Below are 56,673 nucleotides of genomic sequence, written 5' to 3'. Positions count from 1 at the left end.
CAGGTCGGAACCGGACACTTCATAGCCCAGGTTCAACAACACTTCGGCGATCCCGCACATGCCCACTCCGCCGATACCGACGAAGTGAATACGACGGATGCGGCGCATTTCAGGTTGCGGCATGGCTTTCTGACTCTCAACCATGAACCACCTCCAGGCAGATATCGACCACGTTACGGGTTGCATCGGGTTTGGCCAGGCGACGAGCGGCGCCGGCCATGTCGTTGAGTCGTTGTGGTTGCATCAAGACCTCTGTCAGGCGTGCAGCGAGATCCGCTGCGCCAGTCGTTCTTTGCGGCATCAGGAAGGCGGCGCCTTCACGAGCCAAATAATCGGCGTTGCGGGTCTGGTGATCGTCGATCGCGTGGGGCAAAGGCACCAGCATCGAGGGCAGACCGGCAGCGGCCAGTTCACTGACAGTCAGCGCACCTGCGCGACAGACCACCAGGTCGGCCCAGCCATAGGCCTGGGCCATGTCTTTGATGAAAGGCTGCACCTGCGCCTCGACGCCGGCGGCGCGATAGCGCTCGGCAGTCACTTCATCGTGATTTTTTCCGGCCTGATGAAACACTTCCGGACGCAGTTCGGCAGGCACCTGCGACAGGGCTTCAGGTAGCAATTTGTTCAACGGTTCCGCGCCCAGGCTACCGCCCAGGATCAACAAGCGCGCTTTACGTCCGGCCAGGGCCGGGCGTTGTGTGTCGAGGAACAACTCGGCGCGTACCGGATTACCGGTGGTGCGGCGGCTGCCACTGGCAGCAAAGGTGTCCGGGAAAGCTTCGCAGACTCGTGCGGCCAACGGCACCAGCAGCCGATTGGCGGTACCGGCGACGGCATTCTGTTCGTGAACGATCACCGGGACCCCGGCCAGCCTCGCCGCCACGCCACCGGGACCGGTGACATAGCCGCCAAAGCCCAGTACGCAGACCGGCTTGAGCTGACGGATGACCTGGCGCGCCTGCCAGATCGCCTTGAGCAGGACAAAGGGCGCCTTGAGCAGCGACAGCTTGCTCTTGCCACGCAGGCCGCTGACGTTGATCAGGTGCAGCGGCAGGCCCGCGTTCGGGACCAGCTCGTTTTCGATCCCGCGCGGGGTGCCAAGCCAGTGCACGGTGTAGCCACGGGCCTGAAACTCGCGGGCACAGGCCAGCGCCGGGAACACGTGGCCACCGGTGCCGCCCGCCATGATCAGCACGTTAGCGCCCATGGGTCGGCTCCTCGGCAAAATCGCTCTCCTTGAATTCAATCTCTTCGCTGCCCAGGTGGGTCCGACTCTCCCACTCGATGCGCAGTAGCAGGCCCAGGCAGGCGCTGCAGATCACCAGCGAACTGCCGCCATAACTGAGAAACGGCAGGGTCAGGCCCTTGGTCGGCAGCAGGCCGACGTTCACCCCGATGTTGATCAGGAACTGACCGATCCACAGGAACGACAAACCGTAGGCCACGTAGGCGGCGAAATACTGCTTGGCCTTCTCGGCCCACAAGCCGATGTACATGCCACGAATACAGACAAAGGCGAACAGCGCTACCGTGCACAACGAACCGATAGCGCCCAGCTCTTCAGCCAATACCGAGAACACGAAGTCGGTGTGGGCTTCCGGCAGGTAGAACTGTTTCTGCACACTGTTGCCCAGGCCAACGCCCAGCCATTCGCCACGACCGAAAGCGATCAAGGCTTGGGACAACTGATAGCCGGCACCGAACTGGTCAGCCCACGGGTCGGCAAAGTTGGTCAGACGCGCCATTCGATACGGCTGCATTTGAATCAACAACACCACCGCCCCGACCGCCAGGACAACCATCAGGGAAAAACGGAACAGCCCGACCCCGCCGAGGAACAACATCGCCGCAGCGGCCCCCATCATCACGACGGTGGCGCCAAAGTCCGGTTCCATCAGCAACAGGCCCGCCATCGGCAGCAGCACGATGAACGGCTTGAAGAAGCCCATCCAGCTTTCACGCACTTCTTTCTGGCGACGCACCAGATAACCGGCGAGGTAGATCACCACGAACACCTTGGCGATCTCGGAAGGCTGGACGTTGAAGAAGCTGAAGCCGATCCAGCGCATCGAACCGTTCACTTCACGGCCGATCCCCGGGATGATCACCATCACCAGCAGACCGAACGCGCCAATCAGCATCACCCAGCCCAGGCGTTGCCAGGTAGCGATCGGAATCATCATGGTGACGATGCAGGCAGCAAGGCCCAGCACCACGTAGATAAGGTGGCGAATCATGTAATACAGGGCACTGCCCGACTGCGCCGCCGCCACTTCGGTCGATGCCGATGCAATCATGACCAGCCCGAGACCGAGCAGCGTCAGGCAGCCGGCGAGCATCGGGAAGTCGAGGTCGATGCCACGCCCGGTGATGAGCGGCGACGGGTACGGCTTGATGATGTCTTTCAGGTTCATGCCACGTCCTCCCCGGCCAATGCGTTCACGGCCTGGACGAACTGGTGACCACGGTCTTCGTAGTTCTTGAACATGTCGAAACTGGCGCACGCTGGCGACAGCAGTACGACGTCGCCCGGTTGGGCAGCGGCGCGGCATTGCTCCACGGCGTCAACCAGGGAGCCTGCGCGAATCAGCGGCACGGCATCGCCGATAGCCTCGCCGATCTTGTCGGAATCACGGCCCATCAAGATCACGGTGCGGCAGTTGGCCGCCACCGGATCGCGCAGGTCCTTGAACTCGGCACCCTTGCCGTCACCACCGGCGATCAGCACGATCTTGCCGGCGATGTCCGCGCCCAGGCCTTCGATCGCAGCCAGGGCCGCGCCGACGTTGGTGGCTTTGGAATCGTTGTAGTAACCGACGCCATCCAGGTCACGCACCCACTGGCAACGGTGTTCGAGGCCGGCGAAGTTACGCAGCGCCGCAAGCATCGCATCGAACGGAAGGCCGACCGCATGACCGAGCGCCAGCGCCGCCAGGGCGTTGGACTGGTTGTGGGCGCCGCGAACTTTCAACTCGCGCACCGGCATCAGGTTCTGGAATTCGAAGGCCAGGTACTTCTCGCCGTCTTCTTCACGGATACCGAAGGCCTTGAAGTCAGGCTTGCTCAAGCCGAAGGTCCAGCAAGGCTGGCCCTCGCCCATCAGCGGACGGCTCAGGGCGTCCTGACGGTTGACCACGAACTGCCTGGCGCCACGGAAGATCCGGTGCTTGGCCAGGTGGTAGGCCGGCAGGCCGCTGTAGCGGTCCATGTGGTCTTCGCTGATGTTGAGCACGGTGGCCACTTCGGCGTTGAGCTGATCGGTGGTTTCCAGCTGGAAGCTCGAGAGCTCCATCACGTACAGCTCGACGTCGTCGCTGAGCAGGTCGAGTGCCGGCGTGCCGAGGTTACCGCCCACGGCCACGCGCTTGCCGGCCGCGGCCGCCATGTCGCCGACCAGGGTGGTCACGGTGCTTTTCGCGTTGGAACCGCTGATGGCGACAATCGGCGCCTTCGCGTTACGCGCGAACAGCTCGATGTCACCGGACAATTTCACTCCACGGGCCGCAGCCGCCTGCAGGGCGGGTGTCGCCAGGGCCAGGCCGGGGCTCACGTAGAGCTCGTCGGCGCGGCAGAGGAATTCGACGTCCAGTTCGCCACAACGCACTTCCACGTGCGGGTAGTCACGGCGCAGCGTGACCAGCTCCGGTGGATTTTCCCGCGTGTCGGCCACTGCAAACGCCACGCCCCGGTTCGCCAGGAAGCGAACCAGGGACATGCCGCTCTTGCCGAGGCCGACAACGATGCGGAAGTGGTCAGAAGCGATCAGAGACACTCGTTCTACCTCAGCTTCAGGGTGGCAAGGCCAATCAGCACGAGAATCACGGTGATGATCCAGAAACGGACGATCACGCGCGGCTCGGGCCAGCCCTTGAGTTCAAAGTGGTGGTGAATCGGCGCCATGCGAAACACACGGCGACCGGTCAGTTTGAAAGAGGCGACCTGGATCACCACCGACAGGGTTTCCATCACGAACACACCGCCCATGATGAACAGGACGATTTCCTGGCGGACGATCACCGCGATGGTGCCCAGGGCCGCGCCCAGCGCCAGTGCGCCGACGTCGCCCATGAAGACTTGCGCCGGGTAGGTGTTGAACCAGAGGAAACCCAGGCCGGCACCGATCAACGCGCCGCAGAACACAATCAGCTCACCCGCGCCCGGTACATAAGGGATCAGCAGGTATTCGGCGAACTTCACGTTACCCGACAGGTAGCAGAAGATCCCCAGTGCGCCGCCCACCATCACGGTCGGCATGATGGCCAGGCCGTCGAGGCCGTCGGTCAGGTTGACCGCGTTGCTGGAGCCGACGATCACGAAGTAGGTCAACACGATGAAACCGGCGCCCAGCGGAATGCTGTAGTCCTTGAGCATCGGCAGGATCAGGGTGGTTTCCACCGGTGTGGCGGCGGTCATGTAAAGGAAGATCGCCGCGCCGAGGCCAAACACCGACTGCCAGAAGTATTTCCAGCGACTGGGCAGGCCACGGGAGTTTTTCTCGATGACCTTGCGGTAGTCGTCAACCCAGCCGATGGCGCCGAACAGCAGGGTCACCAACAGCACGACCCAGACATAACGGTTGCTCAGGTCGGCCCAGAGCAAGGTGCTGACACCGATGGCCGACAGGATCAGCGCGCCGCCCATGGTCGGGGTGCCCGATTTCGACAGGTGCGATTGCGGGCCGTCGTGACGGACCGATTGGCCGATCTGGCGGTGCTGCAGGGTGCGGATCATCCAGGGGCCGAAGCACAGCGACAGTACCAGCGCGGTCAGTACACCGAGAATCCCGCGCAGGGTCAGGTACTGAAAGACCGCGAAGCCCTTGTAGAACTGTTGCAAGTACTCCGCTAGCAGCAGCAGCATTAATGTTTCTCCCCGCTCGAACCGCACAAGGCCGCGACGACGTTTTCCATCGCAGCGCTGCGCGAGCCCTTGATCAAAATAGTGGTGTTTGTATCGTGTTCGGCGCCCAGCGCCGCAATCAGATCCGCCTGGTTGGCGAAATGACGAGCCTGTTCACCGAAGGCTGCGACGGCATGCGCCATCATCGGGCCTACTGCGTAAAGTGCGGAAACCTTGCCGCTGGCATACGCGCCAACTTCGCGGTGCCCCTGCTCCGCCCACTCGCCCAACTCGCCAATATCCCCGAGCACCAGGACGGTGCGACCGGAAAAGCCGACCAGTATATCAACGGCAGCGCACATGGAGGTGGGGTTTGCGTTGTAAGTGTCATCAATTACGCGCATGCCGTTGGTCGCCAGCTGCGCAACCGCACGTCCCTTGACCGGTTGCACGGCATTCAGGCCGCTGGTGATACCGGACAGCGATACACCCAGGGCATGAGCGGCCGCGGCCGCGGCCAGGGCATTGGCCACGTTATGGACACCCAGCAGGCTCAATTGAACGTGGGCGATACCCAGCGGGCTGTGCAGGGTGAACGATGGGCAGCCACGTGCATCGCGATCCAGGCCGCTGGCGTGGAAATCGGCACGGCTGTCGTCCAGGGAAAATGTCAGCACCTGACGGCCGGCCGCGCGTTTTTCCCAGATGGCAAAGGCCTTGTCGTCGAGATTCAGGACGGCGACGCCATCAGCGTCCAGCCCTTCGAGAATCTCGCCCTTGGCTTCGACGATTTTCTCCGGTCCGCCAAACTCGCCAACGTGGGCGGTACCGGCATTGTTGATGATCGCGACATGCGGCTGGGTCAGGCCGACGGTGTAGGCAATCTCGCCGATGCGCGAGGCGCCGAGTTCGATAACGGCTGCGGTATGTTCCGGGGCCAGTTCGAGCAAGGTCAGCGGCACGCCGAGGTCGTTGTTCAGGTTGCCACGGGTTGCCAGCACCGGACCGCGCGTGCGCAGGATGCTCGCGAGCATTTCCTTGACCGTGGTCTTGCCGCTGGAACCGGTGATCGCCGCCACTGGATGCGTGTACGCGGCACGGTTCAGCGCGCCGAGCTGGCCCAACGCCTGGCGCGCATCCTTGACCAGCAACTGCGGCAGGGTGGCGTTGGCCACTTCACGCTCGACCACGGCGGCAACCGCGCCTTTGGCGGCCACGTCGTTCAGGTAGTCATGACCATCAAAGCGCGGACCGGCCAGCGCAATGAACAGTTGGCCAGGCTGGATCGCCCGGCTGTCGATGCTGACGCCGTCAAAATGGCTGTCGACGGACAGTACGCGGCCGGCCAACGGGCCTGCCACTTCGCTGAGTTTCAAGGCCTTAAGCACGGGCCACCTCCCATGCGGTCAAGGCATGATCGGCCTCGACCAGATCAGAGAAGTCATGGCGTTCGCCGTTGATTTCCTGGTAATCCTCGTGACCTTTGCCGGCCAGGACAATCACATCATCGGCGCTGGCACCGGCAATCAGCTCGGCAATTGCCCGACCGCGACCGGGAACGAAACGAACCTTATCCACAGCGGCAAAACCGGCGCGAATATCATCGAAAATCTGCGCGGGGTCTTCGGTGCGCGGATTGTCATCGGTCACCAGCACGCCATCGGCCAGGCGCTCAACCACTTCGGCCATCAACGGACGCTTGCCGCGATCGCGATCGCCGCCGCAACCGAACAGGCAGAGCAGCTTGCCCTTGGCGTGCGGACGCAAGGCCGTCAGGACTTTTTCCAGCGCATCCGGGGTGTGGGCATAATCGACCACCACCAAGGGTTGGCTGCCACCGCCCAGGCGCTGCATGCGACCGGCCGGGCCTTCGAGCTTTGGCAGCACACGCAGGATTTCATCCAGCGCGTAGTCCAGCCCCAGCAGTGCGCCTACCGCGGCCAGCACGTTGCTCAGGTTGAATCGCCCCAGCAAGGTGCTGCGCAGATGGTGCTCGCCCTGGGGCGTCACCAGCGTGGCACGCACACCTTCGTCATCGAACGCAGCTTCACGGCAATACAGGTAGGCGCTGGAATCTTCCAGGCTGTAGGTGATCAGGCGCGACTCACCCTTGTCAGCAGCCAGCTTGCGACCGAACTCGTCATCGAGGTTGATGACCCGGCACTTCAAGTCGTTCCAGCCGAACAGCCTGGCTTTCGTCTCGCCGTAGGCTTGCATGGTGCCGTGGTAATCCAGGTGATCGCGCGACAGGTTGGTCAGCACAGCCACATCAAATGCCAGCGCACTGACACGCCCCTGGTCCAGGCCATGGGAAGACACTTCCATGGCGACGGCCTTGGCACCGGCCTTTTTCAGGTCGGCCAGGGTCGCCTGAACGACGATGGGGTTCGGCGTGGTGTGCAGGCCGCTTTCCAGCGCGCCATGGAAACCGCTGCCCAAGGTGCCCACGATGCCGCAGTGTTGCCCCAGCAGGTCCAGCGCTTGCGCGACCAGTTGGGTCACGCTGGTTTTACCGTTGGTGCCGGTCACGCCAATCAGGTTCAGGTGACGGCTCGGCTCGCCATAAAAGCGCCCGGCGATATCGGACAACTGCGCGGCCAGGCCCTTCACCGGAATCAATGGCACATCGGTAATCGGCAGGACGGTTGCCCCTTCGACTTCATACGCCACCGCCGCCGCGCCGCGCTGCAGGGCATCGGCAATGTGCGCACGACCGTCGAGCTTGCCACCCGGCACCGCCAGGAACAGGTCGCCTGCCCGCACGCTGCGGCTGTCCAGGGTCAGTTCGCGAATCAGCAGATCACGGCCAGCGTGGGCAAAAATCTTGTTCAGGCTAAGAGACATCAGCCGCGCCCTCCGTTGGCTTTAACTGGAATAGTCGGGGTTGCATTGGCTGTTTGGGTCGGTGGCAGGTTGTCCGGGGTGATGTTCATCAGGCGCAGGGTGCCGGACATCACTTTGCTGAACACCGGCGCAGAAACCAGGCCACCGTAGTAGCCGGCCTTGCTCGGCTCGTCGATCACGACAACGATGGCGAAACGCGGATCGCTCATCGGGCCGAAGCCGGCGAACAGCGAGCGGTAGGAGTTTTCGGCATAGCCTTTGGTGCCCACCGAGGTCTTGCGCGCGGTACCGGACTTGCCGCCCACGTGATAGGCCGGTACTTGTGCACGGAACACACCGCGCGGAGCCTCGATCACCTGCTGCAACATGCCTTGCATGGTTTTGGCCACGCTTTCCGGCATCACCTGGGCGGCTTGCGGGGGCTTGTCGGTCTTGATCAGGGTCAGCGGTGCAAGACGGCCGTTGTTGGCCAGCGCCGAAAACGCATGGACCAACTGGATGGCCGTCACCGAAAGACCGTAGCCATAGGACAGTGTCGCGGTCTCGGCCTTGCGCCATTCGCGGTAGTTCGGCAGGTTGCCGACCCGCTCGCCCGGGAAGCCCAGGCCGGTGTCCTGGCCCAGGCCGATCCGCTGGGCGAGACGGAAAATGGTTTCGCCGCCGATATCGAAGGCGATCTTGCTCATGCCCACGTTACTGGAGTTGATCAGGATCCCGGTCAGGTCCAGTACCGGGCCTTCTGTCTTGGAAACGTCGCGGATGGTGTATTTACCCAACTGCAGCGTGCCCGGGTACACCTCGACGGTGTCACTCGGTTTCCAGCGACCGGATTCCAGCGCGGCGCTCATGGAGATCGCCTTCATGGTCGAACCTGGCTCGAACACGTCGATCATCGCGCGGTTACGCATCATCGCCGGTTGCAGGTTGCGACGGTTGTTCGGGTTGTAGGTCGGCTGGTTGACCATGGCGAGGATCTCGCCGGTCTTCACGTCCATGATCACCAGGCTGCCGGCCTTGGCGCCGTTCTCGATGATGGCGTTGCGCAACTCGCGGTTGGCCAGGTATTGCAGGCGCAGGTCAATGGACAACGCCAAGGGCTTGCCGGCCTTGGCGTTTTTGGTCACCTGAACGTCTTTGATCAACCGGCCGCGCCGGTCCTTGATCACCTGACGCTTGCCGGGCACACCTGCCAGCCATTCGTCATAGGCCAGCTCCACCCCTTCACGACCGTGATCGTCGATATCGGTAAAGCCAACCATATGAGCGGTGACTTCACCGGCCGGGTAGAAACGCCGGAACTCTTCAATGCCATAGACACCGGGCACCTTGAGGTCGAGCACGAGCTGGCCCTGCTCGGGGGTCAAGCCGCGCACCAGATAGATGAATTCCTTGTTGGCCTGGGCTTCCAGGCGCTCGGTCAGGGCTTTCGGATCCTGGCCCAGGGCAGCCGCCAGCGCCGGCCATTTTTCCTTGGCCGTTTGCATTTCCTTGGCATTGGCCCACAAGGTCGTGACCGGGGTACTCACGGCCAAGGGTTCACCGTTGCGGTCGGTGATCAGGCCACGGTGAGCCGGAATGGGAATGTGACGAAGACTGCGCGCATCGCCCTGCCCCTTGAGGAAGGCGCGATCGACGACCTGCAGGTCGATGATGCGCCAGGCAATCGCCGCCACCATGATGCCGAGCAAGCCCAGCACCAGGCGAAAACGCCAGGGAAACAGCGCGCCGTCGAGTTTCATCATGGCGCCACCATTCGCACTTCAGCCGCGCCCGGGATGTGCATTTTCAGTTGTTCGGTGGCCAGCACTTCGATACGGCTGTGGGCCGTCCAGGTACTTTGCTCGAGGATCAGGCGACCCCACTCTGCCTGTGCCTTGTCGCGTACGCTCAACTCGTTGTACAGCGAGTTGAGCAACTGACGATTCCAGTGGGCGCTGTAGGACACCGCGATCGCGGACATCAGCACGCCAACAAACAGCAGCAGCATGAAAAAGCTGCCGCCTGGAAGAGGCTTGGCAAAGAGCTTGCTCACCGCAGCTTCTCCGCGACGCGCATGACGGCGCTACGGGAGCGTGGGTTGGCTTTGAGTTCGGCTTCGCCGGCGAACTGCGCTTTGCCATGGATTTTGATTTTCGGCACAAAGGCTTCGAAACGTACCGGCAGGTTGCGCGGCAGGTTATCGGTTTCACCCTTGACCAGTTTGCGCATGAACAGTTTGACGATACGGTCTTCCAGCGAGTGGAAGCTGATCACCACCAGACGACCACCGACCTCCAGCGCCTCGAGCGCCGCTTCAAGACCGGTTTCAAGATCGCCCAGCTCGTTGTTGACGTGAATGCGCAGGCCCTGGAATGCACGGGTAGCCGGGTTCTTGCCCTTTTCCCACGCCGGGTTGGCCACTTTCAGGACTTCGGCCAGATCGCCGGTGCGCTCGAATGGCTTGATGTCGCGACGTTCGACCACGGCACGGGCCATGCGACCGGAAAAACGCTCTTCGCCGTATTCCTTGAATACGCGGGCAATTTCTTCGACAGGTGCCGTGTTGACGAACTGGGCCGCACTGATCCCGCGAGACGGGTCCATACGCATGTCCAGCGGACCGTCATTGAGGAAGCTGAAGCCGCGCTCGGGATCGTCGAGCTGTGGCGAGGACACCCCCAGATCGAGCAGGACGCCGCTGACCTTGCCGGCCAGGCCGCGATCGGCCACTTCCGAACCCAGCTCGGCAAAGCTGCGCTGTACAACGACAAAGCGGCCGTCTTCGGCCGCTAGCGTTTGCCCGGTGGCAATCGCTTGAGGATCCTTGTCGAATCCCAGCAACCGGCCATCAGGGCCGAGCTGGCTGAGTATCAGGCGGCTATGACCGCCGCGCCCGAAGGTGCCATCGAGATAGCACCCATCAGGGCGTACGGCGAGAGCCTCGACGGCTTCGTCAAGCAGTACGGTGATGTGGTTAAAGCCGCTATCAATAGTCACAGGATCAAATCACGCAGTTCATCAGGCATGGCGCCCGGTTGTTGAATAGCAGCCAGGTCAGCAGCAGACACTGCATCCCAGGCATCCTCGTCCCACAATTGGAACTTGTTCAGTTGGCCTACCAACATTGCGCGCTTATCCAACTTGGCATATTCGCGCAGACGTGGCGGAACCAGAAAACGACCACTGCCATCGAGTTCGAGATCGACGGCATTACCAATCAGCAAGCGTTGCAAGCGACGGTTTTCTTCGCGCAGCGAAGGCAGTGCGCGCAGCTTGGTTTCAATCAGCTCCCACTCATCGAGGGGGTAAACGCACAAACAAGGGTCAACGGCATCAATCGTTACAATTAACTGCCCCGAACTTCGCGAAACGAGCTCGTCACGATACCGGCTCGGCATGGCGAGACGGCCTTTTGCATCGAGACTGATAGCGTTGGCTCCGCGAAACACGTCAGCGTCTCCCCAAATTTTAGCGTTTTACGCTCAAAAAACCCACTTCATGCCACTTTTCGCCACTTGTGCACACTATAGGAATGCGCCCACCACACCGTCAAGGCGCGGATTCAAGGAAAAACCTTACAGATCGGAGATTTAGAGGCGCAAAAGAAGAGGTTACGAATATTTGGCGGATGATTGAGCTCGATAACTTGAAGCAGCACTGAAGGCTACGTTCAGAAGTTAAAGTAATTTGTTAAGAGTAAGATTTTTTTGGTATTACAAAAGCGCGTCTGCTATTGATTCAAGCAGGGTGGGTAATGGCTACTACGGGCGCCTCTGCAAACGGGGTCCTGCGGACGGTCTATCGACATTAAACTTATCACCGCCAGCCACTTGAACGCTAGCCAGTCGATAGTACCAAGCCTCCCCGCCTGTGGCTCAGGCAGAGAAGATAAATAAGGTGGAGAGTCGATCTGTAAGCCGGGTTCTGTCTTGAACAGTCATTCGTCTACGATGGCCATCACTGGACACCTTTAGCAACCTACCCGGTCCCAGCGCGGGCCACGCCTTGGGACCCTATTTGGTCTTGCTCCAAGTGGGGTTTACCTAGCCACGAACTGTTGCCAGTCGTGCGGTGCGCTCTTACCGCACCTTTTCACCCTTACCGGCACCGAAGTGCTTAGGCGGTTATTTTCTGTGGCACTTTCCGTAGGCTCGCGCCTCCCAGGCGTTACCTGGCACTTCGCCCTATGGAGCCCGGACTTTCCTCCCCCCCCTAATTTTCATAGAGGGCAGCGACTGTCCGATCGACTCTCCGCCGCGAAGGTTAACGGCACAACGCCCGAAGAACAAGCAATAAAAGCCTTTTACCGCTCTACAGCCCGCGCGCTTACTCGCCTTTCTGCTTTTCCAGGGCCACTTGATAAAGCACGTTCTTGCGCTCACCGGTTATTTGCGCCGCCAGGGCTGCCGCACGCTTGAGGGGCATCTCCTCGAGCAACAGATTGAGGACACGCATCGCCTCACTGCTGACCGCATCCTCGCTTTCCGGGGCCGTCCAGCCGGCCACCAGCACCACGCACTCGCCGCGCTGCTGATTGCTGTCGGCCTCGACGAAAGCGCGCAACTCGGCCAATGGCAGGCCCTTGAGCGTCTCGAAGGTCTTGGTCAGCTCACGCGCCAGCAACGCCGGACGGTCCGCGCCAAACACCAGTTCCATGTCCTGCAGGCACTCCAGAATCCGGTGCGGCGCCTCGTAAAAGATCAAGGTGCGCGGTTCTTCCTTTATGGACTCCAGGCGCGCGCGGCGCCCAACGACCTTGGCCGGCAGAAAACCCTCGAAGATAAAGCGGTCCGATGGCAGCCCCGCCGCAGACAATGCCGCAATCAACGCGCAAGCCCCGGGAACCGGTACTACATTGATACCGGCCGCCCGCGCCTGGCGCACCAGGTGATAACCGGGATCCGAGATCAGCGGCGTGCCCGCGTCGGAAATCAATGCGACGTTGTCGCCTGCCAGCAAACGCGTAATGAAACGACTGCCTTCATCGCGCTCGTTGTGCTCATGGCAAGCGGCCAAAGGCGTACCAATCCCGAAATGTTGCAGCAACCGCAAGGAGTGACGAGTATCTTCAGCAGCGATCAACGCCACCTCACGCAAGATTTTCAGCGCGCGGGCACTGATGTCATCCAGGTTGCCGATGGGCGTCGCCACCACATAAAGCGAGCCAGCAGCGGAATTCAAAGCACCTGGAGCAGTCAAAGCGCACACCTCATGGTTGGTAAAACCGCCATTGTAGCGCGTAGTAGCCCCTCGGATGAGCGTCACTGTCGTCATCGGACACCCGCCACCGTTGAGCCTCGCAACATTTACACGACCTAAATTGAACGTTTCACGCCAGCAACATCGCGCCCCGGCCAGCGCTTGGGTACAATTCCACGCTAATTTGATCGAGTATCAGGAACACTTACATGATCGCTTGCCTGCGGCTGTTCACTGCCCTCTGCCTTGCTGCCTTGCTGGCGGCTTGCGCTAGCTCGCCCTCGTCCAGCCTTGGCGACCTTCCACGGACTGCGGATGCCAGTATCGAGCAACTGCTCGAACAGGCCACCACCGCAGGCAATCCCGAAAAGGCTGCCCTGCTGCGCCTGAGCGCCGCCGACCTGGCCTACCGTCAAGGTAACGCCGACCAGTCCGCGCAAATACTTCAACTGGTTCCAGTGGAATCGTTGAAACCCGGCCAACAGGTCTTCGCCAGCACCCTGGCGGCGGAACTGGCCATGACTCGCAACCAGCCCAAGGCGGCGCTGACTGCCCTGAGCCATCCAAGCCTGCAACGCCTGGACGAGCTACCCGACGAGCAGCAAGTGCGCACCGGCACCGTGCGCGCCCGCGCCCTCGAGGCCGATGGCCAGACCCTGGCCGCCGCCCGCCAGCGCATCGCCATTGCCCCGATGCTTGAAGGCGACGCCGCTAGCAAGAACCATGAGGCCATCTGGGCACTTATCGCTTCCTTGCCGACCGACCAACTGCAACCGATCACCAACGACGAACTCGGTGGCTGGATGAGCCTGGCCGTGGCGGTGAAGACCGCAGGCACGCTGGAACTGCAACAGGCCGCCATCGACCAATGGCGCGCCCAGCACCCGGAACACCCGGCCGCCCTTCAACTGCCACTGGCCCTGACCCAACTCAAGCAACTGGCCAGCCAGCCCGTCAGCAAAATCGCCCTGCTACTGCCCCAGGAAGGCCCGCTGGCCTCGGTGGCCAAGGCCTTGCGCGAAGGCTTCATGGCTGCTCACTACCAAGCCCAGCAAGCCGGACAGAAGCCACCGGCCATCGAGTTTTATGACAGCTCGCGCCTGACCTCGCTGGACGACTTCTATCGCAAGGCGCAGGCCGATGGCGTGCAACTGGTTGTCGGCCCATTGGAAAAACCATTGGTCAAACAACTCAGCGCCCGCCCACAACTGCCCATCACCACCTTGGCCCTGAACTACAGCGAAGGCGATCAAGGCCCCGCCCAACTGTTCCAGTTCGGCCTGGCCGCCGAGGACGAAGCCCGCGAAGTGTCCCGGCGAGCACGGGCCGACGGCCTGCATCGCGCCGCGGTCCTGGTACCAAAAGGCGAATGGGGCGATCGCGTCCTCAAGGCGTTCAGCCAGGACTGGCAAGGCAACGGCGGCACCATCATCGGTATCGAGCGTGTCGACCAGCCTGTGCAACTGGCCCAGCAAATCGCCGACCTGTTCCAGCTGCGCCAGAGCGAAGGTCGCGCCAAGAGCCTGCAAAGCACCCTGGGCTCCCAGGTCGCCGCACAACCTTCGCGTCGCCAGGACATCGAGTTCATCTTCCTGGCCTCGACCCCGCAACAGGCCCAACAGATCAAGCCCACGCTGAACTTCCAGTACGCGGGCGACGTACCGGTCTACGCCACGTCCCACGTGTACAGCGCCAGCGGCGACCAGAACCAGTACAACGACATGAATGGCATTCGCTTCTGCGATACCCCATGGTTGCTGAACATCAACGACCCACTGCGCCAGCAAGTGACCGCTCAATGGCCGCAAGCCAACGGCAGCCTGGGCCGCCTGTACGCCATGGGTGTCGATGCTTACCGCCTGGCACCACGCCTGGGCCAGCTCAAGGCGTTGCCTGACAGCACTATCGAAGGCCAATCGGGCAACCTGAGCATGAGCCCGACACAGCGCATTCAACGTCAGTTGCCCTGGGCACAGTTCGTCAACGGTCAGGTCCAGCGCCTGCCAGACACCCAACGTTAATGCCTGACAGGTCAAGCCAACAACGCGGACGGGACGCCGAAAGCCAGGCGCTCCAGCATCTCCAGCAACAGGGTCTGCGCCTCCTGGCGCAGAACTGGCTGTGCAAACGCGGTGAGCTTGATCTGGTCATGCTTGACGGCGATACAGTAGTATTCGTCGAAGTCCGCTACAGACAAAACACCCAATGGGGTGGCGCGCTCGGCAGCATCGATGCACGCAAGCGTCAAAAACTGATTCTCGCCGCGCAGTACTTCCTGCAAAGCGAGTCGCGCTGGGCCGATTCTCCCTGCCGCTTTGATGTAGTCGCCATAGACAGCACCGCAACACAGCTGAACTGGCTACGGAATGCCTTTGATAGCTGACCGCTCTCAGGCAAGGCCGCCTTTAACCCAATACTTTTGCTCTTTGCTTTGCGGGCCGCACATTGCCGTGCCACCAAGCCGCGCCACTTAAGGTCACACAGATGGACATGCAATCCCGAATTCGCCAGCTTTTTCAGGCCAGTATCGATACCAAGCAACAGGCGATGGACGTACTTGCACCGCACATCGAGCAAGCCAGCCAAGTGATGGTCAACGCCCTGCTCAACGAAGGCAAAATGCTTTCGTGCGGTAACGGCGGTTCGGCTGGCGACGCACAGCATTTCTCTTCCGAACTGCTTAACCGTTTCGAGCGCGAGCGCCCGAGCCTGCCAGCCATCGCGCTGACCACCGACAGCTCGACGATCACTTCGATCGCCAACGACTACAGCTACAACGAAATATTCTCCAAGCAAATCCGTGCACTGGGCCAACCCGGCGACGTATTGCTGGCGATTTCCACCAGCGGCAACTCGGCCAACATTATTCAAGCGATCCAGGCCGCACATGATCGCGAAATGATTGTCGTAGCCTTGACCGGTCGCGACGGCGGCGGCATGGCCTCGCTGCTTTTGCCTGAAGACGTCGAAATTCGCGTACCGGCCAACGTCACCGCACGCATTCAGGAAGTTCACCTGCTGGCGATCCACTGCCTCTGCGACTTGATCGACAGCCAATTGTTCGGGAGTGAAGAATGACCCTTAATCGCCTCGGCCTTGTGGCCCTGACCCTGAGCCTTGCCATCAGCGGCTGCACCTCAATGGTGAGCGCCAGCCGTGAAAGCCCTATTCAAGATGACCGCGGCACTCGCACCTTCGGCAGCAAGATCGACGACTCCCTGATCGAAACCAAGGTCGGCGTGAACGTGGCCAAGGCCAACCCGGACCTGGACCGCAACTCGCACATCGTCGTGACCAGCTTCAACGGCGTCGTGCTGCTCGCCGGACAAACACCCCGCTCCGACCTCAAGGCCCAGGCCGAACAAGCCGCTGCCGCCGTCCAGCGGGTCAAGACCGTACACAACGAACTGCAAGTGATGCAGCCTTCGTCGTTGCTGGCCCGTAATAACGACGCCTGGCTGACCACCAAGATCAAGGCCCAGATGCTCACCGACCCGAGCATTCCCGGCTCACGCATCAAGGTCGTGACCGAGAATGGCATCGTCTACTTGCTGGGCCTGCTGACCAAGCAGGAAGCCGCCCAGGCGACCAATCTGGTACAGGGTGTTTCCGGCGTACAAAAGATTGTGAAGCTGTTCGAGTACATCGATTGATGTAACCCGAACGCCAGGCACAAAAAAGGCGATCCATCCGGATCGCCTTTTTTATTACTTCACCACCTTCAAACTGGGTCGACCGCTTGGGCGCGGCGGCTCGTCATCGGGTGGCGGCTGATCATCTTCCTGCTCGATCTCTTCCTCGTCATCCAGAGGCGACTCAAGATCGAACACCATACCCTGACCATTTTCCCGGGCGTAAATGCCCAGGATTGCGCCCACAGGCACGTACAGGGTATGAGGAACACCACCGAAGCGCCCCTCGAAGCTGACCGCCTCGTTATCCATGTGCAGATGACGAACAGCCGCAGGAGAAACGTTCAGAACAATCTGTCCATCACTGGCAAACCCCTGGGGGACCTGCACCGACGGAAACTCGGAATTGACCAGCATGTGCGGTGTGCAGTCGTTGTCCACAATCCACTCATAGAGCGCGCGGACCAAATAAGGTCGACTGGAGTTCATAGCGGCTCCTTAAGCCTTAGCGCATATCGCGTTCGGTAGCAGACAGACTCGCCTGGAATGCCGCACGCGCAAACTGGCGCTCCATATAATCAAGCAGCGGCTTGGCAGGCCGCGGCAGTTCGATACCTAGCTTCGGTAAACGCCAGAGTATTGGCAATAGGCAACAATCCACCAGGCTTTGTTCATCACTCAGGAAAAAAGGTTTGTCGGCAAATAACGGCGAAACCCCCGTGAGACTTTCACGCAACTCCTTGCGAGCCTGTACGCGCGCGGGTTCCTTGGTCCGCGAATCCAGAATCAGGTCCACCAGGCCACACCAGTCGCGCTGAATGCGATGAATCAGCAGACGGCTGTTGGCACGCGCCACGGGATAAACCGGCAGCAAAGGCGGATGCGGGTAACGCTCATCCAGGTATTCCATCACCACCGTCGACTCCCACAACGCCAGGTCACGATCGACCAGGGTGGGCAAGCTGCCGTAGGGGTTCACTTCGATCAGCTTTGGCGGCTGACGACCCGCCTCCACACTGATGATCTCGGCGCTGACACCCTTCTCTGCCAGTACGATTCGCACTCGGTGGGAATAGTGGTCGGCGGGGTCGGAGTAACAGGCCAACCGATTGGTCACGCCCATGGCGATCCTCCTCGCTTGTTGAAATTATCGGAGCGGAAAAACGAGCGCGCCCAGAGGGCGCCTCCCGTAACGCCTGGATGACCAGACTCGTTACACTTTCGGAGGCGCCCTTGGGCGCGCGCGGTTAACAGCAATTACTTGAAGCTATATCAATGCACATCTTTCCAGTATTCGCGCTTGAGCAGATAGGCGAATACGAAGAAGAACGCCAGGTACAGCAACACATAGGTACCAATGCGCTGGTGCTCCAGCTTAACCGGGTTAGCCGAGTAAGCGAGGAAGGTTACCAGATTCTTGACCTTCTCATCGAACTGCTCTTCGGTCAGGGCACCGGACTTCGGCACGATGGTCAACTGATCGCACGCTTCATGAGTCAGCGGCGTACCGGTCAGCGGATCATATTGCTTCTTGCCATGCTCGACGACCTGAACCTGTTTGCACCCTACGACCTGGCGACCTTGCAGGCCCACCAGCACGTTAGGCATGCCCACGTTCGGGAACACCTTGTTGTTCACACCCCAAGGGCGCGACGGGTCTTCGTAGAACGACTTCAGGTAGCCGTACAGCCAGTCGGTACCCCGAACACGAGCCACCAGGGTCAGATCAGGCGGCGCAGCGCCGAACCAGGCCTTGGCGTCTGCCGGCTGCATGCCGATGCTCATGTGGTCGCCGATCTTGGCGCCGGTGAACACCAGGTTCTTCAACATCAGATCGTGAGGAATCCCCAGATCGTCGGCAACGCGCTCATAGCGCTGGAACTTGGCACTGTGGCAACCCATGCAGTAGTTGGCGAACGTACGCGCGCCATCTTGCATTGCCGCTTTGTCGGAAACGTCGATATCTACCTTTTCCAGCTCAGGACCGCCCGCCGAAGAGGCGAACGAGAACACAGGCATAGCCGCAAGAATCAGTACAGCAAATAGCTTTTTCATCAGCCAGTCACCCTTTCCGGAACCGGTTTGGTCTTCTCGAGCCTGGTGTAGAACGGCATCAGAATGAAGTAGGCGAAGTACAGGAAGGTACATACCTGCGACAGCAGCGTACGACCTGGTGTTGGAGCCAACACACCCAGCACACCCAGAATCACGAACGAAATGCAGAACACCCAGAGCCAGATCTTGCTCAGCCAGCCTTTGTAGCGCATGGATTTGACCGGACTGCGGTCAAGCCAAGGCAGGACAAACAGCACGGCAATCGCGGCACCCATGGCGATGACGCCCAGGAGCTTGTCCGGAACCGCACGCAGGATCGCGTAGAACGGGGTGAAGTACCAGACCGGAGCGATGTGCTCAGGGGTCTTGAACGCGTTCGCCACTTCAAAGTTCGGCTTCTCGAGGAAGTAACCGCCCATTTCCGGGAAGAAGAACACGATCGAGCAGAAGATGAACAGGAACACCACGACGCCGACGATATCCTTCACGGTGTAGTACGGGTGGAAGGCAATGCCATCCAGCGGTACGCCGTTTTCGTCCTTGTGCTTCTTGATGTCCACGCCGTCAGGGTTGTTCGAACCGACTTCGTGCAGCGCCAGGACGTGCAGCACTACCAGACCGAGAATCACGATCGGCAAGGCGACTACGTGCAAGGCGAAGAAGCGGTTCAGGGTGATGCCCGAAATCAGGTAGTCACCACGGATCCACTGGGTCAGGTCGTCGCCGATGACCGGGATCGCACCGAACAGCGAGATGATCACCTGGGCACCCCAGTAGGACATCTGGCCCCAAGGCAGCAGGTAGCCCATGAAGGCCTCCGCCATCAGCGCCAGGTAGATCAGCATGCCGAACACCCACACCAGCTCACGCGGCTTCTGGTACGAACCGTAGAGCAGGCCACGGAACATGTGCAGGTAAACCACGATGAAGAACGCCGAAGCGCCCGTGGAGTGCAGCAGACGCAGGATCGAGCCGTACTCGACGTCGCGCATGATGTATTCGACGGAGGCGAACGCCTCTTCCGCCGACGGGGTGTAGCTCATGGTCAACCAGACGCCGGTTACGATCTGGTTAACCAGAACCAGCAGCGCCAGAGAGCCAAAGAAGTAGAAGAAGTTGAAGTTCTTCGGGGCGTAGTACTTGCTGAGATGGTCTTCCCACATTTTGGTCGCGGGAAAGCGCGCATCAACCCAATCCATGAACTTGCTCATCACGCTTTCTCCGTATCGACGCCGACGACAATGATGTCATCCGACTCATAGGAATGCGGGGGAACTGGCAGGTTCAAAGGCGCAGGCTGCGACTTGAAGACACGGCCAGCCAGATCGTAGTGGGAACCGTGGCAAGGGCAGAAATAACCCCCTACCCATTTCGGACCAAGATCCGCTGGCGCCACTTCTGGACGGAAGGTCGGGGAACAGCCCAGGTGCGTGCAAATACCGATCAGCAGCAGAACCTCTGGCTTGATCGAACGCGTCTTGGGATCCACATAAGTCGGTTGTACCGAGCTCTTGGAGTCCGGATCGGAGAGTTCACCCTCGATCTTTGTAAGATTCCCCAAAATTTCCTGGGTACGGCGGACAATGAACACCGGCTGACCGCGCCATTCAGCAATCATTTGCTGACCTGGTTCGATTTTGCTGACATTCACCTTCACCGGTGCACCTGCGGCCTTCGCCTTGGCACTGGGAAACCACGACCCCACGAACGGGACCGCAGCCCCCACCGCTCCTGCAGCACCCACCACGGATGTGGCTGCTACCAGAAAGCGACGCCGGCCTGCATTCACGCCGTCATTGCTCATTCAGTCCTCTCCCATCAGCTTTGTGGCCTGTTAAATCAGGCATCTACTAAGTAAAAATCTGAACTTATAAAAATTTTGCCGAATGGTAATGAAAAGCCCCAATTCTGACAAGGTAATTACCACCCGACACAACCGCCAAGCCTTGCAGTATAGGGCCTCTACGGATGTGGCAAGTTGTCACACCACAAATCTTCGCCCATAAAAAACGCCCAGCTCCGTGAGGAGACTGGGCGCTTTGAACGCGAGAGCGAATTAACGCTTCGAGTACTGCGGACGCTTACGCGCTTTACGCAGACCAACTTTCTTACGTTCAACTTCACGTGCATCGCGAGTCACGAAGCCAGCTTTGCGCAGAGCGCCACGCAGGGTTTCGTCGTACTGCATCAGAGCGCGAGTGATACCGTGGCGGATTGCGCCAGCTTGACCACTTACACCACCACCGATCACGGTGACGTAGATGTCGAACTTCTCGACAGTCTCAGTCAATTCCAGCGGCTGACGAACTACCATGCGGGCAGTTTCGCGACCGAAGAAATTATCCAGGGAGCGGTTGTTGATGGAGATGTTACCAGTACCCGGACGCAGGAAAACGCGTGCGGTTGCGGTCTTGCGACGGCCAGTGCCGTAATTTTGAGTCGCCGACATAATGAACTATTCCGTTAAAACTTCAGTTCTTGGGGCTGCTGAGCAGTATGAGGGTGAACAGCGCCCGCATAGACTTTCAGCTTACGATACATGTCGCGACCCAGTGGGTTCTTAGGCAGCATGCCTTTAACCGCGGTCTCGATCACGCGCTCAGGGGCTTTAGCGATCAGCTTTTCGAAGTTGATCGACTTGATGCCGCCCGGGAAACCGGAGTGAGAGTAGTAGATTTTGTCGGTGGTTTTAGCACCGGTTACACGAATCTGCTCGGCGTTGATAACGACGATGTAGTCGCCGGTGTCAACGTGAGGCGTGTACTCAGCTTTATGCTTGCCACGCAGACGGCTCGCGATTTCGGTGGCCAGACGACCCAGGGTCTGACCTGCAGCGTCGACGACAAACCAGTCGCGCTGTACTGTTTCCGGTTTAGCAGTAAAAGTTTTCATTCTTTATAGCCTCAGGGGCCGCCCTGTAAATTAGACGGCGGATCTTACTGAATAGTGCGTACTTTGACAAGTCAAAGGCAGCCGGGTACAGACGCTATCGGGGGCTCGGGTCGGCGCGTCCGTTCAACGGCAAGATTCTTCGGCGGCGGCGCATCACTTCCACTGCAGAAAGAGGTGCGCAATTATGCAGATTGCGAAAAATTTTTCAACCTGCTTTTATGATTGTTTTGCCAAGGGAGCACCCGATGGACTATCGCCAGCTAGGCCGCACCGACCTGAAAGTGAGCGGCATCTGCCTCGGAACCATGACCTGGGGCGAGCAAAACAGCGAGGCTGAAGCCTTCGCGCAGATTGAACGAGCCAAAAACGCCGGGATCAATTTCATCGACACCGCGGAGATGTACCCGGTACCGCCCAAGGCCGAAACCTACGCCAGCACCGAGCGCTACATCGGCAATTATTTCAAGCGCCACGGCGATCGCGCCGACTGGGTCCTGGCCAGCAAGATCGCGGGGCCAGGCAACACCATCGACTACATCCGCGACGGCCATCTCAAGCACAATCGCGAACACATCGTCCAGGCCCTGGATGCCAGCCTCAAGCGCCTGCAGACCGACTGGATCGACCTCTACCAGCTGCACTGGCCGGAGCGCAGCACCAACTTTTTTGGCCAGCTGGGCTACACACACAAGAGCGAAGTCAACCTGACACCGCTCGAGGACACCCTTGAGGCGCTGGACGAGCAGGTCAAGGCCGGCAAGATTCGCCACATCGGCCTGTCCAACGAAACCCCGTGGGGCACCATGCGCTTCCTCGCCCTGGCCGAAGCCCGTGGCTGGCCACGGACAGTCTCGATCCAGAACCCCTACAACCTGCTCAACCGCAGCTTTGAAGTGGGCCTGGCAGAAATCGCCATTCGCGAACAGTGCGGATTGCTCGCCTATTCCCCCCTGGCGTTCGGTTTCCTCTCAGGCAAGTACGAAGGTGGGGCGCGCCCGGCAAAAGGTCGCCTGAGCCTCTACAGTCGCTTCAGCCGCTACTTCAACCCGCAGTCGGAAGCCGCCTGCAGCCGCTACGTGGCACTGGCCCGCGAGCACGGTCTTGACCCGGCGCAAATGGCCCTGGCGTTCGTCAACCAGCAACCGTTCGTCACCAGCAACATCATCGGTGCAACGACGCTGGAACAACTGGACAGCAACATCGCCAGCTTCGACCTGAAACTGTCCCACGAAGTGCTGGCGGGAATCGAGGCAATCCACAAGGATCACCCGAACCCTGCGCCCTGATTGATTTCCGACCCCATTCGTCGGAACGCCGCCCGGAGCAAGCCCGTTCCCACACCGGACCTGCACCCGACCACACAGGGTGTGATGGACGCGGGCCCTGATGGGAGCGGGCTTGCCCGCGATGACGAGAGTCAACTCACAACCCATTCAAAGCGACCGCGCAATGATCTCCTTCATGATTTCATTGGTCCCGGCATAGATCCGCTGCACGCGCGCATCTGCCCATGCCCGGGCGATCGGGTACTCCCACATGAAGCCGTAGCCGCCGTGCAGCTGCACGCACTCGTCGAGCACCTTGCATTGCAGGTCGGTGCCCCAGTACTTGGCCATCGCCGCCGTCGGCACGTCGAGCTTGCCTTGCAGGTGCAGTTCCAGGCAGCGGTCGACGAACACCCGGCCAATCTGGATCTCAGTGGCCATTTCCGCCAGCTTGAAGCGGGTGTTCTGGAAGTCGGCGATCGACTTGCCGAACGCCTTGCGCTCGCGGGTATAGTCCAGCGTCCACTGCAGCGCCGCCTCGGCCGAGGCCAGGCCACCGACGGCCACCGTCAGGCGCTCCTGTGGCAGCTCTTGCATCAGGTAGGCAAAGCCCATCCCGGCCTGCCCCAACAGGTTCTCCTTGGGAATCCGCACATCCTGAAAGAACAGCTCGGAGGTGTCCTGGGCCTTCATGCCGACCTTTTCCAGGCGCTTGCCCTTGTCGAAACCCGGGGTGCCGGCTTCCACCAGGAACAGGCTGGTGCCCTTGGCCCCGGCCTTGGGATCGGTCTTGGCCACGACAATCACCAGGTCCGCGAGAAAGCCGTTGGTGATGAAGGTTTTCGAGCCGTTGATCACGTACTCGTCACCGTCCAGCACTGCGGTGGTTTTCACCCCTTGCAGGTCGGAGCCGGCACCGGGCTCGGTCATGGCAATGGCGGTGACCATTTCCCCCGAGACCAGCTTGGGCAGGTATTTGTGTTTCAGGGCTTCACTGCCGTAATGCAGGATGTACGGCGCGACGATATCCGAATGCAGGGAAAAACCGATGCCGGTCAACCCCAGCCGCCCTACCTCCTCGATGACCACCGCGCTGTAGAGAAAATCCGCACCGAGGCCACCGTACTCTTCCGGCAGATGGGAGCACAGCATCCCCGCCTCCCCTGCCTTGCTCCAGAGTTTACGGTCGATAAAACCCTGCTTTTCCCATTGAGCATGAAAGGGCACGGCCTCTTTTTCGAGGAAGGTTCGTACGCTGTCGCGAAACAGTTCGTGCTCGGAACTGAACAAGGTTCTTGGAATCATCGGGGCACCTGTGATTATTGTTGGCCGAAAATTGAATCCCAGAGCCTAAGCCCCACGCCCGGAACAGGACACTGGACACATCAGCCAAAAAATAAGACGATCCAGCCGCTTGGTGACCACTTTCCCCTATAAGAATAAATTGAATTATGTCTATCCAACCCTCCTCGCCCTTGCGGCGAGTCAGTATCCTGGCTATCGACCGGGTTTTTGCCTACACCCTCATGCAGGCCAAGGATTTCTTCCACCTGGCCAGCCTGCGCTACGGCAAACAACAGGGTCATGGCCTGACTCCCGGATTCGAAACCCGCGTGGTCAGCCCCGACGGCAAACCCGTCAACAGCTTCAGCGATGTGCTGATGCCGGTGGACGGTGGCCTGGAAAACACTGACATCATCATCCTCCCGGCCTTCTGGGACGATTTCGACACCCTGTGCCAACGTTATCCACAAGTGCTGCCATGGTTGCGCGAGCAACACGCCCGTGGCGCGGTGCTCTGCGGCGAGGCCACCGGGGTGTTCTGGCTGGCCGAAGCCGGATTGCTCGATGGCAAGGAAGCGACCACCTACTGGCGCTTTTTCAACGCCTTCGAGGAACGCTTCCCCAATGTCCAGCTCAACAAGGACAAGCACCTGACCGACGCCGACAACCTGTACTGCGCCGGCGGCACCACCTCGGCCTGCGATCTCTATATCTACCTGATCGAGCGTTTCTGCGGCGCCAACGTATCCCAGGCCGTGGCCCGTGACATCCTGTATGAAGTGCAGCGCAGCTATTCCCCCGGCCGCATTGGCTTCGGCGGACAGAAGCTGCATCAGGATGTGATCATCCTGCAGATCCAGCACTGGCTCGAAGAACACTTTGCCGACAAGTTCCGCTTCGAAGACGTCGCCCGTGAACACGGCATGAGCATCCGCAACTTCATGCGCCGCTTCCAGACCGCCACCGGCGACAAGCCGCTGCACTACCTGCAACGGTTGCGCATCGAAACCGCCAAGGGCCTGCTCTCGGGCAGCCGCAAGAGCATCAAGACCATCAGCTACGAAGTCGGCTACGACGACGCGAGCTTCTTCGCCCGTCTGTTCCGCCAGCACACCGAACTGTCGCCGAACCAGTATCGGCAGCAGTTTCAGCAGGCTGCATAGCCGAACACCAACCGAATGTGGGAGCGAGCCTGCTCGCTTCCACATAGAATCTTGCGCCGGCCACGCAGTTCTTTCGCTGTGCATTTTCCTACGCAAAAAACGGAATACAGAGCGTCGGAGAACCCAGCCCTGCCCACAGACGCAGCCCCTTAAAAAACTTCAACATCCTCCCTGCAAACACCATCAGGGAAGATCAACCATGACTATCGGATCAAGCTACAACTACCCTTCATACATCGCCAAGGAGGCCGCCCGAACAAAGCGCTCGGCTAAAAACAAATGGGCGGCTCGCTTTCCAAATCCGCCGGATTTGTGCTTTGACTATCGAGCACTGTTAGAACAGGAAAACGGCATCGCCAGGGCAACTGACCCGCAACATAAAATCTGCATCATCGGCGCCGGCGTCACAGGCCTGACCGCCGCCAGAGAACTCTATCGCTGCGGCTTTACCCATATCACTCTCATCGAACAATCCAGACGCATCGGCGGCAGGCATCTGACCGTTCCCGGCAGCCGAAACTCGGCAGCAAGCCATACACCGTTTGAAATGGGCGCCATGCGCATGCCCTTCTTCAACCGGGCGGATGAGCCACCGACAGAAGGTCGGTCGCTGATGGCTTACTACGCCAATCAATTTGAATTGGCGTTTTCAGACTTCGCCAACCCCGGTAGCCAATGGGTTCACTCGACAGGCATCTATCTCCGGGAGGGCAGCATGGGCGGCGGATCGGCGCCGCAAATGTTGATATGGAAAAACGAAGACGGCGTCACACCGCCTCCCGGCGATGAATTGCAAAAGGTTTATTCCAAGTGGAAAGCCTTTGCCGATCGCATGACCCGCCACGTTGCTGAGCTCTATGCGAGCCAGGAATGGGAAGCCATATGGGCTTCTATCGTTGAAAAATACGAGAGTGTCTCGTTCCGCGACCTGGTCAGCATGCCAGCACTGGAAGCTTGGGATGGCCGCTCACCCGGGGATTTCGGCGGAATGGGAATGTCTGCGCAAGAGTCCGCAATTTTTTACGCGATAGGTATAGGTGACGGTAGCTGGGGAGCTTTTTACGACGTCTGCTGCCTCTACCCTCTGCGTACCGCGATTTTCGGTTTCAGCAGCCAATTGCAACTGATCCATGGTCGAGTGGACTCAAACGGCGATCCACTGGATTCGCCCTACCTGAATAGCGAAGCCGTTTTTGACTCAATGGGGCAGAGTTTCGACAGGCCCCGCTACATCGGCCTCGCCGCTTTGGACGAATGCCTGCTGTTTGTGAAAACCGACGAAACCGGAAAGTCCATCTACGAACATTGCCTCGAAAGAAGCAATGGGCTTCTCACCGACTCATCCGTCACAAAACTGGAAAAGCTGCCCAATCAAAAAATACGCGTCTATTACAACTGGAAACACAGTCAACCCGAGCAAATCCAGGAGCAATTTGATGACTTTGACTCGGTCATCATGACACTACCCTCCTGGCTGATTGAAACTCGAATCAAGCTCGAAAATTTCACCCAGGAGATGCTGCCTTTCGAGACGATTAACGCCTACAAAACCGCACACTGGGAAACTAGCTGCAAAGTGTTTGCACCGCTGAAAAAATCATTTCTCTCGAAAAACAAAAACATCCCGCAAGCCATCGTAACCGACAGTTTTATCCACGATGTCTATACCTACCGCTACAACGACAATTACAGCTATGACTGCATCCTGTTGAGTTACACCTGGGAAGATGACGCAACCAAGCTCGCCTCATTCAGCGATAAGGAGTTGGTATCAAAATGCGCCGAAGAGCTGGATCGCATACTCATGAACTCTGCCAACGTCCAGGAAAAAATCTCTCCCTACATCGGCATTGATCAAGCGGTGGTTCAGCGCTGGATCACTGATAAAAATGCTCTGGGCTGTGCCAAGCTTTACCGACCGGGCACCTACTATGATGCCGTCGGCCTGATGAAGTACAACCGGGACCTTGCTCATGTATCAGGCTTATATTTGTCCGGTGAGTCATTTTCCGTCGATGCCGGTTGGACGGAGCCATGTTTTCGCGGTGCTGTCGATGCAGTGATTCATATCTGCAACAAAACCGCCGCGACCTTCAATGGCGGATTTTCCTTGAGCGACTACCCGCACTACCAACTCAAAATCTGATCACATCCCCGTTCCAGAGCCATGCACGCAATACATGGCTCCACCCCTCGCGCCGGCTACCCACCGCCATCAAACATCATTCTGATCCATTTCCGGACAAGGACTACGACCTAAACGGAAGTAGCTGACTTACACCCCACTCCTGATTCCCCTCTTATACACACGCCATTTAACAGTTTGAAAAACAATAAAAAGAGGAATGACGGAATGACTGAGTCAACAAGCCCTGTTCGTGTAGCAGTCGTGCAATTCGATCCACAAGTCGGCATCGAGAAATGCGTAGGTAATCTGCGTCGCAGCCTGGAATTGGCGCTTGAGGCGGTAAACGGCGGTGCAAATCTCATCGTTCTGCCCGAGCTTTCCAATACCGGCTATTTCTTCAGCAATCGACAGGATGCCTTCGCCCATGCCCAAGCGGTTCCCGACGGGCCAAGCGTGCAGTGCTGGATCGACTTCGCCCGCGAACACAACGTTTACCTCGTGGCCGGTCTGGCCGAACGCGACGGCATGCGACTCTTCAACACCGGCGTTCTGGTGGGACCAGACGGTTTTATTGGCAAGTACCGCAAAGCCCATTTGTGGAATCTGGAGAAGCTCTGGTTCACCCCCGGCGACCTGGGTTTCCCGGTTTTCGACACACCGATCGGCCGCATCGGGCTGTTGATCTGCTGGGACATCTGGTTCCCGGAGGTGCCACGGATCCTCGCCCAGCAAGGCGCAGACATCATTTGCAGCCTGAACAACTGGGTCTGGACACCGCCGCCGCTGTTCGACGATGCCGGTAAGTGCATGGCGTCGTATCTGACGATGACCGCCGCTCACGTCAACAACGTGTTTATCGCTGCCGCCAGCCGGATCGGCGAGGAGCGCGGCGCGCGCTACCTGGGTTGCTCGTTGATTGCCGGAACCAACGGCTGGCCGATTGGCGCCGTGGCTTCGGCAGACAGGCAGGAAATCCTGTTTGCCGATGTCGATCTGACCAGCTCCCGCAGTGCGCCCATCTGGAACAACCTGAATGATCTGCATCGCGATCGCCGAGCCGATCTTTACGATCAGATGCTCGGCTACACCCAACACCCTTGCCTCCCACGTTGATCAGGAGGCCTATCGCATGGAAGTTACAACCGACAAAAACCAACCATCGCGCAAGTCACCGATTGATACAGCCGTCGCCCTGCTAATGATCGGCGCGACACTGCTGATCGTCTGGCTTTCTTTCAGCAACCGGACTTTCTGGGGAGCGCATTGGCCCGGGTACGGCGACATGGTATCGCTGCTACCCGAACCGAGTGCCTGGTTGCGTTGGGTGTTAGGTGACATCAGCGAGGTGGCTTTCTACAAGCACGAGTTCGCCTCGATCGGTCTGCTGGCGGGCGCTTATCTGGCTTACTGGGCGAATCGAACGGGAAAATCCTGGCAAGGGTTTGCCATCTCCTATGGAACGGGACTTTGGCCCTGGCTGGTCACCAGTTCGTTGCTCGGGCTGCTGCTGAGCAATCTGCTGTGGGGCTGGACGGTGACAGCCACAACCTGGCAACCCACATTCGTAGCATTCGTCTCGCTGCCAGCGGCGATGGTGCTGATGTTTGGCGGAGGCTGGAAGGTCACGATCAACGGCGCACTCATGGGCGCCGTATTCGTCACACCGATGTGCCTGCTGATCGTCAACTACGTGTGCCAACCGCTGGCCTTGCCTGCAGTGATTGGCAATGTGCTGGGCATGGCGGTTGCCAGCGTCCTGGCGTTTCTGTTCTGCCGCTATTGGCCGAATTTGGTGAAATCCAGGTCGTCGGAAACACCACCCGCCTCGATCGCCCCCCCCAAGGCGCCCGACTATGGCGTCATCTGGAGCCTGCGCCGGATTCTGGCGGACTTTTCCGAAGCACCGTTCTTCGGCAATGAACTGGCCAGCCTTGGCCTGATACTGGGTGCATTGCTGGCGTACAGCTTGAATCCTTCAAGCCCCGCGTACGGATCGGGCCTGTTGCTGCACATCATTGGCGCGCAGGCATTAGCCTCGGCCATCGGCGTGCTGATCTGGCGTCAACAATGGATGTTGCGCGGCTGGTATCCCACTTACATCCCGCTGGTTTCAGTGGTGCCCGCGGCGATCCTGGCCTATGGCGGCAGCTGGCAGATTATCGTCTCAAGTGCACTGCTGGGGGCATTGCTCGCACCACCGCTGGCCTGTGGGATTGCCAGGAAATTACCGGCCGACATGCACGCCTACATCGCCAATGTACTGTCGATGGCCATCAGCACACTGCTGATCGTGCCGCTGATCGGTTTTCTGATCGCTGATTAATGCCCCAGCCATTCGGCTGTATCGCGGCCTCAATAGCGGATACAGCCACTTTTCATTACAAACAAGCGAGGTATCCCATGGACCTGCCCAAACTGTCCATCGCGGCACTTGGCGGCACGGTAAGCATGCAAGCGAGCAATGCCGGTGAAGGCGTCATCCCGACCGTCAGCGGCGAAGCCCTGCTGACTTCCATACCGGAACTGACGACACTGGCCGGAGTCACCGTCGAGACCCTCGGCCTGCTGCCCAGTGCGTCCCTGGATTTCGAGTTTTTGCTGAACGTATTGTCCTGGGCTGAGTTTCAGGTCAAACAGGGCGCCGTTGGGGTCGTGATAACCCAGGGCACCGACACCCTCGAAGAAGCCGCGGTGTTTTTGGATTACCTGTGGCCCTACGACACCCCCTTGGTGCTGACCGGTGCCATGCGTTCCGCAGCGCAGCCAGGTGCCGATGGACCGGCCAATCTGCTGGATGCATGTCGCGTTGCCTTGGCGCAGAACAGCCGGCAGCGCGGTGTCCAGGTCGTAATGAACGGACAGATTCATCAAGCGTGCAGCGTACGCAAAACCGATTCGCTGGCATTGCAGGCGTTTTCCTCTCCAGTCGTGGGGCCCGCGGGCCTACTGTTGGAAGACCGTGTTCGCTACCTGCACCCGCCAGGGCCGCGCACGGTGTTACCGTTGCCGCAACAGACCACACAGAAGGTTGCGCTACTTGAGGCCTCACTTTCGGCCGACACCCTGCTACTGGAAAATATTCTCGCACTCGATTACGACGGACTGGTGATCGGCGGTTTCGGCGCCGGCCACATCTCGCAGCGCTGGGCGACAACGATTGAGCATGTTGCCAAACGAATCCCCGTAATCATTGCGACCCGAACCGGCTCCGGCTCCACCGCACGTGCCTCTTACGGTTTTGGCGGTGGTGAAATGGACTTGATCCGTAAGGGGGCATCGATGGCGGGTTTTCTATGTCCGCGAAAAGCCAGAATTCTGCTTTGGTTGCTGCTTGGTTGCCAACGGCAGCACGAGCTTGCGCAGTATCTCAACGAAGAAGTTTGACTTCAAAACAATGTACAAACCTGCGGTCGGAGGATTTGCGCTGACAAAAAAGGCCTGCAATGCAGGCCCTTTTTTATTTTCCGAAACGCACTACGGCTTGTGTGCCCGCGACAGGAACTCGTGGGACTGCATTTCCAGCAGGCGGCTGAGGGTGCGCTGGAACTCGAAGTTCAGGCGACCGCCGGTATAGAGGTCCTTGAGTTCGACTTCAGCGGAAATGATCAGCTTGACGTTACGGTCGTAGAACTCGTCGACCATGTTGATGAAACGCCGGGCGATGTCATCGGTGGTGACGCTCATCTGCTCTACGCCGCTGAGCAGCACGGCGTGGAAGATCTTGCCCAGTTCGATGTAGTCGTTCTGGCTGCGCGGACCGTCGCACAGTTCGCGGAAGTCGAACCAGGCAACGTCGTCGCAAGTGCGCAAGGCGCGAATCTCGCGGTTCTCGATCATCAGCACGTCATTCTCGACCGCAGCCGTGCATTCCGGCGTCAGCGCGCGGAAACTCTTGCGCAGGCTTTCGTGGGACGCTTCGTCGAGCGGACAGTGGAACAGCTCCGCTTGCTCCAGGTGACGCAGACGGTAGTCGACGCCGCTGTCGACGTTGACGATGTCGGTATTCTGCTTGATCAGCGCGATAGCCGGCAGGAACCGCGCGCGCTGCAGACCGTCCTTGTACAGGCCGTCCGGCACGATGTTCGACGTGGCCACCAGGGTCACGCCGTTCTTGAACAGCTCTTCCATCAGGGTGCCAAGGATCATCGCGTCGGTGATGTCGGACACGAAGAACTCATCGAAACAGATCACCCGCGCTTCGTTGGAAAAACGCTTGGCGATGATGGTCAGCGGGTTTTTCTCGCCGCCCAGGGTCTTCATCTCTTCGTGCACACGCTTCATGAAGCGGTGGAAGTGAGTACGGGACTTTTCCTTGAACGGCAGCGCTTCGTAGAAGGTGTCGACCAGGTAAGTCTTGCCACGACCTACGCCGCCCCAGAAGTACAGGCCCTTGACCGGCGCCTGGTCCTTTTTGCCAAACAGCTTGCCGAGCAAGCCCGGCTTGCTCTGCGAAGCCGCGACCAGATCGTCGTACAGGCGCTGCAAATGACGCACAGCAGTTTCCTGGGCCGCGTCGTGGAAGAACTCCGGGCGTTTCAGATCAGCTTGATATCGTTCTAGGGGCGTCATAATTCGTTAGCAAGGCAACAAAAACGGGCCGACACTGTAGCGACGGCCCTGAAGAATGGCAATCGGCCCTTGGTCGGGCCGAGCCGCTGATTATTCCTGTACGGGCGTCAGAGCAACCCGCAGGGCGTCGATAGCAACGTCCCGCGCCGCACTGTCCGCGAAGGCTGGGCTGTCGCCGACACACTGGCCTTCCAGCCAGACGCTGAAGCTCAGGTCTTCACTGCGCACATCCAGTGCTTGTCCGGACTGCAGCTGCTTGGTCACCTGGCCCGCGGCCTTACCGTCGGCGAAGTGACGCGACAACAGCAGTTGCTCGCCATCGGCGGCCAGCAGACGGAAACGGAAACTGCCGTCCTCTTCACGGAAGCTGACAAAGCGCGCGGCTTTCACGGCTTTCTTCTTGGTGGTCGCCGCCACCTGCGTCTGGTTGACGAAGGAACGCAGGCCTACCGCCTCACGCAGTTCATTCAGGAACGGCGTGGCGACCGCACGGGCCTTTTTCGCACCGATCTGCAGAATGTCCTCCAGGTCGGATGGACGCTCCATCAGCTTGTAGTATCGATCGCGGGACTCGCCCAGCTCGCTGTCGAGCAGTTGGAATAGACGGTTCTTCGCCTCGCCCCAGCCCAGGCCCTGCAACAGCTCACTGCGGAACTCGTCGGCCTGTACCGGAGTGGCAAAGGCCTGGAACAAGGTGAACAGGTGCGAGTTGTCCGGGTCCTTGGCTTCGCCCGGGGCGCGGGAGTCGGTGACGATCCGCGAAATCGCGTCCTTCATTTCCTTGGCGCTTGAGAACAACGGAATGGTGTTGTCGTAGCTTTTCGACATCTTGCGGCCATCGAGGCCCGGCAAGGTGGCGACGCTCTCTTCGATCAACGCCTCGGGCATGGTGAAGAACTCTTTGCCCTGGCCAAACAGGTGGTTGAAACGCTGGCCGATGTCGCGGGCCATTTCCACATGCTGGATCTGATCGCGACCGACCGGCACCTTGTGCGCGTTGAACATCAGAATGTCCGCCGCCATCAGCACCGGGTAGCTGTACAGGCCCATGGTGATGCCGGCATCCGGGTCTTCCCCGGTTTCGACGTTCTTGTCCACCGACGCCTTGTAGGCGTGCGCACGGTTGAGCAGGCCCTTGGCCGCGACGCAGGTCAGCAACCAGGTGAGCTCGGGGATTTCCGGGATGTCGGACTGGCGGTAAAAGGTGACCCGATCCACATCCAGGCCACCGGCCAGCCAGGTCGCGGCGATTTCCAGGCGCGAGCGCTGGATGCGCAGCGGGTCATCGCACTTGATCAGGGCGTGGTAGTCGGCCAGGAAGTAGAACGAATCGGCATTGCTGTCACGGCTGGCGACGATTGCCGGGCGGATCGCGCCGGCGTAGTTGCCCAAGTGCGGAGTGCCGGTGGTGGTGATGCCGGTGAGGATGCGCGTACGAGTAGTCATGGGTAATCGCTTATCTGACTGCAATCAATTCGAAAGGCGCGGCAGGATCAGATCCTTGAGATCGGTCAGCTTGCCGTGAAAAAAGTGTCCGCATTCTGCCACTTTCAGCAGCTCATGGGGGCGATCAAGGGCCTCTGACCAGTCGTAAACCAGCTGCGGATCAATGACTTCGTCGGTTTCCGGCTGGATCAGCGTCAGTGCACAGTGCTTGGGTAACTGATCCTGATCACCCAGGCGCATCACCGCCGGCGCCACCATGAACAGCCGATCCAGGGTTTCACCCTTGGCTTCCAGGCGCCCGCCAAGACTGGCCGCGACAAACCCGCCGAAGGAAAAACCGAACAGCGTCATCGGCAAGCCAGGGTGTTTGGCGCGAAACCATTCGGCCGCGGCTTGCGCGTCGTCGACTTCACCGCTGCCCATGTCATGGCTACCAGCGCTGGCGCCTACACCCCGATAATTAAAACGTAATGTGATCAGACCGGCATCGCGGGCAGTGCGCTGCAAGGTCGACACGACTTTATTGAGCATGGTGCCACCCTGCACCGGGTTGGGATGGCAGATCAGCGCCAGGCCGCGTGGTTGCTCGTTGTCCAGGTAAAGGGCCTCGAGCTGGCCGACCGGGCCATCAATCACTACAGGGGTTTCACGCATCAGCAAGGAAGGAACTCCGTGACCTCGAATCGGGTCGACTCGTCTAGCAAATTGTCTGTGCCAATCTATTGCGAGTGAATCGCGGTATACAGCGCAGGTTCGAGCCGTTAACGTAAAGCAAAGCCGTTTATAGAGGAAGGACTCGTGGAACACTCGCTCTTAGTTTGGTTGTTGCCGACTCTTGCCCTGGTTGCCGGTGTCGCCATTGGATTCCTGGTTGCTCGCCTGCTGCCCAATGCCGTGCCTAACAGCACGCAACGACAGTTGGATGACATCCAGGAACGTTTTGACAGCTATCAGAATGAAGTGGTCACCCACTTCAACAGCACCGCAATGCTGGTGAAAAAACTCACTCAGAGCTATCAGGAAGTGCAAGACCACCTCGCCGAGGGCGCCAACCGCCTGGCCCTGGACGAGCAGACTCGCCAACGCCTGCTGGCGGCCCTGCAGGCCGATGCCGTGCAAGCGCCACGGGAACGCCTGACGCCGCCGCGCGACCAGGAACCGCCTCGCGACTACGCCCCCAAAACACCAAACGCACCGGGCATGCTCGACGAGCATTACGGCCTGAAAAAGTAATCAGGTTTCGCGCAATACAAAAAGCCCGCCCGATCTGCTGAGGATCGGGCGGGCTTTTTTACGCCCGGGGTTCAGTCAGGCACTTGCGGGTATTACTGGACCTGGCCGTACTGCTGACCAGGGATCGCCTTGAGATTGACCTCGACGCGACGGTTCTGCGCACGACCATTGGTGTCACCGTTGCTGGCAACCGGACTATCCGGACCGGCACCACGGGCACTCAGGTTGGCACCGCTCACGCCCTGGGACGTCAGGTAGGTGGCCACGCTCTGGGCACGACGCTGGGACAGGTCCATGTTGTGCTGGCGGCTGCCGGTGCTGTCGGTGTAGCCGACGATCTCGATCTGGTTCTGGCTGAACTCCTTCAGGGAGCCGGCCAGGTTATTCAGCGGCTGGTAGAAGCTTGGCGCGATATTCGCCGAATCGGTCGCGAACGTGATGTTGCCCGGCATGATCAGCTTGATCTGATCGCCCTGGCGCTGCACTTCAACACCGGTGTTGGCCATGCTGGCGCGCAGTTTCTTTTCCTGCTGGTCGGCGTAGTAGCCATAACCGGCAGCAGAAGCACCGACCACGGCAGCGCCGATCAGCGCGCCCTTGCCACGGTTGTCGTGGTTGATGGCCGCACCCGCCAGGGCACCTGCCAGGGCACCCAGGCCGCCGTATTTGGCGGTTTTGCTCATGCCCGTGGAGCCGCCGTCGGCCTGACCCTGGTTGTCATAGGGGTTAGGGGACGCACAGCCAGACAACAAGGCCACGGCTGTAGCGACAATAATCAAACGACGCGAGGTGAACATGGAAAGCTCCTACTTTTTTACATTCTGTGGTGCAACGGACGTTGGCAATAGACCCTTGCGGAAGTTGGAACACAGCGACCGACAAAAATTCCGTGGCTGCCTCCAACACCAGGGGATCTAGGCTCGTACAAATGGATTGTCACGCATTTCATCACCCAGGCGGGTATCCGGACCATGTCCGGTTACTACCGTTGCCTCTTCATCGAGGGTGTACAGGCGCTGCTTGATCGAGCGCACGATAGTCGCCTGATCACCGCCCCACAAGTCCGTGCGCCCTACCCCGCGCCGAAACAGCGTGTCACCGGCAATCAGCAGCTTAGCCTCGGAAAACCAGAAGCTCATGGAACCCGGCGTATGCCCCGGCGTGTGCAACGCCACGCCACAACCGCAGGCCAGTTCCTCATCATCGGCCAGCCAGCGATCCGGCGGCGGCACCGGCGTATAGGGCACCCCGAACATGCCGCACTGCATCTCCAGATTGTCCCAGAGGAACTGATCTTCCTTATGCAGGTGCAGGGTGGCGCCGGTTTTCTCCTTCAACTGACCGGAGGCCAGGAAGTGATCCAGGTGCGCATGAGTATGAATGATGCTCACCACCTTCAACCCCAAGGCCTCCAGCCGCGCCAGAATCAACTCATGATTGCCACCCGGGTCGACGACAATCGCCTTTTTAGTGATCGGATCGCCGATGATCGTGCAGTTGCACTGCAAAGGGCCGACGGGGAAGGTTTCGCGGATGAGCGCGGGTTTTGCGACGTCCATGGAGACTCCTGAAGAGTGGATCGCCCATTTTGACCCAGGTCGTCATGGAATGGCGATACCTGGCAGGCAACCCCGGGCCAAGAGCGGTCATTTGATCTTTTTTTGAGAATCAATGATTCGAATTGCCGATCGGGTTCGGGCACCCTCCCGGCTCTTTGACCAGGGTACGAATTTTATGAGTATGTCGAGTAAATGGATGGCGGGTATTGCACTGAGCAGCGTGCTGCTGACCGGTTGCGTCTCGAAAGTGACGGAACAGGAGCAATACTCCGGCTTCCTGCCTAACTACGAAGGCCTGCAAGAGACCACCTCGCCAAGCGGCCAGAAAGTGCTGCGCTGGGTGGCACCTGGCTTCGAGCCTGGGGCGTACTCCACGGTGGTATTCGACCAACTGGAACTGTATCCAGAGCCGAAGCCGACCGACCGGGTCAGCATGAGCACCCTGAAAGACCTGCAATTCATGGCGAACGAAAGCACCAGAAACACCCTTGCACAACAGTACAAGGTCGTTTCGAGCGCCAAGCTGGCACCTGAGGGCTCCCGGACCCTGATCATGCACGCGGCGATCACCGAGGTATCTGCCTCGAACGAACCCATGCACTGGTATGAAGCCGTTCCGATCGCTGCCATTGTCGGCACCACTCAGGTAGCCATGGGTACCCGCGACCAGATTGCCGAAGTGTATATCGAAGCCGACCTGATCGACGCCAAATCCGGCTTGCCGGTCGCCAAGATGGTACGCAAGGTTTTCGGTGAAGGCCTGGAAAACTCCGAAACACCGATTACCGCCAAAGACTTCAAGGCAGCGATCAAGACCGTCTCCGCTGACATGCAAGCCCTGCTTTCCAAGCAGTAAGCCATCCGTCATCGCACTGGACCAATGAGAGGCCCGAGTTCATGAAAAAATTGACGTCTATTCTGTCGGTGCTCGGGCTACTCGCCAGCTCCAGCGCCCTGGCAGTCACGGTTGTCCCGCTCAACAACCAGACCTCCCAGACCATCCAGCAAGACACCAGCACCTGCCAATCCCAGGCGAACGCTCAGTACCCGACACAAAACACGGTGCCGACAGGCGGTCGCGCAAAAGGCGCGGCCACCGCTGCTGTCGCCGGGGCCGCAGCAGCGGAGGTCCGGGGCCGTCAGCATGAGGAGCTGTACGATCAGGTCGACGACGACGTCAAGCAAGACTACCGCCAGAATCGTGCCCAGAGCGCAGCGGCTGCCGGTGCTGTCGTCGGGGCCTCGAGACAACGCCAGGAACGCCGGCAGAACACGAGCACCTCTGAACAAAACGTCAACGCCAGCAACTCGGTCTATACCAGTTGCCTGCAGCAACGGGGCTATAACGTCTTGCCTTGACCGCAGACGGGTAGCCGCCTCCGGAACCACGGAAACAGCCCCCCCCGCTCCCCGTCAGAAACCCAAAGGCAACGTCTCCTTCCCCTCCAGCCCCAACAAAAACTGCTTCGCCGCCAACCCACCGGCAAACCCGGTCAGGCTTCCTGATGCGCCAATCACCCGATGGCAGGGCGTGACAATCGAGATCGGGTTCTTGCCATTGGCCGCCCCCACTGCCCGTACGGCCCTGGGGCTGCCAATCTGTTGGGCAATCTGGCTATAGCTGCGGGTTTCCCCGAACGGAATGGTCAACAACGCGCGCCAGACCTTTTGCTGGAACTCGGTACCGGCAAAGTCCAGCTCCAGGTCAAAGCGGTCGCGGTGACCGGCAAAATACTGGTTGAGCTGATGTTCGGCTTCCTGCAGCAGCGGGCTGTGGATATCTTCCAGCAGCGGGCCGATGCGTACCCGGTTGAGCTTTTCGTTTTCCCAGAGAATCGCGCAGAGCTTATTGCCCTTGGCAATCAGGGTGAGGGTGCCGACCGGTGAAGGCATCCGCTTAAACACGTATGACATGGGAGACTCCTTGATCCGACGCTCAAGAGCGATCGTTCATCGTTGTCGAGGGACGCATTCACAATAATGGGTGATTCAACCGCAAGAACTACGTTTCTTGCGGTTGAACTGCTGGATCGACAGGTCATTGCAGCGCAGGCATGAGATTTTCGCGGGCAACAGGTTCGAGGATTATGCCAGCAGCCCCAATTCTTTCGCCCGGGCCACGGCCTGTGTACGGCGCTCGACCCCCAGCTTACTGTTGATGTGACTGGCGTGGGTTTTCACCGTGTGCAGCGAGATAAACAGTTGATCGCTGATTTCCTGGTTCGAGCAGCCTCTGGCGATCAATTGCAGCACCGCGTGCTCTCGGGCACTGAGGGTTTCTGCGCCGTGCTGCGACTCTGCACTTTCGCGGATTGCGGCGTGCGGTAAACGCTCCATCAGGCTCTGACGCAACGAGCTGTCCGGACAGTGCGCCAATTGTTCGCGCAGCCATTCCGCACGCTCGCGCAGCAGCCACTCGAAGGGTTGCAATGCGCCGCCGACGGCGGCCGCCTCGAAGGCTTGCGCCAAGGCCTGTCGTGCTTGCGGCTCGCATCCAGTGTTCAGCAACAAGGCGACCTTCTGATTCAGTGCCATGACGCTGAGCAACTGGCGGCCGGTTTTCTGCCCATGTTCCAACAAGGCATTGAGCCGCCCTTCGGCCAGCATCGGCTGCCCTTGTATCGACTCCAACTGGGCTTGTTGCAACTCGATGTGCAATGGCATTTGCGGGTGGAATTCAGGGGGCGCCGCGGCCTGTTCGCCGTTGTAGGTCTGGCCGAGTCGCATCAGCCAGGCCTCGGCCAGATCGGTACGGCCCTGGGCCAGCCAGAGTTCGCATTTGACCAGTGTGATCATCGCCAGGTAGTAGATCGGCGGCACGTCCCAGATATGCATCAGCCGCTCGGCTTCACCCAGTTCGGCGAAGGCCTTGGCGAACTCACCCTTGCCACCCTCAAGCCTGGCGATCACACAGTGGCCGATCAGTACACTGATGTCGCGACAGGCCCGCGCCTCACTCAGGCCCTGATGCAATCGCGCCAACCCGGCTTCAGGCTGCAGGCGCAGGGTCAGCAAAAAACCTTCATACAGGATCAGGCGTGCACGAACCGCATACAGGCGCTGCGGTGCCAGCCCCTGCAAGCGTTTCTGGCCCTGATGCACTTCCTCCAGCGAGCGAAGAATTTCCCCCCGCGCCTGCAGCACCCGAGCCCGGTCGTAATGGGCCAGCGCCTCGAACAACGGGTTGCCGACCCGCTGCGCCAGCTCCAGCGACTCACGGTTCAGGCCACGGGCACGCCATAGGTCGGCATCGACGATGGCCAGGTTGGACAAGGTCGACAGGCACATCAAACGCTGGCCGTAACGTTTTTGCGGCAGGCTCTCCAGCGCTTCGCTGCAGTAGCGCAAGGTCAGTTCACGCTGGCCACGCCCCCGGGCAATGATCCCGCTTAGCGCCAGCCACTGCGCGAGCATGGACTTTTGTGCGGTGGCCGAAGGGGCCGGCAGGAACCGGCTCAAATGGCTGGCCAACTCCTCGGCGGCATCCAGTTGGCAGGCCATCCCCAACGCCCAGCTGTACAGCACGATCAGGCGCGGGGTGCTGATCAGCAGGCTGTCGGGCAAGTCCATTTTCCAGCGCAACAGCATGCCCACGTTCTGCTCGGCCAGCAGTTGCTCCTCGGACAGGTTCTGCACCAGGTTGGCCGCAACGTCCAGGTGCCCGGCGCGCAACGCCTGTTCGACAGCCTCGTCGAGCAGCCCCTGGGCGTTGAACCAACGGCAAGCGCGCAGGTGCAGGCTGGCGGTCGGGACCATCGCATTGGCGGTCGGTCGACTGCGCAGCAGGTCGGAAAACAGGTGGTGATAGCGATACCAGTGGCCATGTTCGTCCAGTGGCACCAGAAACACCTGGTGGGACAACAGAAAGCGCAGGATCTCGGCGCTGTCATGGGCCTCGCGCACCGCGTCGCACAGCTCGCTGCAAAAGCGTTCTTGCGGAGCCGTGTCGTAGAGAAACGACTGCACTTCGGGAGGCAGGCAATCGATGACTTCTTCGAGCAGGTAGTCGCGAATCAAGCCCTCGCCACCGTGCAGCGGTTGCGGCAACGCACCGCCACTCCCCGCTTCGGAGGCCGCCAACAGCCAGAATCGCAGCCCCGCGACCCAGCCTTCACTGCGCGAAATCAGGCTCTCCAGCGCTTCGCCGCGTAGCGAGCTGCTGTGCCGGTCAAGCAGGGCCAGGGATTCGTCGTGGGTCAGGCGCAGGTCCTGCTCGTGCAGCTCAAGCAACTGCCGCGACAGGCGCAAACGTGCCAGGTGCCAGTCCGGACGCTGGCGACTGGTCACCAGTACCAGCAGGCCATCGGGCAAATGATTGAGGAAAAATTGCAGACAACGATCGAGTACCGGCCCCTGGGCCAGGTGATAGTCATCCAGCACCAGCAGCAACGGCCTGCTGGTCGACAAATGACTGGCCAGCTCATCCAGCAACCCGTCCAGCCATTCTTCGAAGGCGAACGGTTGATGCCGCTGACGCATCTTCAACAGGCCAAGGGCCTGGCTGCCCAGTCGGGGGAAATAGTGTTGCAGGCCTTCCAGCAGCCGCTCCAGGAAGCGCCCCGGATCACTGTCCCGCGCGCTAAGTCCCAGCCACAGGCTTTGCCAGTGCGCCGGCAGGCTCTGACAGAACTCCACCGCCAATGAGCTCTTACCGAAGCCGGCCGGCGCACTGACCAGCAACAATCGCCCCTGCAGGCCGGCACTCAACCGCTCGCACAAACGAGGCCGCAGTACATAGCCGTCAGGCAAGGGTGGGCGGTAAAAGCGCCCTTCCGGCATCGGCAGTGCCGTGCTGGTGGGGGGCTGGATTCGGAACAGGTCAGTCATAGCCAACTCTTATTGAAGTGCTGTTGTCGGCATTGCAGATGTCCGCAGACTAGCGGTAAACAGAGGTGGATTGAAGGCTATTGCTACAAATGGCTACAAAAAGCGCATGGAGACCCTGCGATATCGACAGGCCAGCGTTACAAACACCGGCCAATGTAACGGCGCTGTGTGTCAGGCAGGTTGCCGAGTCGGCTTGCGGAACGCAAAAAAAACGCCCCGAACCAGTCGGGGCGTTTTTCGAGGATGCGGCCTCGTTACAGCGTATTAGCGAACACCTTCCTGGCGCAGTGCCGCCGGGGTGAAGTCGCTGGTGGTGGCGGTAAAGCCGAAGTCATAGGCCTGCTTCTCTTCGTTCTTCATGCCCAGCGCCAGGTAGCGGCCGGACTGCAGGTCGTAGAGGGTTTCCAGGGCATACCACGGCACTTGCTTGTCGTAGTAGTCCTCGGCATGGGCCTCGGCCACGCGCCACAGCTGACCACGACCGTCGTAGTGGTCGATCACCGCGGCTTGCCAGGTGTCTTCGTCGATGTAGAAGTCACGCTTGGCATAGATGTGGCGCTGACCTTCCTTCAGGGTTGCGACCACATGCCAGACGCGGCGCAGCTCGTAACGCGCCAGGTCCTGGTTGATGTGGCCGGCCTTGATGATGTCGGCGTACTTGAGCTTCGGATCGTCGAGCTTGTAGCTGTCGGAGGCGATGTACATCTCCTTCTTGCCTTCGAGTTTCCAGTCGTATCGGTCCGGTGCACCGTTGTACATGTCCAGGTTGTCGGACGTACGCAGGCCGTCGGCCGCGGTACCCGGGCCATCGTAGGACACTTGCGGGGCCCGACGCACACGACGCTGACCGGCGTTGTAGACCCACGCTGAACGTGGCTCCTTGACCTGGTCGAGGGTTTCGTGAACCAGCAGCACGCCACCGGCCAGACGCGCTGGCGCGGTCACTTTCTGCTTGAAGTAGAACAGGATGTTGCCCGGGTTTTTCGGGTCGTAGTCCTTCATCTTGTCGCGGAACACGAACTGGTCCTGGAAGTACACCAGGCTGTACGAGCCGTTCGCTTGCGGCGTGGCCTGGGTTACCAGGCGGGTCACGCTGCCGCCACGATAGCGGGTGATGTGGTTCCAGATGACTTCCACACCACTTTTCGGGATCGGGAACGGGATGGCCGTTTCAAAGTTTTCCAGACCGTTGCCACCGGAGACCAGGCTGGTGTTGGTGGCATTGCGCTTGATGGCGGCAAACACGTCAGCCGGCACGGTGGAACCACGATGAGATGGATACACCGGCATTTTGAAGGTTTCCGGGTAACGCTTGAACATCGCGTATTGGCCCGGTGCCAGCTTGTCCTTGTACTTGTCGACATTCTGCGCGGTGATGGTGAACTGCGGTTGCTCGCTGCCATACGGGTTGGACAGGAAGCCTTTGCTGTCAACGGTACCGGCGTTCTTGGCCAGGGGTTTCCAGGCCGGGATCGAACCATCGGCATTGCCTGCCATTTCCGCGCCCATCGGCGTCAGGCTCTTGCCCAGTTTGTCCGCTTCAGCTGCCGGGACCGCTGCCATGACACCGGTCGCCAGCAACGACAGCCCCAGTACCCCGACGTGCAACAGATTCTTGGTCATTTTCATTTCTTGTTCGTCCTGAAAAAGCAGTGCTTAGAAGTTCACGCCGAAGCTGAGCGCGACGAAATCACGGTCATCCACGGTGGTGTACTTGCCGTCGAAGAAGTTGGTGTAGTTGAGGCTTGCGGTGTAGGTGTTCTGGTATTCGGCATCGAGCCCCAGGCTGACCGCTTTACGACCTTCCTCGAAGTTGCCGCCAGGGCCTGGCGAGTAACCTTCCACGTCATGGGACCAGGCCACGTTCGGCTTGAGGTTGACGCCGGCAATGGCATCGTTGTAGTCCCAGATGGCGCGACCACGGTAGCCCCATGAGGTTGGCGTGGTGAAACCCTCGTCGTTGCAGTTGCGGGTAGCATTGTTGGTCGCAGTGCCTGGACCGGCGCCGGCAATGGTCCTCCCGTTGAGGAATTCACAGGAACCGTTGGGCAGTTCGCCCGGACCATAAACCGGGTCACGGCCATAACGCACGTCTGAAGTGCTCTCCAGCCCACCTACGTGGGTCACGCCGACTTCACCCACCAGGGTCAGGCGACTGGCGCCCATGACCTGGTCAAAGAAGTGTGTCAGGGTGGTCTGGAACTGGGTCACTTCCTTGCGACGATAACCGTTCAGGTCGGAACCCGGCGAGGCCGAGAGCAGCGAAGCGTTGGCCAGCGCGCCGCCCAAGGGACGTACACCCGCGAACAGAATGTCGGTGGAGTTCAGTTGCACCGGTGCATTCGGACGGTAGCTGACCTCGCCTTGCCACGCTGTACCGGTAGGCAGGGTGGTGGAGAAGCTCAGGCCGTAGAGGCGAATGTCTTCCGGGTACTCGACGAAGTACTCCGAATTGCCGGCTACCAACAGCGGCCCGAGCGCGGCGAACGGTCCAGGCAGTGATGCCGCGGTGTTATAGACCGACTGCGGAGCACCGGTGGCGCTGAAGATCGGCGCGCGGCTGTGGTAGTTCATGAAGTAGGCACCGAACTCGGTGTCCAGCGGGTCGAACAGGTACTTGAAGGACGCGCCCCACTGGCCGCTGTCCCGCGCATCGTGGTCTGGCCCGCGACGCACCAGTACACCTTCCTCGTTGACGTCGACGCCGTTCGCAGCCAATGGCCCCAGCGCGATGGCCGGAATGGTCGAACGCTTGTTCAGCACCCGCAGGTTGTTATCGCAACCGTCGGCGATGATGTCTGGCTGGGAGAAGAAGGTACCGCAGTTATCGACGACGGTCTGGTCCCATTCGAGCTGGTAGAAGGCTTCGGCGGAGAGGTTCTCGGTCAGGCTCTGGGACACGTAGAACATGTTGACCGGAATCAGGCCTTCCTTGATCTCGGCGCCCGGGCGACGGAACGCGGAAACGTCGATCGGGTTGATCGAGTTGATGCCGCCGCCGATGAAGGTACTTTCACCCCAACTGACGACCTGCTTGCCCAAGCGCACGGAGCCCGGCTGCTCGGCGATGGCATAGTTGTGGTAGACGAAGGCGTCGAGGATTTGTCCGCCTGCGGACTTGGCGCCTTCCTTGCGATTGTCGTCGCTGATGTCCTTGAACGGACGGCTTTCGTCCTGGAGTTCAAAGTCGTACCAGTACTTGCCCCGCACAAAGACGCCGGTATCGCCGTACTTCAATTCAAGATCATGGATGCCCTTGAAGATCTTCGAAAAGGTTTCCCCGCTTTTGAAGTTCAAGTGGCCATCGTCGGAGGTCTGGGACAGGCCGTGACCGCCGTTGTTGACGCCGATGAGGTTCTTGTTGGCGCTCTCTGTAGACCAACTTGCACCCAACGAGAGGGACGAGTCGAACTGACCTTCGATTTCACCAATGTTGAAACTGACGCCGAATGCAGGCCCGGCGAGCGTAGAGGCGAGACTGACCGCCAGAGGCAGTTTCGCCCGGCGCCAGAACTGGTTTACTGATGTCATCGACGCTACTCCATGTGCTTTTATTGTTATGGCGTTTAGCACTTTTAAAAACGCTCTGAAGGACAGTGAGCCATGCGCTCGCCAAATCGTTCAAAGTTGCATCGCCCCTGTTCGTGCGTGTGCCCCGTTCTTAAAAATCCTTGAACGGACTATATCCAGCAGGCTGTACTGCTTGATCCCTCTAAAGTGTGATTTGCAGCCCCCGACCACTCTGGAACAGTCCTTCTGCCAGTCCGGCAGATGCCGGCACGGCAAGGATGGCTGAAAATACGGATTTGACAAGCCAAGCGCTTGCTTGGTGGGCTTGCCGCGCCCTTTCGGGCACGGCAAGGGGGGCTTAAAGCGTCGAGAGGAAGGTGCTGTTGTTGGCCTGCCATTCGGTGATGTCGACCCGAATGCGCTTCTTGTCGAGCTTGCCAACACTGGTCTTGGGAATTTCAGTAACAAGGGCAATCTGGCTCGGGATGGCCCACTTGCTCAGGTGCCCCTGCTCGACGAACGGCTTGAGGTGTTCCTTGAGTTCCTTGGCCCCGAGCACGTAGCCCTCACGGAGCACCAGCAGGGCAAACGGACGCTCACCCCATTGTGGGTCCGCAATACCGACCACTGCTACTTCACGTACCGCCGCATGGCGGCTGATCAGGTCTTCCAGGTCCAGGGAAGAAATCCACTCGCCGCCGGTCTTGATGACGTCCTTGATCCGGTCACGGATGTCGATCACCCCCATGCTGTCCAGGGTCGCCACGTCGCCGGTGTGCAACCAGCCCCCGGCCCACAGTTCCGACCCCTTCTGCGGCTCCTTGAAATAACCTTCGGTCAGCCACGGCGCACGCAACACCAACTCGCCCTGGGACTCACCGTCCGCCGGCAGGAAGTTACCGTCGGCATCGACGATCGCCGCTTCCACCAGAGGCCCCGGCACCCCGGCCTTGATCCGGTAGGTGGTGCGTTCGTCCTCGGTACCGGCCATCAACTCATCGTTAAGGTGCGCACAGGACACCAGCGGGCCGGTTTCCGACATGCCATAGGCCGCCGTCAATTGAATGCCCTTGGCCTTGGCCGCCTCGTACAGCGCGCGAGTGAGCGCGCTGCCGCCGATGACGATTTTCCAGCCACCGAAATCCGTGCCTTGCGCCGCCTTGGCGTTGAGCAGCATTTGCAGGATGGTCGGCACGCAATGGGAGAAGCTGACTTTTTCCTTGCGCCACAACTCCACCAGGTATTCCGGGTCGTAACGGCCGGGGTAGACCTGCTTGAGGCCCAGCATGGTGGCCACATACGGCAGTCCCCAGGCATGCACGTGGAACATCGGGGTAATCGGCATGTACACGTCGCTGGTGCCCAGCAAGCGGACGCTGTCGATGCTGCCCATGATCGTCGACACACCCATGGTGTGCAGCACCAGTTGCCGATGGGTAAAGTACACCCCCTTGGGATTGCCGGTGGTGCCGGTGGTATAGAAGGTCGTTGCCACCGAGTTCTCGTCGAAATCCTCGAAGGCATACTCCGGGCTCGCGGCAGCCAGCAATTGTTCGTACTCGCCCATCAGGTTCGGCAGGTCGGCGGTTTTTTCCGGCAGGTCGGTCAGCAGCAGGGTCTGCTCGACCGTGGTCAGGTGCCCGGCGATGGCCTGGTACAGCCCGACGAACTCGCTGTTGACCAGCACGAAGCGGTCCTCGGCGTGGTTCATGGTGTAGAGGATCTGCTCGGGTGAAAGACGTACGTTGATGGTGTGAATCACCGCACCGATCATCGGGATGGCAAACATGCACTCCAGGTAGCGATGGCTGTCCCAGTCCATCACCGCCACGGTATCACCGGCCTTGACCCCAGCGGCCGTGAGCACGTTGGCCAGCCGCGCGACACGCTCGATCAGGGTCGGATAGCTGTAGCGCAACTGGTCGCGGTAGACAATCTCGCGGGTTTTCTCGTAACGGCTGCCGGACATCAGCAATCGCTTGATCAACAGCGGGTATTGATAAGCACCTTCAGCGGGTGGAATAACGCGAGTCTGCAACATAAGCATCCCTTTATCTGACTGCACGGTCGTGGCGTAAAGTAGGCACTTTAATAAGCCTGGACGCGCACCAAATCAGCCAAAGGAATGATTTGCAGAGCGGCACAAATACTGGCTTTGCGCCAGCATTCGCACCGACCACCTGATCAATGCATCTCGGTAAGGGCCAGTTTCACGCCGATTGCGATCAGTACTGCGCCCATCATGCGATCAAACCAGTGCCCCATGCGGGCGAAACCGGCGCGCACACGCTGCTGGCTGAACAACATCGCCACCAGGCAAAACCAGATCGCGGTGGCGACGGCCAGGTAGATCCCGTAGCCGGCCTGTACCGCCAGCGGCGTGTGCGGGTTGATCACCACGGTGAACAGCGACAGGAAGAACAGCGTGGCCTTGGGGTTCAGGCCATTGGTCACGAAGCCCGAGGTGAACGCACCACGGGCCGTGCGTTCGCCGACTTCCTTGTGCAGGTTTTCGGTCGAAGGCTTCGCCGGTTGCGCGCGCAAGGCCTTGAAACCGATGTACAGCAGGTAGGCAGCCGCCAGCCATTTAAGCGCGTTGAACAGCACAATCGACTGCGAAACGATCAGGCCGATACCCAGCAACGAATAACCCACATGCAGGAAAATCGCGCTGCCGACACCCAGCGCCGTCCATGTGCCGGCGCGACGACCATGGGTCACCGCCTCACGCACCACCACGGCAAAGTCCGGGCCCGGGCTCGCGACGGCCAGCAGGTGAATCAGGGCAACGGTCAAAAACTCTGTCCAGTACATGGTGGGGCTCCTTTAGGCCAAGCGTAACTAGTTATTTCATCTGGTAGGCTCGGCAGATTACGCCTTCAGACTCATGCGCAAAAGGTACAGTTAATGACGAACAATCGCCGCGCCGTTTTCCTCGACCACAGCTCGCTTGACCTGGGCGACCTTGACCTCAGTGGCTTGCAGCAGTGCTTCGATGACTTGCAACTGCAATCGCTGACCACCCCTGATAACGTCGTTGAACGACTGCAAGGCACCAGCGTGGCCATCAGCAACAAAGTCCCGCTCAACGCCACCACCCTCAAGGCCTGCCCGGACCTGAAGCTGATACTGATCGCCGCCACCGGCACCAACAACGTGGATCTGGTCGCCGCCCGTGCCCAAGGGATTACCGTGAGCAACTGCCAGGGCTACGGCACGCCATCGGTGGCGCAGCACACCCTCATGTTGCTGCTCAACCTCGCCACCCGCCTGAGCGACTATCAAAAAGCCGTCGGTGAAGGTCGCTGGCAGCAAGCCAGCCAGTTCTGCCTGCTGGATTACCCGATCGTCGAACTGCAAGGCAAGACCCTAGGCCTGCTTGGCCATGGCGAACTGGGTGGCGCGGTTGCCCGGCTGGCCGAAGCCTTTGGCATGCGGGTCGTCTCGGGCCAGACTCCCGGACGCCCGGCGCGCGCCGACCGTGTGCCGCTGGATGAGCTGCTCGCGCAGGTCGACGCCCTGACCTTGCATTGCCCGCTCAACGAACACACCCGTCACTTCATCGGAGCGCGCGAGTTGGCGCTGCTCAAACCCGGCGCCTTCGTGGTCAACACCGCGCGCGGTGGCCTGATCGACGAACAGGCCCTGGCCGATGCCTTGCGCAGTGGTCATCTGGGTGGCGCGGCAACCGACGTGCTGAGCGTCGAACCGCCGACCGCAGGCAATCCCCTGCTGGCCCACGACATTCCCCGCTTGATCGTGACCCCGCACAACGCCTGGGGCAGCCGCGAGGCTCGGCAACGGATCGTCGGCCAATTGAGCGAGAACGCCCACGGTTTTTTCAGCGGTACAGCGCTGCGGGTCGTCAGTTGATAAACTGCCGCACTTTTTTTCAAGGAGCAGGTTATGGATCCGCGCAGTGAAGTACTGCTTCGCCAGGCCGAATTGTTTCAAGGCCAATTGCTACTGGCCGGCTTGCCGGCCGACGACTTGCTCGGCAAATTGCCCAAGGCCCACGGCTGGTGCTGGCATGCCGGCGATCAGGCGGCCCTGGATGCGCGCTTTGCCGAGCGCAGCCATTTTGGCGTGAATGCCCCGAGCCGCGAATTTGAAACGGCCGTGGTGTTCCTGCCAAAATCCAAGGACCTGACCGATTACATCCTCAACGCCCTCGCCTCGCGCCTGGCCGGTCGCGAACTGTACCTGGTGGGTGAAAAACGCAGCGGCATCGAGGGCGCCGCCAAGCAACTGAACCCTTTTGGCAAACCACGCAAGCTCGACAGCGCGCGGCATTGCCAGCTCTGGCAAGTGACCGTGGCCAACGCACCGCAGGCCAAATCACTGGAGAGCCTGGCGCAAACCTATGAGCTGCCACTGGCCGAAGGCCCGCTGACAGTCATCAGCCTGCCAGGTGTGTTCAGCCACGGTCGCCTGGATCGAGGCAGCGCCCTGCTGCTTGAACACCTGGACAAACTGCCCAGCGGTCACTTGCTGGACTTCGGTTGCGGTGCCGGCGTTCTGGGGGCCGCGGTGAAACGTCGCTACCCGCACAACACTGTCACCCTGCTGGACGTCGATGCGTTCGCCGCTGCCAGCAGCCGCCTGACACTGGCCGCCAACGGCCTGGAAGCCGAGGTGCTGACCGGTGATGGCATCGACGCCGCGCCCATGGGCTTGAGCGCGATCCTGAGTAATCCACCGTTCCATGTCGGGGTCCATACCGATTACTTCGCCACGGAAAACCTGCTGCGAAAAGCGGCCAAACATCTGAAAAATGGTGGGGAACTTCGCCTGGTAGCCAATAGTTTCCTGAAGTACCAGCCGCTGATCGAAGAGCATCTTGGCGCCTGTTCGATCAAGGCTGAAGGACAGGGGTTCCGCATCTACCGGGCCAAGCGCGGTTGAATACCCCGTTGAAAAAGAACGCTTGCCGAATGGATTTTGCCTAGGCAGAATCCGCTCCGTCCTAGGGGAGTAGTCTCCCACGAGCGCCATGCTCGTCCGGCATACGTCAACATACTTGATCCTCAGATCATGGCGTATGCGACCCAAGTGTCCGCACAGACGGACCGCAGGGTTTGACAAGACCTATGACACGCACACCTTACCCGGGGCGGGAAGGCTGTACGTGTCATAGCCGTGTCGACCCGCCCCTTAGGAATGCCCTGATGCTGGACTCTCTACTCGTTCCCACCGCAGTCGTTGCCTTGGCCGAAATCGGCGACAAGACGCAACTGCTCGCCCTCATTCTCGCCGCCCGCTTTCGCAAGCCCTGGCCAATCATCGCCGGTATCGTCGCCGCGACCCTGGCCAACCATGCCGCCGCCGGTGCCGTCGGCGCCTGGGTCGGCAGCTTCTTTTCGGATTCGGTGCTGCACTGGATCCTTGCCGCCAGCTTTGCCGCCACCGCGCTGTGGACCCTGGTGCCGGACAAGATGGACGACGACGAAGCCAGCACGGCCCGCAAGTTCGGACCGTTCCTCACCACGCTGATTGCCTTCTTCCTGGCGGAAATCGGTGACAAGACCCAGATCGCCACCGTGATGCTCGCGGCGCAATACCCGGAGTTGTGGCTGGTGATTATCGGCACCACCCTGGGCATGCTGATCGCCAACGTGCCGGTGGTCCTGGCCGGTAACTTTGCCGCGGACAAACTGCCCCTGACCCTGATCCGTCGCCTGGCAGCGTCGGCATTCTTCATCCTGGCCATTGTTGCGGTGTACAAGGCCATGCAGAGCAGTGGCTGGGTGTAACTCGGGACACTGATCGTTCCCACGCTCCGCGTGGGAACGATCAGTGGCTCAGGACTTCTTGGCGTTCAGATAGAGCGGCATGACTTTCGGGATCGCGGCCTGCAACGCCTCGATCCGGCTGCTGGAGGCCGGGTGAGTGCTCATGAACTCAGGCGGCGAACCTCCGGAGACCTTGCTCATTTTGTTCCACAGGGTGATCGCCGCGTTCGGGTTGTAGCCGGCGCGTGCGGCCAGTTCCAGGCCGATCAGGTCGGCTTCGTTTTCGTTGGCGCGGCTGTTGGGCAAGGTCATGCCGTAGTTGGCCACGGTATCGGCCAGCGCCAGGGTATCCTGGCCCAGGCCGAGCAACACGCCAGCGCCCTGCTTGGCCATTTCAATGCCATAGGCCTTGGACATCGCTTCACGACCGTGCTCGCGCAAGGCGTGGGCGATTTCATGGCCCATGATCGCGGCGATTTCGTCGTCGGTGAGCTTGAGCTTGTCGATCAGCCCGGTGTAGAAAATGATCTTGCCGCCGGGGCCGCAATTGGCGTTGAGTTCGTCACTCTTGATCAGGTTGACTTCCCACTTCCATTGCGCCGAATCCGGGCGGAAGGTCGGTGCCTGGGCGATCAGGCGCGTGGCGATGGCATCGACCCGCCGGGCATCGCTGCTGGTCTGGTCCAGCACGCCTTTTTTACCCGCCTCGCCCACGGTCTTTTGGTAGGACTGGGCATACATCTGATTGACCTCATCGGTCGACAGCATGCTGAACATCCACTGCGAGCGCTCCACACCCACGGCGCCACCGCTGGTGGTGTTGACCGACTGACAGCCAGCGATCAGCAAACTGGCACCCAGCGCACACAAAACCTGTCTTTTACTCATGAAAACGCTCCCTGAAAACATGGCGCGTATCGTAGGCGGTGCGCTGTATCCGCGCCAGATGCAACAGACGTGTAACACATCATTTCCTGCCCTGGCCCATTCTCCTGTGCCTCAACCCGCGTATAAATCGCCCCTCGACCAACGGCATCAAGACCCGGCACCAGTCTCGACGCGACACGTGCACGCGAAAATCTGCCCTTGGTGAAATGACATCACCCAGGGGTCAGGCATTCCGGCGCATTGAGCTTCGGATCATTCACCAGGTTCGCCAGCACCCGCTCGCGCAAGGCGGCAGGCTCGCTGGCGAGCAGCGCCTGCAGGGCGTGCAGCGGGGTTTCGGGGTTGAGCCAGGCTTCCTGCCCTGCCGCATCGAGAATCAACGGCCGGCGTTGGCTGGCCGCGGCCTGAGTCACCACCGCCGTACTCAACCAGACCTGTTCCTGCACTGGATACGCGTCCCAGATCGCGGCAAAAAACAATGCCGAACCTTCTCCCGGCGTCAGCCAGTACGGGCGCTTGCGGGTGGTACCGCGCCATTCGTAGAAGCCGTTGGCCGGTAACAGGCAACGGCGCAGGCGCAAGGCCTCGCGAAACATCGGCTGTTCGGCGATGGTTTCCGCCCGGGCATGGGCCGGGGTCTTCGACAGATCGGTCAGCCACGCAGGCGTCAAGCCCCAGCGGGCGCGCGCGAGGGTACGCTGGCCCGCCTCGGCGCGCAGGATCAGCACCGAATCATTGGGCGAAATATTCCACTGCGCCTGCTGATCGGCCGGAAAACCGGGCAAGGCCGCAAACGCGGGGTTCCAACGAAACAGGGCAAAACGTCCACACATGGGGCAACACGACTCTTGATCAAACGAATACCAGCCTAACAGACCAGCACGCCGGGGAAGCTATCCGGTTCGTCACCGGGCAGCGGCAGAGCGGCATTGTAGGCCGCGATCAGCTCCCGCGCGTACTGGGCCTGGTCATTGTCCACCGCCAGGCCCAGCAACCCGAATGCCGGCAACTCACCCGTGCCACCGAGCAAATCGCGCCCCACCAGGTGCGCTTCCACGCCTTCGCTGGCCAGCATGCCTTGCAGCAACTCACCTTCCATCAGGTTTTCCGGTTCGTAGATGCGCTGCATAGAAGCCACCCCTCACTCGTTTTCGCTGTGAACTTCGAGCAACCACTCATGACCGTCGGTCTGCAGAACAAAGGTGATGGGGCGACAGCACACTGGACAGTCCTCGATATACGTCTGGTCACCGCCAGACAAATCCAGAACAGCCTCCACTTCTTCACCACAGTAAGGGCATTCATAGCGCTCGGTTTCCAGCATCACGGTCTCCCAAGTGACTTGTGCGTATAATCGCCGGTCTATTTGCAGGGCTATTTTTGTTTGAGCTGCTTTTTTCAGACCGTACCCTGTGTGGATTCGATCCAATCCATTACTTACCCTAGCCGTTTCTAACAAGAGAGCATGATGGGCGCATTCGATGCCATCCGACCTTACGACGACAGCGAAGTCCCGGCAGTGCTGGCACGGCTGCTGAGCGACAAGGCGTTTCTAGATATTCTCACCCACTTTCGCTTCCCGCGCCTTGCCGGCGCCCTGGGCTGGATGCTCAAGCCACTTTTAGCTCACCGGCTACGCCGTGAGTTTGCTGGTATCACCTCGGTTGCAACGCTGCAAGACAAGGTCGAGTTCTATGTCGACCACACCATCGAGCGCGCTACCGACGGCGTGACCTACACCGGCGTCGAGCAATTCAAGTCCGGCAGTGCCTATCTGTTCCTGGCCAACCATCGCGACATCGTGATGGACCCGGCGTTCGTCAACTACGCGATCTACCACGCCGGCCTGCCCACGCCGCGCATCGCCATTGGCGACAACCTGCTGCAAAAGCCTTTCGTCAGCGACCTGATGCGCCTGAACAAAAGCTTTATCGTGCACCGTTCCATTACCGGCCGGCGCGAGAAGATGGCGGCGTATCAGTTGCTGTCGGCGTACATCAACCACTCGATCCGCAACGATTGCGCCTCGATCTGGATCGCCCAGGCCGAAGGCCGCGCCAAGGACGGAGACGATCGCACCGAGTCGGCGATCCTCAAGATGTTTCACATGAGCCGCAAGGACGAGCCGTTCGGCGAGGTCATCCAGTCGCTGAACCTGACCCCGGTCTCGATCAGCTACGAGTACGACCCGTGCGACCAGGCCAAGGCCCGCGAACTGTACATCCGCGCCACCACCGGCAGTTACACCAAGGCACCGGGCGAGGACGATGCGAGCATCGCCAAGGGCATTACCGGCTACAAGGGCCGGGTCCACGTCAACTTTGCAACGCCCATCACCGAGCTGTTCGACGACACCAAGCAATTGGCGGTCGAGATGGACAAGCAGATCCTCGGCGGTTACCGGTTGTTCCCGGTGCACTACCTGGCGTACGCCCAGTGGAACGATGCCGACCCACAATTGCAGGTGCCGAAGGCTGCCGATCTGTTCTCGGCCGAAGAACTGGCCAAGGCCGGGCAAGAATGGCAAAGCCGCCTCGATGCCTGCCCCGAGGAACACCGCCCGTTCCTGGTGCTGCAATACGCGACACCGGTGCGCAATCAGTACCGGGTCAAGGCGGGTTTACCGCTGTAAGGCTTGGGCTTCAAACAGAAACGGCGCCTCCAGGGCTAATGCTAGTCAGTTAAGAGAAATAAAGCCGAACACGAAACCCGTGGCGAGGGAGCTTGCTCCCGCTGGGGCGCAAAGCGGCCCTGTTTTTGGGCTGCTACGCAGCCCAGCGGGAGCAAGCTCCCTCGCCACGGGTACTATGTTCGGCTGGTCTTTGGCTTAACTGATCGGCATTAGCCTCCAGGGCGCCGTTTTTGATTGCCTTGGACAGGCTCCCGAGCAGTGTCAGATCCGCGTACTGATCCACGACACCAGCAACGCCAGGCCCAGACAGGCAAAGCCGAATGCGTAGAAAACGCGGTTCATGCGCAGGGTTGCGATGCTCGACAAGTGCACCTGAGTATCGGCGTCCGCACGCCCGGCCTGCGCGGCGAGACTGGCCCGTGCCTGCTGCTCGCGACGACGGGTCGCGTGCAACAACCAGCCACCGGGGCAGGCAACCAGCAGCGCGAAGACATTGATCAGTTTGGCGGGGTGAGCGGTAAACAACGACCAGATCATTTGCAACGACATCGTGAACCTCATCCGAAACGGGGCATACGGGACATCGAAACAACACCCGCGGCGCGGATTCTACCCAAAGCCCCGCTCCCTGCCCTCGCTTTCCGACAAAAAACCAGCCATTCGACCGACTCATGCCCTGCGTCACGTCTTCGTCATCTAAACACGCCAAGCTGTCGCTCCTCGAAACCGACACGGAGCCTGTCATGCTGCACGCCGAAAACCAGGATCGCCTTTACCTCATCACCCCGACCGACGAACAACAAACCCTCGTCGGCAGCCTGGCCTTCAACGTTCAAGACTGCCACTGGCTCGTCTACTGCGCCCTGGGCGGACACCAGCATCCCGACCTGCCGGAAACCGACCTGCTGACCGGCGTCAGCGTACTGGACTTCTACTCGCAAGCCGCGTGAAGACAGCCGCTGACGCATCCGGTTGGATACAGGGTGTGCCTGGTCAACAATCAGGCCGCCTTCACGTACAAGCGCAATACCGCTGCCCCGCCCAAAAAAATACAAACCAACGTACACCCGCCCCACCACTCAACAGGCCGAGCGTTAGCTCGCCTGCCGCTCTTGATCTTGCCTTGGCTTTTGATCTTGATCCACCCGCCCCATCGGCAGGCCGAGCGCAGGCGTTCATCAGGGGAATGGCGCGCAGCGCCCCTCGACACAGTCGAGGACATCGCATGGAGGTCGAGCGAAGCCGACCGGAGGGCGATGCCCCCTGAGGAATGCCGGAGCGAGGGAACCCCGAGCCTTGGCGAGGGGCCGGACGCTCGGGGCGAGCGTTTTTTTGCTTATTTTTTTAGGCGCTTGTAAAAAAAGTGAGTCGCCGTCAGGCGAAACCATAAGTCGCCATGACCGCAGCAACGGATATGTACACCGCACCTGCAAGAGAATGGCCGGCTGCCAGGCCGCCTTCGCAGGCAAGCCCGCTCCCACAGATTCAATCAACAGAAACAAAAAAGCCCGGCTCATCACTGAAACCGGGCTTCTTCTGACACACCGCAAACCGCTACTCGCCCAAGACCTGACCCACAGTCGGATCCTTGAACAAACGAGTCAACGCATCACTCAAGACATCACCGACCAGCTTGGTGTTGGTCTCCTGATTCGGCGCCATGCCAAAACGCTGATCCAGCGACGCGCCATAGCGACCGCTATAGCGACGGTTGGCATTCTGCACATCTGAACGGAAAGTCGCCCCGATGGTCGCCTCGGTCACATACATGCCTTCTTTAGGCGACTGATACTTCAGCTCGGCCAAGGTCACGGTCAACTGCGGCGCGTTGTAGGCATTGGCCGTCGGCGTGAAACCCAACAGGCGCACAGCCGCTTCAGCCTGAGCCTGCAACTTCGGCAGGATCTGCGCGCTTTGCACCGTAATCGCGCTGGTTTCCGGGTACAGGCCGCCACGGGTGCCCAGGGTCGGCGACGGACGACCGTCAACCACCTTCACCACGACTGGCTGACCATGACCGACCGGTGCCAGCTGAGTCGTCAGTTTCGGCTCCGGGGCTAGTTGCTGCGGGCTGTGGGCGCAGCCAACCAGGGTCAAGCTGGTCACAGTGATCAAACCGAACAACAGGCGTTGCAACATGCGCTTCTCTCCAGAATCAGGCACAAACAGAGCAGCAGTATAGCGGGGGCCACTCGCTTCAAACCAGCGACCCTGAACATGGGCTGAAGACTTGCGTAATGTTACGCCGAGCGAGCCCTTGGTAACCCGAGCGTCATGCCACACTGCTAACGTCAACACTGTCACCGTTCGAGGACATTGCCATGCAGTTTCTCAGGTCGCTGTTTGCTCCACACCGCAATTTCCGTAGCTTCGCCCGGCTCGACAACAACGACTGTTGCCTGGCATTCAAGCACTGTCATGTGCCGCCAATGGGCGACGGTTGGGTGGAAATCAACGAGATTCGCCCCCATTGGTTGCACCAGCCCCTACCCGCCAGCGCCCGCCTGACCCCACGCATTACTCGCGCACGGTTGCACCGCGTGCTGGCCACCTGACCGAACGGCTAATAAAAGTCATTAAACACGACCATTTCCCTGCGTTTCTTCGCTACAATCTCCCCCCGATTATAAGGACGTCTCCTGATCGGGCCTCGCAGCATCGCTAATACTCGCGTATTGGCTCCCCCGCACCGCCCACAGAGAGCCGCCCACACAGATCGAGTGAAGCTGGCGAGCTTGCTGTTTACCCTGCAAACCACCACTTTTCGCGCATCTGCCAGAGCTGTCATGACGCTCGGTCACTGAGCTGTTTGCCCGTTTTGCCTGCCATGTAACCCATGCCGGCAATCTATCCTCGGGCCCGGTGCCAGGCGCAGATAGCCCTTTTTTGAGGTTCACGTCTTCAAAAGAGCGTGAAAAAACGGGTTTTCACAACTTCACAAGAGTGTGGCGAGCAAATGAATAGTTTTGCGTCTGAACATGCACCATTAGCGTCTAC

Annotated in this window: 56 protein-coding genes, 1 other RNA gene and 1 riboswitch (1 of these 58 cut by a window edge); of the genes, 19 read left to right on the top strand and 38 right to left on the bottom strand. The window is 60.0% G+C overall.

Annotation, left to right across the window (positions count from 1 at the left end; all coding sequences use genetic code 11):
* The 13 genes from murC to rsmI form a co-directional block, all read right to left on the bottom strand.
* Positions 1-144, bottom strand: the 5' portion of a protein-coding gene (gene murC / locus CKW25_RS13245; protein WP_095079834.1) for a UDP-N-acetylmuramate--L-alanine ligase. It extends 1,317 nt beyond the left edge of the window; 144 of the gene's 1,461 nt are visible here — the first part of the coding sequence; it begins with the start codon at positions 142-144; the stop codon falls past the left edge of the window.
* A complete protein-coding gene (gene murG / locus CKW25_RS13240; RefSeq protein WP_095079833.1) occupies positions 137-1,207 on the bottom strand; it encodes an undecaprenyldiphospho-muramoylpentapeptide beta-N-acetylglucosaminyltransferase in 1,071 nt (356 codons plus the stop codon). Before murG ends, murC begins: the two co-directional genes overlap by 8 nt.
* Positions 1,197-2,414, bottom strand: a complete 1,218-nt coding sequence (ftsW, locus tag CKW25_RS13235) for a putative lipid II flippase FtsW (RefSeq protein ID WP_095079831.1) — start codon at positions 2,412-2,414, stop codon at positions 1,197-1,199. Before ftsW ends, murG begins: the two co-directional genes overlap by 11 nt.
* On the bottom strand, positions 2,411-3,772 hold the full coding sequence (gene murD / locus CKW25_RS13230; protein WP_095079829.1) for a UDP-N-acetylmuramoyl-L-alanine--D-glutamate ligase: 1,362 nt from the start codon (positions 3,770-3,772) through the stop codon (positions 2,411-2,413). The genes ftsW and murD overlap by 4 nt, the downstream gene beginning before the upstream one ends.
* A 5-nt stretch (positions 3,773-3,777) precedes the next feature.
* Positions 3,778-4,860: a phospho-N-acetylmuramoyl-pentapeptide-transferase gene (gene mraY, locus CKW25_RS13225; protein ID WP_095079827.1), complete on the bottom strand. Its 1,083-nt coding sequence runs from the start codon at positions 4,858-4,860 to the stop codon at positions 3,778-3,780.
* Complete coding sequence (gene murF, locus CKW25_RS13220) at positions 4,860-6,227, bottom strand: UDP-N-acetylmuramoyl-tripeptide--D-alanyl-D-alanine ligase (protein WP_095079825.1); 1,368 nt, start codon at positions 6,225-6,227, stop codon at positions 4,860-4,862. The genes mraY and murF overlap by 1 nt, the downstream gene beginning before the upstream one ends.
* The gene (locus tag CKW25_RS13215) at positions 6,220-7,683 is read right to left on the bottom strand and encodes a UDP-N-acetylmuramoyl-L-alanyl-D-glutamate--2,6-diaminopimelate ligase (RefSeq protein ID WP_095079823.1); all 1,464 of its coding nucleotides are present in this window, start codon (positions 7,681-7,683) and stop codon (positions 6,220-6,222) included. The genes murF and CKW25_RS13215 overlap by 8 nt, the downstream gene beginning before the upstream one ends.
* A complete protein-coding gene (locus CKW25_RS13210; protein WP_172736515.1) occupies positions 7,683-9,422 on the bottom strand; it encodes a penicillin-binding protein 2 in 1,740 nt (579 codons plus the stop codon). The genes CKW25_RS13215 and CKW25_RS13210 overlap by 1 nt, the downstream gene beginning before the upstream one ends.
* Positions 9,422-9,715 carry a cell division protein FtsL gene (ftsL, locus tag CKW25_RS13205; RefSeq protein ID WP_095079819.1) on the bottom strand — a complete coding sequence of 98 codons (294 nt, stop codon included), beginning with the start codon at positions 9,713-9,715 and terminating at the stop codon, positions 9,422-9,424. The genes CKW25_RS13210 and ftsL overlap by 1 nt, the downstream gene beginning before the upstream one ends.
* On the bottom strand, positions 9,712-10,659 hold the full coding sequence (gene rsmH, locus CKW25_RS13200; RefSeq protein WP_371855086.1) for a 16S rRNA (cytosine(1402)-N(4))-methyltransferase RsmH: 948 nt from the start codon (positions 10,657-10,659) through the stop codon (positions 9,712-9,714). Before rsmH ends, ftsL begins: the two co-directional genes overlap by 4 nt.
* Positions 10,656-11,111: a division/cell wall cluster transcriptional repressor MraZ gene (mraZ, locus tag CKW25_RS13195; protein WP_019693566.1), complete on the bottom strand. Its 456-nt coding sequence runs from the start codon at positions 11,109-11,111 to the stop codon at positions 10,656-10,658. Before mraZ ends, rsmH begins: the two co-directional genes overlap by 4 nt.
* 448 nt (positions 11,112-11,559) lie before the next feature.
* Positions 11,560-11,913, bottom strand: an RNA gene (rnpB, locus tag CKW25_RS13190) — RNase P RNA component class A.
* Positions 11,914-11,988: 75 nt separating this feature from the next.
* A complete protein-coding gene (gene rsmI, locus CKW25_RS13185; protein WP_095079817.1) occupies positions 11,989-12,861 on the bottom strand; it encodes a 16S rRNA (cytidine(1402)-2'-O)-methyltransferase in 873 nt (290 codons plus the stop codon).
* Positions 12,862-13,070: 209 nt separating this feature from the next.
* Here rsmI and CKW25_RS13180 point away from each other — a divergent pair, with 209 nt between their 5' ends.
* The 4 genes from CKW25_RS13180 (at position 13,071) to CKW25_RS13165 (ending at position 16,514) form a co-directional block, all read left to right on the top strand.
* On the top strand, positions 13,071-14,882 hold the full coding sequence (locus CKW25_RS13180; protein ID WP_095079815.1) for a penicillin-binding protein activator: 1,812 nt from the start codon (positions 13,071-13,073) through the stop codon (positions 14,880-14,882).
* Positions 14,882-15,244 (top strand): YraN family protein, encoded by a 363-nt coding sequence (locus CKW25_RS13175; protein ID WP_095079813.1) that lies wholly within the window; start codon positions 14,882-14,884, stop codon positions 15,242-15,244. Before CKW25_RS13180 ends, CKW25_RS13175 begins: the two co-directional genes overlap by 1 nt.
* Before the next feature lie 101 nt (positions 15,245-15,345).
* A complete protein-coding gene (locus tag CKW25_RS13170) occupies positions 15,346-15,939 on the top strand; it encodes a phosphoheptose isomerase (RefSeq protein ID WP_007904374.1) in 594 nt (197 codons plus the stop codon).
* Entirely contained in the window at positions 15,936-16,514 is a 579-nt protein-coding gene (locus CKW25_RS13165) for a BON domain-containing protein (protein ID WP_095079811.1), read from the top strand. Before CKW25_RS13170 ends, CKW25_RS13165 begins: the two co-directional genes overlap by 4 nt.
* A gap of 54 nt (positions 16,515-16,568) precedes the next feature.
* Here CKW25_RS13165 and CKW25_RS13160 read toward each other — a convergent pair whose 3' ends face one another.
* The 7 genes from CKW25_RS13160 to rplM all read right to left on the bottom strand — a co-directional run bounded on the left by CKW25_RS13160 (position 16,569) and on the right by rplM (position 21,440).
* A complete protein-coding gene (locus tag CKW25_RS13160) occupies positions 16,569-16,982 on the bottom strand; it encodes a ClpXP protease specificity-enhancing factor (protein ID WP_095079809.1) in 414 nt (137 codons plus the stop codon).
* Positions 16,983-16,998: 16 nt separating this feature from the next.
* The gene (locus CKW25_RS13155) at positions 16,999-17,616 is read right to left on the bottom strand and encodes a glutathione S-transferase N-terminal domain-containing protein (protein ID WP_095079808.1); all 618 of its coding nucleotides are present in this window, start codon (positions 17,614-17,616) and stop codon (positions 16,999-17,001) included.
* Between the two features lie 149 nt (positions 17,617-17,765).
* Complete coding sequence (locus CKW25_RS13150) at positions 17,766-18,548, bottom strand: cytochrome c1 (protein WP_095079806.1); 783 nt, start codon at positions 18,546-18,548, stop codon at positions 17,766-17,768.
* On the bottom strand, positions 18,548-19,759 hold the full coding sequence (locus tag CKW25_RS13145; protein WP_095079805.1) for a cytochrome bc complex cytochrome b subunit: 1,212 nt from the start codon (positions 19,757-19,759) through the stop codon (positions 18,548-18,550). The genes CKW25_RS13150 and CKW25_RS13145 overlap by 1 nt, the downstream gene beginning before the upstream one ends.
* Complete coding sequence (gene petA, locus CKW25_RS13140; protein ID WP_095079803.1) at positions 19,759-20,352, bottom strand: ubiquinol-cytochrome c reductase iron-sulfur subunit; 594 nt, start codon at positions 20,350-20,352, stop codon at positions 19,759-19,761. The genes CKW25_RS13145 and petA overlap by 1 nt, the downstream gene beginning before the upstream one ends.
* A gap of 252 nt (positions 20,353-20,604) precedes the next feature.
* Positions 20,605-20,997: a 30S ribosomal protein S9 gene (rpsI, locus tag CKW25_RS13135; RefSeq protein ID WP_002555064.1), complete on the bottom strand. Its 393-nt coding sequence runs from the start codon at positions 20,995-20,997 to the stop codon at positions 20,605-20,607.
* A gap of 14 nt (positions 20,998-21,011) precedes the next feature.
* Positions 21,012-21,440: a 50S ribosomal protein L13 gene (gene rplM / locus CKW25_RS13130; protein WP_007905295.1), complete on the bottom strand. Its 429-nt coding sequence runs from the start codon at positions 21,438-21,440 to the stop codon at positions 21,012-21,014.
* 245 nt (positions 21,441-21,685) lie between these two features.
* Here rplM and CKW25_RS13125 point away from each other — a divergent pair, with 245 nt between their 5' ends.
* Positions 21,686-22,726 (top strand): NADP(H)-dependent aldo-keto reductase, encoded by a 1,041-nt coding sequence (locus tag CKW25_RS13125; RefSeq protein WP_095079801.1) that lies wholly within the window; start codon positions 21,686-21,688, stop codon positions 22,724-22,726.
* Between the two features lie 147 nt (positions 22,727-22,873).
* On the opposite strand, the gene CKW25_RS13120 is transcribed toward CKW25_RS13125, so the two are convergent.
* Positions 22,874-24,010, bottom strand: coding sequence for an acyl-CoA dehydrogenase family protein (locus CKW25_RS13120; protein WP_095079799.1), 1,137 nt, complete (start codon positions 24,008-24,010; stop codon positions 22,874-22,876).
* A 245-nt stretch (positions 24,011-24,255) separates the two neighbouring features.
* Between CKW25_RS13120 and CKW25_RS13115 the strand changes: the two genes are divergently transcribed.
* The 5 genes from CKW25_RS13115 to CKW25_RS13095 all read left to right on the top strand — a co-directional run bounded on the left by CKW25_RS13115 (position 24,256) and on the right by CKW25_RS13095 (position 30,664).
* Positions 24,256-25,152: a GlxA family transcriptional regulator gene (locus tag CKW25_RS13115; protein ID WP_172736512.1), complete on the top strand. Its 897-nt coding sequence runs from the start codon at positions 24,256-24,258 to the stop codon at positions 25,150-25,152.
* Positions 25,153-25,351: 199 nt separating this feature from the next.
* Positions 25,352-27,298: an FAD-dependent oxidoreductase gene (locus tag CKW25_RS13110; protein WP_095079796.1), complete on the top strand. Its 1,947-nt coding sequence runs from the start codon at positions 25,352-25,354 to the stop codon at positions 27,296-27,298.
* Between the two features lie 207 nt (positions 27,299-27,505).
* Positions 27,506-28,393, top strand: coding sequence for a nitrilase family protein (locus tag CKW25_RS13105; protein ID WP_095079794.1), 888 nt, complete (start codon positions 27,506-27,508; stop codon positions 28,391-28,393).
* A 16-nt stretch (positions 28,394-28,409) separates the two neighbouring features.
* A complete protein-coding gene (locus CKW25_RS13100; protein ID WP_095079792.1) occupies positions 28,410-29,603 on the top strand; it encodes a hypothetical protein in 1,194 nt (397 codons plus the stop codon).
* A gap of 77 nt (positions 29,604-29,680) precedes the next feature.
* Positions 29,681-30,664: an asparaginase gene (locus CKW25_RS13095; RefSeq protein ID WP_095079791.1), complete on the top strand. Its 984-nt coding sequence runs from the start codon at positions 29,681-29,683 to the stop codon at positions 30,662-30,664.
* 90 nt (positions 30,665-30,754) lie between these two features.
* Here CKW25_RS13095 and zapE read toward each other — a convergent pair whose 3' ends face one another.
* The 3 genes from zapE to CKW25_RS13080 all read right to left on the bottom strand — a co-directional run bounded on the left by zapE (position 30,755) and on the right by CKW25_RS13080 (position 33,949).
* On the bottom strand, positions 30,755-31,849 hold the full coding sequence (zapE, locus tag CKW25_RS13090; RefSeq protein WP_095079789.1) for a cell division protein ZapE: 1,095 nt from the start codon (positions 31,847-31,849) through the stop codon (positions 30,755-30,757).
* Positions 31,850-31,939: 90 nt separating this feature from the next.
* Positions 31,940-33,295, bottom strand: a complete 1,356-nt coding sequence (locus CKW25_RS13085) for a tryptophan--tRNA ligase (RefSeq protein WP_095079788.1) — start codon at positions 33,293-33,295, stop codon at positions 31,940-31,942.
* Between the two features lie 24 nt (positions 33,296-33,319).
* Positions 33,320-33,949, bottom strand: coding sequence for an alpha/beta hydrolase (locus CKW25_RS13080; protein WP_095080053.1), 630 nt, complete (start codon positions 33,947-33,949; stop codon positions 33,320-33,322).
* Between the two features lie 144 nt (positions 33,950-34,093).
* On the opposite strand from CKW25_RS13080, the gene CKW25_RS13075 reads away from it, so the two are divergent.
* Positions 34,094-34,528: a YhcB family protein gene (locus tag CKW25_RS13075; protein ID WP_095079783.1), complete on the top strand. Its 435-nt coding sequence runs from the start codon at positions 34,094-34,096 to the stop codon at positions 34,526-34,528.
* 92 nt (positions 34,529-34,620) lie between these two features.
* On the opposite strand, the gene CKW25_RS13070 is transcribed toward CKW25_RS13075, so the two are convergent.
* Positions 34,621-35,325: an OmpA family protein gene (locus CKW25_RS13070; protein ID WP_095079777.1), complete on the bottom strand. Its 705-nt coding sequence runs from the start codon at positions 35,323-35,325 to the stop codon at positions 34,621-34,623.
* 117 nt (positions 35,326-35,442) lie between these two features.
* Complete coding sequence (locus CKW25_RS13065; RefSeq protein WP_095079775.1) at positions 35,443-36,087, bottom strand: MBL fold metallo-hydrolase; 645 nt, start codon at positions 36,085-36,087, stop codon at positions 35,443-35,445.
* 175 nt (positions 36,088-36,262) lie between these two features.
* Here CKW25_RS13065 and CKW25_RS13060 point away from each other — a divergent pair, with 175 nt between their 5' ends.
* The gene (locus CKW25_RS13060) at positions 36,263-36,943 is read left to right on the top strand and encodes a DUF3313 domain-containing protein (RefSeq protein ID WP_095079773.1); all 681 of its coding nucleotides are present in this window, start codon (positions 36,263-36,265) and stop codon (positions 36,941-36,943) included.
* A 41-nt stretch (positions 36,944-36,984) separates the two neighbouring features.
* Complete coding sequence (locus CKW25_RS13055; RefSeq protein ID WP_095079771.1) at positions 36,985-37,446, top strand: hypothetical protein; 462 nt, start codon at positions 36,985-36,987, stop codon at positions 37,444-37,446.
* A 54-nt stretch (positions 37,447-37,500) separates the two neighbouring features.
* Here CKW25_RS13055 and CKW25_RS13050 read toward each other — a convergent pair whose 3' ends face one another.
* The 6 genes from CKW25_RS13050 to CKW25_RS13025 all read right to left on the bottom strand — a co-directional run bounded on the left by CKW25_RS13050 (position 37,501) and on the right by CKW25_RS13025 (position 47,238).
* A complete protein-coding gene (locus tag CKW25_RS13050) occupies positions 37,501-38,001 on the bottom strand; it encodes a methylated-DNA--[protein]-cysteine S-methyltransferase (protein ID WP_095079769.1) in 501 nt (166 codons plus the stop codon).
* A gap of 171 nt (positions 38,002-38,172) precedes the next feature.
* The gene (locus CKW25_RS13045; RefSeq protein WP_095079767.1) at positions 38,173-40,914 is read right to left on the bottom strand and encodes a LuxR C-terminal-related transcriptional regulator; all 2,742 of its coding nucleotides are present in this window, start codon (positions 40,912-40,914) and stop codon (positions 38,173-38,175) included.
* 264 nt (positions 40,915-41,178) lie between these two features.
* Positions 41,179-42,543 carry a DUF1329 domain-containing protein gene (locus CKW25_RS13040; RefSeq protein ID WP_095079764.1) on the bottom strand — a complete coding sequence of 455 codons (1,365 nt, stop codon included), beginning with the start codon at positions 42,541-42,543 and terminating at the stop codon, positions 41,179-41,181.
* A gap of 27 nt (positions 42,544-42,570) precedes the next feature.
* On the bottom strand, positions 42,571-44,445 hold the full coding sequence (locus tag CKW25_RS13035) for a DUF1302 domain-containing protein (RefSeq protein WP_095079762.1): 1,875 nt from the start codon (positions 44,443-44,445) through the stop codon (positions 42,571-42,573).
* A 337-nt stretch (positions 44,446-44,782) separates the two neighbouring features.
* Positions 44,783-46,465: a fatty acid--CoA ligase gene (locus tag CKW25_RS13030; RefSeq protein ID WP_095079760.1), complete on the bottom strand. Its 1,683-nt coding sequence runs from the start codon at positions 46,463-46,465 to the stop codon at positions 44,783-44,785.
* 143 nt (positions 46,466-46,608) lie between these two features.
* Entirely contained in the window at positions 46,609-47,238 is a 630-nt protein-coding gene (locus CKW25_RS13025) for a LysE family translocator (RefSeq protein WP_095079757.1), read from the bottom strand.
* A gap of 93 nt (positions 47,239-47,331) precedes the next feature.
* Between CKW25_RS13025 and CKW25_RS13020 the strand changes: the two genes are divergently transcribed.
* The 3 genes from CKW25_RS13020 (at position 47,332) to CKW25_RS13010 (ending at position 50,177) form a co-directional block, all read left to right on the top strand.
* Positions 47,332-48,297: a 2-hydroxyacid dehydrogenase gene (locus CKW25_RS13020; RefSeq protein WP_095079756.1), complete on the top strand. Its 966-nt coding sequence runs from the start codon at positions 47,332-47,334 to the stop codon at positions 48,295-48,297.
* A gap of 33 nt (positions 48,298-48,330) precedes the next feature.
* The gene (locus CKW25_RS13015) at positions 48,331-49,329 is read left to right on the top strand and encodes a class I SAM-dependent methyltransferase (RefSeq protein WP_095079755.1); all 999 of its coding nucleotides are present in this window, start codon (positions 48,331-48,333) and stop codon (positions 49,327-49,329) included.
* A gap of 52 nt (positions 49,330-49,381) precedes the next feature.
* Positions 49,382-49,503, top strand: a riboswitch (yybP-ykoY riboswitch).
* An 89-nt stretch (positions 49,504-49,592) separates the two neighbouring features.
* A complete protein-coding gene (locus CKW25_RS13010) occupies positions 49,593-50,177 on the top strand; it encodes a TMEM165/GDT1 family protein (protein WP_095079753.1) in 585 nt (194 codons plus the stop codon).
* Between the two features lie 48 nt (positions 50,178-50,225).
* Here CKW25_RS13010 and CKW25_RS13005 read toward each other — a convergent pair whose 3' ends face one another.
* From CKW25_RS13005 to CKW25_RS12990, 4 genes are all read right to left on the bottom strand, one after another.
* The gene (locus CKW25_RS13005; protein WP_095079752.1) at positions 50,226-51,044 is read right to left on the bottom strand and encodes a M48 family metallopeptidase; all 819 of its coding nucleotides are present in this window, start codon (positions 51,042-51,044) and stop codon (positions 50,226-50,228) included.
* A gap of 212 nt (positions 51,045-51,256) precedes the next feature.
* Positions 51,257-51,877 (bottom strand): SOS response-associated peptidase, encoded by a 621-nt coding sequence (locus CKW25_RS13000; protein WP_095079749.1) that lies wholly within the window; start codon positions 51,875-51,877, stop codon positions 51,257-51,259.
* Positions 51,878-51,912: 35 nt separating this feature from the next.
* The gene (locus CKW25_RS12995) at positions 51,913-52,173 is read right to left on the bottom strand and encodes a putative signal transducing protein (protein WP_095079744.1); all 261 of its coding nucleotides are present in this window, start codon (positions 52,171-52,173) and stop codon (positions 51,913-51,915) included.
* A gap of 12 nt (positions 52,174-52,185) precedes the next feature.
* Positions 52,186-52,368, bottom strand: coding sequence for a CPXCG motif-containing cysteine-rich protein (locus tag CKW25_RS12990; RefSeq protein ID WP_052967976.1), 183 nt, complete (start codon positions 52,366-52,368; stop codon positions 52,186-52,188).
* Positions 52,369-52,509: 141 nt separating this feature from the next.
* On the opposite strand from CKW25_RS12990, the gene CKW25_RS12985 reads away from it, so the two are divergent.
* Entirely contained in the window at positions 52,510-53,676 is a 1,167-nt protein-coding gene (locus tag CKW25_RS12985; protein WP_095079742.1) for a 1-acyl-sn-glycerol-3-phosphate acyltransferase, read from the top strand.
* 261 nt (positions 53,677-53,937) lie between these two features.
* On the opposite strand, the gene CKW25_RS12980 is transcribed toward CKW25_RS12985, so the two are convergent.
* Entirely contained in the window at positions 53,938-54,225 is a 288-nt protein-coding gene (locus CKW25_RS12980) for a hypothetical protein (RefSeq protein WP_095079741.1), read from the bottom strand.
* A 194-nt stretch (positions 54,226-54,419) separates the two neighbouring features.
* Between CKW25_RS12980 and CKW25_RS12975 the strand changes: the two genes are divergently transcribed.
* On the top strand, positions 54,420-54,626 hold the full coding sequence (locus CKW25_RS12975) for a hypothetical protein (protein ID WP_095079740.1): 207 nt from the start codon (positions 54,420-54,422) through the stop codon (positions 54,624-54,626).
* Between the two features lie 604 nt (positions 54,627-55,230).
* On the opposite strand, the gene CKW25_RS12970 is transcribed toward CKW25_RS12975, so the two are convergent.
* A complete protein-coding gene (locus CKW25_RS12970; protein ID WP_095079739.1) occupies positions 55,231-55,815 on the bottom strand; it encodes a YajG family lipoprotein in 585 nt (194 codons plus the stop codon).
* Positions 55,816-55,997: 182 nt separating this feature from the next.
* Here CKW25_RS12970 and CKW25_RS12965 point away from each other — a divergent pair, with 182 nt between their 5' ends.
* Positions 55,998-56,231: a hypothetical protein gene (locus CKW25_RS12965; RefSeq protein ID WP_095079738.1), complete on the top strand. Its 234-nt coding sequence runs from the start codon at positions 55,998-56,000 to the stop codon at positions 56,229-56,231.
* Positions 56,232-56,673: the final 442 nt, after the last annotated feature.

Origin of the sequence: Pseudomonas sp. Irchel s3h17, from assembly GCF_900187505.1 — a bacterium.
In the GTDB taxonomy this organism is placed as follows: Bacteria; Pseudomonadota; Gammaproteobacteria; order Pseudomonadales; family Pseudomonadaceae; genus Aquipseudomonas.
The sequence above is the reverse complement of the archived record's forward strand: the minus strand, read 5'-3'. Positions and strand labels throughout refer to the sequence as shown.

Coding starts and splice junctions, on each gene's coding strand:
- murG (WP_095079833.1), bottom strand. CDS start 1,207: ATGGGCGCTAACGTGCTGATCATGGCGGGCGGCACCGGTGGCCACGTG.
- ftsW (WP_095079831.1), bottom strand. CDS start 2,414: ATGAACCTGAAAGACATCATCAAGCCGTACCCGTCGCCGCTCATCACC.
- mraY (WP_095079827.1), bottom strand. CDS start 4,860: ATGCTGCTGCTGCTAGCGGAGTACTTGCAACAGTTCTACAAGGGCTTC.
- CKW25_RS13215 (WP_095079823.1), bottom strand. CDS start 7,683: ATGTCTCTTAGCCTGAACAAGATTTTTGCCCACGCTGGCCGTGATCTG.
- CKW25_RS13210 (WP_172736515.1), bottom strand. CDS start 9,422: ATGAAACTCGACGGCGCGCTGTTTCCCTGGCGTTTTCGCCTGGTGCTG.
- CKW25_RS13180 (WP_095079815.1), top strand. CDS start 13,071: ATGATCGCTTGCCTGCGGCTGTTCACTGCCCTCTGCCTTGCTGCCTTG.
- CKW25_RS13175 (WP_095079813.1), top strand. CDS start 14,882: ATGCCTGACAGGTCAAGCCAACAACGCGGACGGGACGCCGAAAGCCAG.
- CKW25_RS13170 (WP_007904374.1), top strand. CDS start 15,346: ATGGACATGCAATCCCGAATTCGCCAGCTTTTTCAGGCCAGTATCGAT.
- CKW25_RS13165 (WP_095079811.1), top strand. CDS start 15,936: ATGACCCTTAATCGCCTCGGCCTTGTGGCCCTGACCCTGAGCCTTGCC.
- CKW25_RS13160 (WP_095079809.1), bottom strand. CDS start 16,982: ATGAACTCCAGTCGACCTTATTTGGTCCGCGCGCTCTATGAGTGGATT.
- CKW25_RS13155 (WP_095079808.1), bottom strand. CDS start 17,616: ATGGGCGTGACCAATCGGTTGGCCTGTTACTCCGACCCCGCCGACCAC.
- CKW25_RS13150 (WP_095079806.1), bottom strand. CDS start 18,548: ATGAAAAAGCTATTTGCTGTACTGATTCTTGCGGCTATGCCTGTGTTC.
- CKW25_RS13145 (WP_095079805.1), bottom strand. CDS start 19,759: ATGAGCAAGTTCATGGATTGGGTTGATGCGCGCTTTCCCGCGACCAAA.
- petA (WP_095079803.1), bottom strand. CDS start 20,352: ATGAGCAATGACGGCGTGAATGCAGGCCGGCGTCGCTTTCTGGTAGCA.
- rpsI (WP_002555064.1), bottom strand. CDS start 20,997: ATGTCGGCGACTCAAAATTACGGCACTGGCCGTCGCAAGACCGCAACC.
- rplM (WP_007905295.1), bottom strand. CDS start 21,440: ATGAAAACTTTTACTGCTAAACCGGAAACAGTACAGCGCGACTGGTTT.
- CKW25_RS13125 (WP_095079801.1), top strand. CDS start 21,686: ATGGACTATCGCCAGCTAGGCCGCACCGACCTGAAAGTGAGCGGCATC.
- CKW25_RS13120 (WP_095079799.1), bottom strand. CDS start 24,010: ATGATTCCAAGAACCTTGTTCAGTTCCGAGCACGAACTGTTTCGCGAC.
- CKW25_RS13110 (WP_095079796.1), top strand. CDS start 25,352: ATGACTATCGGATCAAGCTACAACTACCCTTCATACATCGCCAAGGAG.
- CKW25_RS13105 (WP_095079794.1), top strand. CDS start 27,506: ATGACTGAGTCAACAAGCCCTGTTCGTGTAGCAGTCGTGCAATTCGAT.
- CKW25_RS13100 (WP_095079792.1), top strand. CDS start 28,410: ATGGAAGTTACAACCGACAAAAACCAACCATCGCGCAAGTCACCGATT.
- CKW25_RS13095 (WP_095079791.1), top strand. CDS start 29,681: ATGGACCTGCCCAAACTGTCCATCGCGGCACTTGGCGGCACGGTAAGC.
- zapE (WP_095079789.1), bottom strand. CDS start 31,849: ATGACGCCCCTAGAACGATATCAAGCTGATCTGAAACGCCCGGAGTTC.
- CKW25_RS13085 (WP_095079788.1), bottom strand. CDS start 33,295: ATGACTACTCGTACGCGCATCCTCACCGGCATCACCACCACCGGCACT.
- CKW25_RS13080 (WP_095080053.1), bottom strand. CDS start 33,949: ATGCGTGAAACCCCTGTAGTGATTGATGGCCCGGTCGGCCAGCTCGAG.
- CKW25_RS13070 (WP_095079777.1), bottom strand. CDS start 35,325: ATGTTCACCTCGCGTCGTTTGATTATTGTCGCTACAGCCGTGGCCTTG.
- CKW25_RS13065 (WP_095079775.1), bottom strand. CDS start 36,087: ATGGACGTCGCAAAACCCGCGCTCATCCGCGAAACCTTCCCCGTCGGC.
- CKW25_RS13060 (WP_095079773.1), top strand. CDS start 36,263: ATGAGTATGTCGAGTAAATGGATGGCGGGTATTGCACTGAGCAGCGTG.
- CKW25_RS13055 (WP_095079771.1), top strand. CDS start 36,985: ATGAAAAAATTGACGTCTATTCTGTCGGTGCTCGGGCTACTCGCCAGC.
- CKW25_RS13050 (WP_095079769.1), bottom strand. CDS start 38,001: ATGTCATACGTGTTTAAGCGGATGCCTTCACCGGTCGGCACCCTCACC.
- CKW25_RS13045 (WP_095079767.1), bottom strand. CDS start 40,914: ATGACTGACCTGTTCCGAATCCAGCCCCCCACCAGCACGGCACTGCCG.
- CKW25_RS13040 (WP_095079764.1), bottom strand. CDS start 42,543: ATGAAAATGACCAAGAATCTGTTGCACGTCGGGGTACTGGGGCTGTCG.
- CKW25_RS13035 (WP_095079762.1), bottom strand. CDS start 44,445: ATGACATCAGTAAACCAGTTCTGGCGCCGGGCGAAACTGCCTCTGGCG.
- CKW25_RS13030 (WP_095079760.1), bottom strand. CDS start 46,465: ATGTTGCAGACTCGCGTTATTCCACCCGCTGAAGGTGCTTATCAATAC.
- CKW25_RS13025 (WP_095079757.1), bottom strand. CDS start 47,238: ATGTACTGGACAGAGTTTTTGACCGTTGCCCTGATTCACCTGCTGGCC.
- CKW25_RS13020 (WP_095079756.1), top strand. CDS start 47,332: ATGACGAACAATCGCCGCGCCGTTTTCCTCGACCACAGCTCGCTTGAC.
- CKW25_RS13015 (WP_095079755.1), top strand. CDS start 48,331: ATGGATCCGCGCAGTGAAGTACTGCTTCGCCAGGCCGAATTGTTTCAA.
- CKW25_RS13010 (WP_095079753.1), top strand. CDS start 49,593: ATGCTGGACTCTCTACTCGTTCCCACCGCAGTCGTTGCCTTGGCCGAA.
- CKW25_RS13005 (WP_095079752.1), bottom strand. CDS start 51,044: ATGAGTAAAAGACAGGTTTTGTGTGCGCTGGGTGCCAGTTTGCTGATC.
- CKW25_RS13000 (WP_095079749.1), bottom strand. CDS start 51,877: ATGTGTGGACGTTTTGCCCTGTTTCGTTGGAACCCCGCGTTTGCGGCC.
- CKW25_RS12995 (WP_095079744.1), bottom strand. CDS start 52,173: ATGCAGCGCATCTACGAACCGGAAAACCTGATGGAAGGTGAGTTGCTG.
- CKW25_RS12990 (WP_052967976.1), bottom strand. CDS start 52,368: ATGCTGGAAACCGAGCGCTATGAATGCCCTTACTGTGGTGAAGAAGTG.
- CKW25_RS12985 (WP_095079742.1), top strand. CDS start 52,510: ATGATGGGCGCATTCGATGCCATCCGACCTTACGACGACAGCGAAGTC.
- CKW25_RS12980 (WP_095079741.1), bottom strand. CDS start 54,225: ATGTCGTTGCAAATGATCTGGTCGTTGTTTACCGCTCACCCCGCCAAA.
- CKW25_RS12975 (WP_095079740.1), top strand. CDS start 54,420: ATGCTGCACGCCGAAAACCAGGATCGCCTTTACCTCATCACCCCGACC.
- CKW25_RS12970 (WP_095079739.1), bottom strand. CDS start 55,815: ATGTTGCAACGCCTGTTGTTCGGTTTGATCACTGTGACCAGCTTGACC.
- CKW25_RS12965 (WP_095079738.1), top strand. CDS start 55,998: ATGCAGTTTCTCAGGTCGCTGTTTGCTCCACACCGCAATTTCCGTAGC.